At 61.1% G+C, this 57,671-nt stretch carries 48 protein-coding genes and 1 tRNA gene; 16 read left to right on the plus strand and 33 right to left on the minus strand.

The features are described from left to right. Nucleotides 1-81 precede the first annotated feature (81 nt). From Q1X90_RS04320 to Q1X90_RS04340, 5 genes are all read right to left on the minus strand, one after another. Nucleotides 82-1,059, minus strand: coding sequence for a TerC family protein (locus tag Q1X90_RS04320; RefSeq protein WP_300766897.1), 978 nt, complete (start codon nucleotides 1,057-1,059; stop codon nucleotides 82-84). Between the two features lie 64 nt (nucleotides 1,060-1,123). Next, nucleotides 1,124-3,235, minus strand: a complete 2,112-nt coding sequence (uvrB, locus tag Q1X90_RS04325) for an excinuclease ABC subunit UvrB (protein ID WP_300766899.1) — start codon at nucleotides 3,233-3,235, stop codon at nucleotides 1,124-1,126. A gap of 54 nt (nucleotides 3,236-3,289) precedes the next feature. Beyond that, a complete protein-coding gene (gene coaE / locus Q1X90_RS04330) occupies nucleotides 3,290-3,979 on the minus strand; it encodes a dephospho-CoA kinase (RefSeq protein WP_366944458.1) in 690 nt (229 codons plus the stop codon). Between the two features lie 163 nt (nucleotides 3,980-4,142). After that, nucleotides 4,143-5,627 carry a 30S ribosomal protein S1 gene (gene rpsA, locus Q1X90_RS04335; RefSeq protein WP_300766901.1) on the minus strand — a complete coding sequence of 495 codons (1,485 nt, stop codon included), beginning with the start codon at nucleotides 5,625-5,627 and terminating at the stop codon, nucleotides 4,143-4,145. Nucleotides 5,628-5,838: 211 nt separating this feature from the next. After that, a complete protein-coding gene (locus Q1X90_RS04340) occupies nucleotides 5,839-6,720 on the minus strand; it encodes a bifunctional methylenetetrahydrofolate dehydrogenase/methenyltetrahydrofolate cyclohydrolase (protein WP_300766903.1) in 882 nt (293 codons plus the stop codon). 78 nt (nucleotides 6,721-6,798) lie between these two features. On the opposite strand from Q1X90_RS04340, the gene Q1X90_RS04345 reads away from it, so the two are divergent. From Q1X90_RS04345 to Q1X90_RS04355, 3 genes are all read left to right on the plus strand, one after another. Continuing rightward, a complete protein-coding gene (locus tag Q1X90_RS04345) occupies nucleotides 6,799-7,791 on the plus strand; it encodes a zinc ABC transporter substrate-binding protein (protein WP_300766905.1) in 993 nt (330 codons plus the stop codon). A gap of 123 nt (nucleotides 7,792-7,914) precedes the next feature. Then, the gene (locus Q1X90_RS04350; RefSeq protein WP_300766907.1) at nucleotides 7,915-8,790 is read left to right on the plus strand and encodes an ATP-binding cassette domain-containing protein; all 876 of its coding nucleotides are present in this window, start codon (nucleotides 7,915-7,917) and stop codon (nucleotides 8,788-8,790) included. Further along, nucleotides 8,787-9,632, plus strand: coding sequence for a metal ABC transporter permease (locus Q1X90_RS04355; RefSeq protein ID WP_300766909.1), 846 nt, complete (start codon nucleotides 8,787-8,789; stop codon nucleotides 9,630-9,632). The genes Q1X90_RS04350 and Q1X90_RS04355 overlap by 4 nt, the downstream gene beginning before the upstream one ends. Here Q1X90_RS04355 and Q1X90_RS04360 read toward each other — a convergent pair. Then, nucleotides 9,604-10,068 (minus strand): 2-C-methyl-D-erythritol 2,4-cyclodiphosphate synthase, encoded by a 465-nt coding sequence (locus Q1X90_RS04360; RefSeq protein ID WP_300767016.1) that lies wholly within the window; start codon nucleotides 10,066-10,068, stop codon nucleotides 9,604-9,606. The two genes, Q1X90_RS04355 and Q1X90_RS04360, sit on opposite strands and share 29 nt — an antisense overlap. 91 nt (nucleotides 10,069-10,159) lie before the next feature. Further along, nucleotides 10,160-10,756, minus strand: coding sequence for a CarD family transcriptional regulator (locus Q1X90_RS04365; RefSeq protein ID WP_300766912.1), 597 nt, complete (start codon nucleotides 10,754-10,756; stop codon nucleotides 10,160-10,162). A 142-nt stretch (nucleotides 10,757-10,898) separates the two neighbouring features. On the opposite strand from Q1X90_RS04365, the gene glgB reads away from it, so the two are divergent. The 5 genes from glgB (at nucleotide 10,899) to Q1X90_RS04390 (ending at nucleotide 17,045) form a co-directional block, all read left to right on the plus strand. After that, nucleotides 10,899-13,184 (plus strand): 1,4-alpha-glucan branching protein GlgB, encoded by a 2,286-nt coding sequence (glgB, locus tag Q1X90_RS04370; RefSeq protein ID WP_300766914.1) that lies wholly within the window; start codon nucleotides 10,899-10,901, stop codon nucleotides 13,182-13,184. A gap of 13 nt (nucleotides 13,185-13,197) precedes the next feature. Beyond that, a complete protein-coding gene (locus tag Q1X90_RS04375) occupies nucleotides 13,198-13,941 on the plus strand; it encodes a response regulator transcription factor (protein ID WP_300766916.1) in 744 nt (247 codons plus the stop codon). Nucleotides 13,942-14,039: 98 nt separating this feature from the next. Further along, nucleotides 14,040-15,053, plus strand: a complete 1,014-nt coding sequence (locus tag Q1X90_RS04380; protein ID WP_300767018.1) for a HAMP domain-containing sensor histidine kinase — start codon at nucleotides 14,040-14,042, stop codon at nucleotides 15,051-15,053. 109 nt (nucleotides 15,054-15,162) lie between these two features. After that, nucleotides 15,163-15,690: a translesion error-prone DNA polymerase V autoproteolytic subunit gene (umuD, locus tag Q1X90_RS04385; RefSeq protein ID WP_300766918.1), complete on the plus strand. Its 528-nt coding sequence runs from the start codon at nucleotides 15,163-15,165 to the stop codon at nucleotides 15,688-15,690. A gap of 8 nt (nucleotides 15,691-15,698) precedes the next feature. Further along, nucleotides 15,699-17,045 carry a Y-family DNA polymerase gene (locus tag Q1X90_RS04390; RefSeq protein ID WP_300766920.1) on the plus strand — a complete coding sequence of 449 codons (1,347 nt, stop codon included), beginning with the start codon at nucleotides 15,699-15,701 and terminating at the stop codon, nucleotides 17,043-17,045. Between the two features lie 17 nt (nucleotides 17,046-17,062). Here the strand turns inward: Q1X90_RS04390 and Q1X90_RS04395 are convergent, their stop codons facing one another. Next, nucleotides 17,063-17,803 (minus strand): ComF family protein, encoded by a 741-nt coding sequence (locus Q1X90_RS04395; RefSeq protein ID WP_300766922.1) that lies wholly within the window; start codon nucleotides 17,801-17,803, stop codon nucleotides 17,063-17,065. A 63-nt stretch (nucleotides 17,804-17,866) separates the two neighbouring features. Then, nucleotides 17,867-18,703, minus strand: coding sequence for an HAD-IIB family hydrolase (locus Q1X90_RS04400; RefSeq protein WP_300766924.1), 837 nt, complete (start codon nucleotides 18,701-18,703; stop codon nucleotides 17,867-17,869). 65 nt (nucleotides 18,704-18,768) lie between these two features. Here Q1X90_RS04400 and Q1X90_RS04405 point away from each other — a divergent pair, with 65 nt between their 5' ends. Next, complete coding sequence (locus Q1X90_RS04405; RefSeq protein ID WP_300766926.1) at nucleotides 18,769-19,224, plus strand: metallopeptidase family protein; 456 nt, start codon at nucleotides 18,769-18,771, stop codon at nucleotides 19,222-19,224. A gap of 55 nt (nucleotides 19,225-19,279) precedes the next feature. On the opposite strand, the gene Q1X90_RS04410 is transcribed toward Q1X90_RS04405, so the two are convergent. Further along, nucleotides 19,280-20,779 carry a DUF5719 family protein gene (locus Q1X90_RS04410; RefSeq protein WP_300767020.1) on the minus strand — a complete coding sequence of 500 codons (1,500 nt, stop codon included), beginning with the start codon at nucleotides 20,777-20,779 and terminating at the stop codon, nucleotides 19,280-19,282. A 2-nt stretch (nucleotides 20,780-20,781) separates the two neighbouring features. Beyond that, entirely contained in the window at nucleotides 20,782-23,895 is a 3,114-nt protein-coding gene (locus Q1X90_RS04415) for a glycosyltransferase (protein WP_300766928.1), read from the minus strand. Between the two features lie 278 nt (nucleotides 23,896-24,173). Between Q1X90_RS04415 and Q1X90_RS04420 the strand changes: the two genes are divergently transcribed. The 4 genes from Q1X90_RS04420 to Q1X90_RS04435 all read left to right on the plus strand — a co-directional run bounded on the left by Q1X90_RS04420 (nucleotide 24,174) and on the right by Q1X90_RS04435 (nucleotide 29,503). After that, nucleotides 24,174-25,589, plus strand: coding sequence for an LCP family protein (locus tag Q1X90_RS04420; RefSeq protein ID WP_300766930.1), 1,416 nt, complete (start codon nucleotides 24,174-24,176; stop codon nucleotides 25,587-25,589). A gap of 86 nt (nucleotides 25,590-25,675) precedes the next feature. Continuing rightward, nucleotides 25,676-27,052, plus strand: coding sequence for an LCP family protein (locus tag Q1X90_RS04425; RefSeq protein ID WP_300766932.1), 1,377 nt, complete (start codon nucleotides 25,676-25,678; stop codon nucleotides 27,050-27,052). Nucleotides 27,053-27,258: 206 nt separating this feature from the next. Further along, nucleotides 27,259-29,157 (plus strand): FtsK/SpoIIIE domain-containing protein, encoded by a 1,899-nt coding sequence (locus Q1X90_RS04430; RefSeq protein ID WP_300766933.1) that lies wholly within the window; start codon nucleotides 27,259-27,261, stop codon nucleotides 29,155-29,157. 67 nt (nucleotides 29,158-29,224) lie between these two features. Beyond that, nucleotides 29,225-29,503 (plus strand): WhiB family transcriptional regulator, encoded by a 279-nt coding sequence (locus Q1X90_RS04435; protein ID WP_155588046.1) that lies wholly within the window; start codon nucleotides 29,225-29,227, stop codon nucleotides 29,501-29,503. A 117-nt stretch (nucleotides 29,504-29,620) separates the two neighbouring features. Here Q1X90_RS04435 and Q1X90_RS04440 read toward each other — a convergent pair whose 3' ends face one another. Then, nucleotides 29,621-31,111, minus strand: coding sequence for a sensor histidine kinase (locus Q1X90_RS04440; RefSeq protein ID WP_300766939.1), 1,491 nt, complete (start codon nucleotides 31,109-31,111; stop codon nucleotides 29,621-29,623). A gap of 327 nt (nucleotides 31,112-31,438) precedes the next feature. Between Q1X90_RS04440 and Q1X90_RS04445 the strand changes: the two genes are divergently transcribed. Continuing rightward, nucleotides 31,439-32,260, plus strand: coding sequence for a hemolysin III family protein (locus tag Q1X90_RS04445; RefSeq protein ID WP_300767023.1), 822 nt, complete (start codon nucleotides 31,439-31,441; stop codon nucleotides 32,258-32,260). A gap of 128 nt (nucleotides 32,261-32,388) precedes the next feature. Here Q1X90_RS04445 and greA read toward each other — a convergent pair whose 3' ends face one another. From greA to Q1X90_RS04515, 14 genes are all read right to left on the minus strand, one after another. Further along, nucleotides 32,389-32,868 carry a transcription elongation factor GreA gene (greA, locus tag Q1X90_RS04450; protein ID WP_300766941.1) on the minus strand — a complete coding sequence of 160 codons (480 nt, stop codon included), beginning with the start codon at nucleotides 32,866-32,868 and terminating at the stop codon, nucleotides 32,389-32,391. Nucleotides 32,869-33,006: 138 nt separating this feature from the next. Beyond that, nucleotides 33,007-33,414 carry an FKBP-type peptidyl-prolyl cis-trans isomerase gene (locus Q1X90_RS04455; protein ID WP_300766943.1) on the minus strand — a complete coding sequence of 136 codons (408 nt, stop codon included), beginning with the start codon at nucleotides 33,412-33,414 and terminating at the stop codon, nucleotides 33,007-33,009. A gap of 109 nt (nucleotides 33,415-33,523) precedes the next feature. Continuing rightward, nucleotides 33,524-34,087 carry a 4-hydroxybenzoate polyprenyltransferase gene (locus tag Q1X90_RS04460; protein WP_300766945.1) on the minus strand — a complete coding sequence of 188 codons (564 nt, stop codon included), beginning with the start codon at nucleotides 34,085-34,087 and terminating at the stop codon, nucleotides 33,524-33,526. A gap of 92 nt (nucleotides 34,088-34,179) precedes the next feature. After that, nucleotides 34,180-34,261 (minus strand) — tRNA-Leu (locus Q1X90_RS04465). A 96-nt stretch (nucleotides 34,262-34,357) separates the two neighbouring features. Continuing rightward, nucleotides 34,358-35,365, minus strand: a complete 1,008-nt coding sequence (locus tag Q1X90_RS04470; RefSeq protein WP_300766947.1) for a Ppx/GppA family phosphatase — start codon at nucleotides 35,363-35,365, stop codon at nucleotides 34,358-34,360. 40 nt (nucleotides 35,366-35,405) lie between these two features. Continuing rightward, nucleotides 35,406-35,939: a DUF501 domain-containing protein gene (locus tag Q1X90_RS04475; RefSeq protein WP_300767025.1), complete on the minus strand. Its 534-nt coding sequence runs from the start codon at nucleotides 35,937-35,939 to the stop codon at nucleotides 35,406-35,408. Between the two features lie 105 nt (nucleotides 35,940-36,044). Next, the gene (locus tag Q1X90_RS04480; RefSeq protein WP_300766949.1) at nucleotides 36,045-36,590 is read right to left on the minus strand and encodes a septum formation initiator family protein; all 546 of its coding nucleotides are present in this window, start codon (nucleotides 36,588-36,590) and stop codon (nucleotides 36,045-36,047) included. 69 nt (nucleotides 36,591-36,659) lie between these two features. Then, on the minus strand, nucleotides 36,660-37,955 hold the full coding sequence (gene eno, locus Q1X90_RS04485; protein WP_300766951.1) for a phosphopyruvate hydratase: 1,296 nt from the start codon (nucleotides 37,953-37,955) through the stop codon (nucleotides 36,660-36,662). A 93-nt stretch (nucleotides 37,956-38,048) separates the two neighbouring features. Then, entirely contained in the window at nucleotides 38,049-38,939 is an 891-nt protein-coding gene (locus Q1X90_RS04490) for an aldo/keto reductase (protein ID WP_300766953.1), read from the minus strand. A 39-nt stretch (nucleotides 38,940-38,978) separates the two neighbouring features. Continuing rightward, nucleotides 38,979-39,497 (minus strand): PhzA/PhzB family protein, encoded by a 519-nt coding sequence (locus tag Q1X90_RS04495; protein WP_300766955.1) that lies wholly within the window; start codon nucleotides 39,495-39,497, stop codon nucleotides 38,979-38,981. Beyond that, on the minus strand, nucleotides 39,484-40,311 hold the full coding sequence (locus Q1X90_RS04500; protein WP_300766957.1) for a hypothetical protein: 828 nt from the start codon (nucleotides 40,309-40,311) through the stop codon (nucleotides 39,484-39,486). Before Q1X90_RS04500 ends, Q1X90_RS04495 begins: the two co-directional genes overlap by 14 nt. A gap of 46 nt (nucleotides 40,312-40,357) precedes the next feature. Beyond that, nucleotides 40,358-43,903 (minus strand): transcription-repair coupling factor, encoded by a 3,546-nt coding sequence (mfd, locus tag Q1X90_RS04505; RefSeq protein ID WP_300767027.1) that lies wholly within the window; start codon nucleotides 43,901-43,903, stop codon nucleotides 40,358-40,360. Nucleotides 43,904-43,937: 34 nt separating this feature from the next. Then, the gene (gene pth, locus Q1X90_RS04510; RefSeq protein ID WP_300766959.1) at nucleotides 43,938-44,537 is read right to left on the minus strand and encodes an aminoacyl-tRNA hydrolase; all 600 of its coding nucleotides are present in this window, start codon (nucleotides 44,535-44,537) and stop codon (nucleotides 43,938-43,940) included. 142 nt (nucleotides 44,538-44,679) lie between these two features. Further along, the gene (locus Q1X90_RS04515; protein WP_300766960.1) at nucleotides 44,680-47,862 is read right to left on the minus strand and encodes a UPF0182 family protein; all 3,183 of its coding nucleotides are present in this window, start codon (nucleotides 47,860-47,862) and stop codon (nucleotides 44,680-44,682) included. Nucleotides 47,863-47,973: 111 nt separating this feature from the next. Here Q1X90_RS04515 and Q1X90_RS04520 point away from each other — a divergent pair, with 111 nt between their 5' ends. After that, the gene (locus Q1X90_RS04520; protein ID WP_300766962.1) at nucleotides 47,974-49,344 is read left to right on the plus strand and encodes a glycoside hydrolase family 3 N-terminal domain-containing protein; all 1,371 of its coding nucleotides are present in this window, start codon (nucleotides 47,974-47,976) and stop codon (nucleotides 49,342-49,344) included. A 41-nt stretch (nucleotides 49,345-49,385) separates the two neighbouring features. Here the strand turns inward: Q1X90_RS04520 and Q1X90_RS04525 are convergent, their stop codons facing one another. Together Q1X90_RS04525 and Q1X90_RS04530 are read right to left on the minus strand one after the other, a co-directional pair. Further along, complete coding sequence (locus Q1X90_RS04525) at nucleotides 49,386-50,663, minus strand: solute carrier family 23 protein (protein WP_300766964.1); 1,278 nt, start codon at nucleotides 50,661-50,663, stop codon at nucleotides 49,386-49,388. A gap of 144 nt (nucleotides 50,664-50,807) precedes the next feature. Then, nucleotides 50,808-51,635 (minus strand): histidine phosphatase family protein, encoded by an 828-nt coding sequence (locus Q1X90_RS04530; protein ID WP_300766966.1) that lies wholly within the window; start codon nucleotides 51,633-51,635, stop codon nucleotides 50,808-50,810. A gap of 268 nt (nucleotides 51,636-51,903) precedes the next feature. On the opposite strand from Q1X90_RS04530, the gene Q1X90_RS04535 reads away from it, so the two are divergent. Continuing rightward, nucleotides 51,904-52,698, plus strand: coding sequence for a hypothetical protein (locus tag Q1X90_RS04535; protein ID WP_300766968.1), 795 nt, complete (start codon nucleotides 51,904-51,906; stop codon nucleotides 52,696-52,698). A gap of 97 nt (nucleotides 52,699-52,795) precedes the next feature. Here Q1X90_RS04535 and Q1X90_RS04540 read toward each other — a convergent pair whose 3' ends face one another. From Q1X90_RS04540 to Q1X90_RS04560, 5 genes are all read right to left on the minus strand, one after another. Next, nucleotides 52,796-53,248: an Hsp20/alpha crystallin family protein gene (locus Q1X90_RS04540; RefSeq protein WP_300767029.1), complete on the minus strand. Its 453-nt coding sequence runs from the start codon at nucleotides 53,246-53,248 to the stop codon at nucleotides 52,796-52,798. Nucleotides 53,249-53,459: 211 nt separating this feature from the next. Continuing rightward, on the minus strand, nucleotides 53,460-53,987 hold the full coding sequence (locus Q1X90_RS04545; protein ID WP_300766970.1) for a YbaK/EbsC family protein: 528 nt from the start codon (nucleotides 53,985-53,987) through the stop codon (nucleotides 53,460-53,462). Nucleotides 53,988-54,157: 170 nt separating this feature from the next. Then, entirely contained in the window at nucleotides 54,158-54,820 is a 663-nt protein-coding gene (locus Q1X90_RS04550) for a mismatch-specific DNA-glycosylase (RefSeq protein ID WP_300767031.1), read from the minus strand. Continuing rightward, nucleotides 54,820-55,908, minus strand: a complete 1,089-nt coding sequence (gene ychF / locus Q1X90_RS04555) for a redox-regulated ATPase YchF (protein ID WP_300766972.1) — start codon at nucleotides 55,906-55,908, stop codon at nucleotides 54,820-54,822. The genes Q1X90_RS04550 and ychF overlap by 1 nt, the downstream gene beginning before the upstream one ends. 10 nt (nucleotides 55,909-55,918) lie before the next feature. Then, entirely contained in the window at nucleotides 55,919-57,433 is a 1,515-nt protein-coding gene (locus tag Q1X90_RS04560; protein ID WP_300766974.1) for a PLP-dependent aminotransferase family protein, read from the minus strand. Nucleotides 57,434-57,671: the final 238 nt, after the last annotated feature.

Raw genomic sequence — 57,671 nt, forward strand, 5'->3', positions numbered from 1 at the left:
GTGTTGTTAGCGCTCACAATCCGTACACGACAACACGACTCGGCCCCGCGCCCATCAGCGCCGGAAGCCATCACACCGCAATTAACGCCGATCCGCCCGTCTCATCCCAATCACGCTGGCCGCCGATGCGCCACCAATGGCCAAGACGATGACCAGAAGCGACAACCACGTCGGAATCTCGGGAACCCACGCGACGGGCTGTCCTCCATTGATGAACGGAAGCGTGTTTCCAGACAAAGCCTCCATGATGAGCTTGACTCCGATGAATCCCAGAACCACCGACAGACCGAGCGGCAGATACACAAGCTTGTCGAGAAGCGCGCCAAGAAGGAAGTACAGCTGCTGGAGGCCAAGAAGCGCGAACACATTGGACGTGAAGACGATGAACGGATCCTTGGTCAATCCGAATATGGCGGGGATCGAATCGAAGGCAAACATGACATCCGTGGTGCCTATGGCAAGAAAGACAATGAGCATCGGAGTCCAGTAACGTCGGCCATCACGCGTTGTGCGCAGCCGCTCACCATCGAACTCGTTCGTCAGCGGAACAACACGACGAAGCGTTCTGATCAGAGCGTTCTCGTGGTATTCCTCATCCTCGTCGTGTCCGGAGACCAGCTTGATGGCAGTGACGATGAGGAAGGCGCCGAAAAGGAAGAACACCCACGTGAAGCGCGTGATGATCGCCGAGCCTATCAGGATGAATATCCCGCGGAGAACCAATGCCACCGCGATGCCGATGCTCAGAACATAGCGCTGCAGGACCTTGGGAACCGCGAAGTTGGACATGATGATGACGAACACGAATAGATTGTCGATGCTCAGCGAGTACTCCGTCAACCAGCCCGAATAGAACTCCACCGCCGGCTTCGAACCGGACACCAGCCATATCAAAGCGCCAAACACCAGAGCCATCGCGACGAAGAAGACTATGTGTCTGACGCACTCCTTGGTAGACGGCACATGGGGCCGGCGGCCGATGACGAAGATGTCGACGACGAAGAACGCCGCGAGGACGATGAAGGTCGCCACCATAAAGGCGATAGGGGTTTCCGACATGCCCACCAGCATAGGGAGAGGCAGTGACCGTCGGCCGGCCGCAACGGTAGGATTCGCGGCGATATCAGCGCTGAGCGTCGGTGATCTGGCGCAACTCCTTCTTCAGATCCTTGATCTCATCGCGCAAACGGGCGGCAAGCTCGAACTGCAACTGCTCTGCAGCCGTATGCATCTGCTCGCTGAGGTCGCGGATGATGCCGGCCAGATCCTGAGCGGGCAGACCTGCCTTGAGAATCTCCTCATGCCTGCGCTGGGCCTCCCCCTCGTCGAGACGGGGAACGCCCAGATGGGTGTTCCCGGCCTTGCCCGCGTTGCGATATCCGCCGGCGAGCAACGTCTCGGTGTCCACGTCCTCCTTCGCCAGCATGTCGTTGACGTCGCTGATCTTCTTGATCAGAGGTTGCGGGTCGATGTGGTGCTCATGGTTGTAGGCGATCTGCAGGTCACGTCGACGGTTCGTCTCGTCGATGGCCTTGCGCATCGCGTCGGTCGTGTGGTCCGCGTACATGATGACCGTTCCCGACACGTTTCTCGCGGCACGTCCGATCGTCTGGATGAGGGAACGGTACGACCGCAGGAACCCCTCCTTGTCGGCATCGAGGATCGCCACCAGAGACACCTCAGGAAGATCGAGACCCTCACGAAGAAGGTTGATGCCCACGATCACGTCGATCTTCCCCTCACGTAGCTCACGCAGAAGCTCCACACGGCGCAGGGTGTCGACATCCGAATGCAGGTACTCGACCTTGATGCCCTTGTCGAGAAGGTAGTCCGTGAGGTCCTCGGCCATTTTCTTGGTCAAAGTGGTCACCAGCGCACGCTCGTTGCGGGCCACGCGGTCGCGTATCTCCGCGAGAAGGTCGTCGACCTGACCTTCCACAGGTCGGACATCGATGCGGGGATCCACCAGTCCCGTGGGACGGATGATCTGCTCGACGACGCCATCCGACAATCCCATCTCGTAGTCGCCGGGCGTCGCCGACAGATACACGGTCTGGCCGACCCGCTCGAGGAATTCAGGCCATTTCAAAGGTCGATTGTCCATTGCGGAGGGAAGACGGAAGCCGTGCTCGACAAGGGTGCGCTTGCGGCTGGCGTCACCCTCGTACATCGCGCCTATCTGGGGAACGGTGACATGGGATTCGTCAATGACCAGCAGAAAATCGTCGGGGAAGAAATCCAGAAGCGTATGTGGCGGGGTCCCCGGTTCCCTTCCATCGAAGTGCCGCGAATAGTTCTCGATGCCCGAGCACACGCCCACCTGCGACAGCATCTCCAGATCGTAGGTCGTGCGCATGGTCAGGCGCTGGGCCTCAAGCTCCTTGCCCTGCTGCCGCAACTCGGCGACCCGGGAATCCAGCTCCGCCTGAATGGACAAGATGGCCTTGGCCATGCGTTCGGGACCCGCGATGTAGTGCGAGGCCGGAAAGATGTGGACCTCGGACTCGTGCGCTATGACGTCGCCCGTCAACGGATGCAGCGTCGATATGCGATCGATCTCATCGCCGAAGAACTCGATGCGGATGGCCAACTCCTCGTACACGGGAATAATCTCTACGGTGTCCCCCCTGACGCGGAAGGTCCCACGCGTGAAGGCGATGTCGTTGCGTTTGTACTGCATGGACACGAACAGCCGCAGCAGCCTATCGCGATCCATCTGCTGCCCCTCTTTCAGGAACAGCATGCGTCCCGCGTATTCCTCGGGGGTTCCCAGACCATAGATGCACGAGACCGTGGCCACAACGACGCAATCGCGGCGCGTGAGGAGATTCGCCGTGGCTGCGTGGCGCAGTCTTTCCACATCGTCGTTGATGTTCGAGTCCTTCTCGATGAAGGTGTCCGTCTGGGGAATGTATGCCTCGGGCTGGTAGTAGTCGTAATAGGACACGAAATAGCTCACGGCGTTGTCCGGCATGAGCTCGCGGAACTCGGCGCACAGCTGGGCGGCAAGGGTTTTGTTCGGTTCGAGGATGAGCGTGGGGCGTTGAAGCCGCTCGATCAGCCACGCGGTCGTGGCGGTTTTCCCCGTTCCCGTCGCACCCATGAGGACCACATCGTTCTCGCCGTTGCTGATGCGCGTGGCAAGCTCGTCGATCGCTTTGGGCTGGTCCCCCGATGGCTTGTATGGCGACTTGACGACGAAGGGCTTGTCGCTTCTCTCGATGGTGAATCCCATTGTCTTATGCGCTCCCGTCCTGTATGCGCCCCATCCTGTCCCTGGCCATATCAGTCATACAGTATGCCGTGCGGCCTCCTGAGCCTTCCATTGCGCGGCAAGCGAATCGACCCGGAGCATCATGACGCTTATGGGTTGGGTCGCATCAATGACGATATCGGCCATCCTCAGACGCTCCTCACGGGAGGGTTGTCCTGCGATCCGGCCCCTCGCCTGCGACTCGCTCATGCCCCGCGTCGTCATCATCCGGGACACACGCACATCCTCGGGAGCCTCCACGGACACGACATGGTCGAAGTGGAATGGTATGGACTCGCGCACCTCGGCAAGCAGTGGGACATCATGCACGACGCAGGACAGCCCCTTACCCAACGCCGATTCCTCATGACGAGCCCTAGTGAAGACCCGTGGGTGAACGATCAAGTCCAGATCCCGCCGCGCGTGAGGATCGGAGCCCGGCCCGAACACCTGATCCGCGATCCACCTGCGATCCAACTGACCGGATGTCGTGACCGAATGAGGTCCGAATCGTTCGACTATCTCGCGCAAAGCATCGCTCTCAGGCTCGACGACCCGCCGCGCGAGAAGATCATAATCGATGACGGGAACGCCATTCTCGACGAATCTGCGGGCGACCGTCGTCTTGCCCGCCGCGATGCCGCCGGTCAGTGCGATTCGCATCATATCCCCATCCATCCGCTTATCCGCCTCATCCTGCTGTCCATCCAGCTCGTCTCTGTCCATCCACTCATCGCGAATCCAGCCTCCTCGCAGTGGGGCCTGTGATAGATATGCCGCACATATGCCATCCACAGATATGATATGGCCCGTTCCGCGCATTACGGAACGGGCCATCAGACTCCTGCATGACACGTCAATGAAGCCGCATCACACGATACGGGTCATCTCACTTCTTCTCACTTAGCAGCTGCTCACGAAGAGCGGCAAGCTGATCGGAATCGGCGAGGGTGCCGCTGGTGGACGCATCGGACGAATAGTTCGACGCGGCCTCGGCCTTGGGGGCCTCCTGCTCGGATCCCTGTCCATCCTCAGCCGCGGAGGCTTCTGCGTTCTCGATTTCCTTGGAGACGAAGGCCTTGTGCTCCTCCCACAGGTCGTGGGCTGTGGCGTACTGCGACTCCCACTCCTCGCGCTGCTTCTCGTAGCCCGCGATCCACTCGTTGGTGGTGGGGTCGAAGCCCTCGGGGTACTTGTAGTTGCCGTTCTCATCGTACTCGGCGGGCATGCCGTAGAGCGCGGGATCGAAGTCCTCGGAGGATGGATCCACGGAGTCATTGGCCTGCTTGAGCGAGAGCGAGATGCGCCGACGATCAAGATCCACATCGATGACCTTGACGAAGATCTCCTCGCCCGGCTTGACGACGGTCTCGGGATTGTCCACGTGACGGTTGGCGAGCTCGGAGATGTGCACCAGGCCCTCGATTCCGTCCTCGACGGAGACGAACACACCGAACTGCACGATCTTGGTGACCTTGCCCTTGACGATCTGTCCGGGGACGTGAGTGCGCGCGAAGCGCTGCCACGGATCCTCCTGGGTGGCCTTGAGCGACAGCGAGATGCGCTCACGGTCCATGTCAACCTCAAGAACTTCAACGGTGACCTTGTCGCCGACCTTGACGACCTCCGACGGATGGTCGATGTGCTTCCAGGACAGCTCGGAGACATGGATGAGTCCGTCAACGCCGCCGAGATCGACGAACGCGCCGAAGTTGACGATGGAGGACACCACACCCTCACGGATCTGGCCTTTCTTGAGCTGGCTGAGGAAGGTCTCACGAACCTCGGACTGCGTCTCCTCCAGATACTGACGGCGAGACAGAACCACATTGTTGCGGTTCTTGTCGAGCTCAAGAATCTTGGCTTTGATCTTCTGACCGATGTACGGAGACAGGTCACGGACGCGGCGCATCTCGACCAAGGACGCAGGCAGGAAGCCGCGCAGGCCGATATCGACGATAAGGCCACCCTTGACAGCCTCGATAACTGTTCCCTCGACAACGCCGTCATCGGCCTTGATCTTCTCGATGTCGCCCCAGGCACGCTCGTACTGGGCACGCTTCTTCGACAGGATCAGACGGCCTTCCTTGTCCTCCTTGGTGACGACAAGCGCCTCGACGGTGTCGCCCACCTCGACGACGTCATCGGGATCGACATCCTTCTTGATGGAAAGCTCGCGGGAGGGGATGACACCCTCGGTCTTGTAGCCGATATCCAGCAGGACCTCGTCCCTATCGACGCGAACGACTGTTCCCTCGACCAAATCGCCGTCATCGAAATTCTTGATACTGGAATCAACTGCCTTGATGAAGTCCTCTTCGGTGCCGATATCGTTGATCGCGACCTTGGTGACTCCGCTATTGTTCTCTGCCATTAATTGTGGTTTCTGTGAGATAATTGATGGATTGTTGTCGATGTTAAATTATTCCGCACCCTCTCGGGCACATACGAGGTCTATGATAACGGCTCCCCTACACAACGGACAGCATGACTTCGTAGGCGTGTCGCGAAATGCGCCGCAGCGCGCGCAGAAGGCCCCGCACCGGGGGCGCCGCGACGAGCATGTGCGACGCGGATTTCTGATATCAGACCGTCGCAGACCGTTCTGCCATCTCCACGACGTTCTGCAAAAGCATGGCTCTGGTCATGGGCCCCACACCGCCGGGATTGGGCGAATACGCCCGGCTCCGTTCACGACACAGAGGGTCCACATCGCCCACGATGCGATACCGTCCCGCTGCCGCATCGTACACACGTGACACCCCGACGTCCACGAGCACTGCTCCGTCGGACACATCATCGATGCCAACAATTCCGGCCCGTCCCGCCGCCGCGATGATGACATCGGCACGCCGCAGATGAGCCCTCAGGTCGTGCGTCCGAGTATGGCATTGGGTGACGGTCGCATCGACGCCACGACGGGTGAGCATAAGTCCCATCGTCCGCCCTATGGTGATGCCTCGCCCCACCACGCACACCTCACTGCCTGCCACATCGACGCCATAGGCGTTCAACAGCGCCAGTACGGCACGCGGGGTGCATGGCAGCGGCGTGGCTATCTTCCCCGAGACGTGTGCCACCAGCTGCCCAAGATTGTATGGGTGCATCCCATCGGCGTCCTTTGCCGGATCGATCGCGTCCACCACGGCCGTCTCATCGATTCCCGCGGGCAGCGGAAGCTGCACGATGAAACCCGTGCATTGCGGATCCTCGTTCAACGCGCGAACAGCCCCGATAACATCCCCCTGCGTCGCATCGACGGGAAGGTCCACACGAATGGAGCGGATGCCGACCTCAGAGCAGTCCGTGTGCTTGCCCGCCACATAACGGACGGAGCCCGGATCCTCGCCGACGAGAATCGTTCCCAGACCCGGAACGACTCCCTGCTCCGTAAGCGATCGGACGCGACCCGCTAAATCCTTTTTGACCTCCGCGGCCACTGCATTGCCGTCCATCCTGATGGGCATGTGCTCCCCCGCATTCACCTCGACTCAATGTGCGTCCCCTTAGGCTATCGTGGGGGGAGGTCACTAAGGGTTCGCGCCGTGACAACCCTGAAGCACGAGGAGAGGATTTTCGGCATGAGACGCTTCGCACAGCAAGTCGCGTCCGCGGCATTGGCATTGGCGACGATGGTGGCGATGGCGTCATGCTCTTTCACCCGGACCTCGTCCCCGGCGGAATCCACCACATCGGATTCGGACGATGTGACCGTCGTGTCGTCGCTGCCTCAATGGGGATCCCTGGCGTCGTACATCGCCGGTGACGACATCACGGTCACATCCATAGTCTCATCCTCCACGACCAATCCACATGATTTCGAGCCCACCACCAAGAACGTGTCAACCATCCGCGCCGCTGATCTCGTGATCGTCAACGGCGCCGGCTACGACTCATGGGCGACGAAAAGCGCATCCTCATCCGCCACCATCGTCTCGGCCGCCCAGACCGTCGGCGCGATGGACGGAGACAATCCCCATCTGTGGTTCTCCCGTGACGTCAGGAAATCCATGGCCAAGGAGATCGAAGAGGCCCTCGCCAAGGCCATGCCCTCAAAATCCTCATCGTTCGCGGCTAGACTGGCGACCTGGCTGGATAAGGAGTCGTCACTGGACAAGACGATCTCCAAACTCGCGAAGAACCATGACGGGACGCGGTACGCCGCCACGGACGCCATCGCCTATTATCTGATGTCCGATCTGGGATTCGACGACTCCACGCCCGACGGATACTCGAAGGCGACCTCCTCCGAATCCGAGCCGTCGGCCAGCGACATCAAGGAGTTCACCTCGCTCATCACCAACTCCCGGATCGATCTGCTCGTCACCAACGCGGACGAACAGAGCTCCGTCGCGAAGATTCTTTCGGCCGCGGCCAAAGCACGATCCATTCCCATAGTGTCGGTGTCGGAGAAGATGCCTGACGGTGACGACGACCTACTGAAATGGATTTCGGATGTGGTGACGACCATCTCGACGGCCCTCGGCGACGACGCCAGCCCCTCGAGCACCGCAACGACAAGCTCATCTGGCGCGTAGCCATCATCCGAGGAATCCGCGTCCCCGCGTCAATGGAACGGACTGGATGCGGCGAATCACTAATGATAATGATTGTCATAAGCATCTGCGATACTTACCCTCGTGAACACCACAGACCAATCCATGCCCACGCAGGCCAACGCGATCGAATTCCATGACGCATCAGTCACACTGTCGGGAACCACCATATGGAGCCACGGCAGCTTTGCCATCCCGTCGGGATCCGTCACAGCGATCGTTGGCACGAACGGCACCGGGAAAACAACCATGCTCAAAACCGAACTTGGTCTCGTCCCCCTCAGCTCAGGCACCACTCGGATACTGGGAGACAAGCCCGGTGCCCAAAACCGACGCATCGGCTACGTCCCTCAGAACTACGCGTCGAACAGCGACTCCCCCCTCACCAGTCTGCAGTCGGTTCTGCTGGGCATGACTGGCGAGACCTTCGGATGGCACAGGGCCAGCCGGAAGCAAAGGCTCCACGCCACTAAGGCCCTCGAATTTGTGGGAATCGCCGACAGGGCCAACGAGCGGCTGAGCGATCTCTCCGGAGGACAACGCCAGCGCGTGGCCATCGCACAGGCGTTGGCGTCGGACCCCGATCTCCTACTGCTGGACGAGCCCCTCGCCAACCTGGATCCCGCCAGCCAACGCGAGGTCGTCGACGTTCTGGCTCGACTCAACCGCGAGTTGGGCATGACTATCCATCTCGTCGCCCACGATCTCAACATGCTGCTGCCGATCCTCACCGGAGCCGTCTACCTTCTCGATGGACACCCCCATTACGCTCCGATAGGAACGGTTCTCGACCCCGCACTTCTGACGCACCTCTATGGCACATCGATAGCGGTGGTCAGAACCCCCCAGGGCGACATGTTCATCACTCCGCGGCATGACGGGAGCACCCGGCAACGGACAGAGCTTCCTGCGAAAACAACAGCGGGCGACGCACGCGACGGCGGCATGAGCACCGCGAGAAACGGAAAGGGACTGGCATGACATCTCTGACATTCGACCCCGCGTGGATGGAGACACTATCGTCCCCCTTCATGCTCAACGCCTTCCTCGCGGGAATCTGCATCTCCATCGCCGCGGGAGTCATGGGATACTTCGTCATAGCCAGGCATTCCACCTTCGCCGCTCACGCACTGGCCCATATCGGTCTGCCCGGCGCCACCGGAGCGGTTCTGATCGGCGTCCCCGTATGGGCGGGGATGGGTGTTTTCGCACTTCTCGGAGCTCTCACAATAGGAGCGCTGGGGAAGAAGGCATCCCAGCGCGAGATCGCCACCGGAACTGTTCTGGCGTTCGCAACCGGACTGGGGCTGTTCTTCGCCCGGATGTCCACATCCGCGTCCCAGCAGATGCAGGCCATCCTCTTCGGTTCGATCCTGACGATAACGACCAACCAGATCATCGGGTTCGCGCTTTTCGACGCGCTGCTTCTCATCGTGGTCTCTATCATCTTCCATCCGCTGCTGTTCAGTTCTCTGGACGATCAGGTGGCCGCGGCGAGGGGCGTCCCCATCATGGCCATGAACATCGCCTTCATGGCCATCATGGCCGGAGTCATCACCATATCCGTTCCAGCGGTCGGAACACTTCTGGTCTTCGCCCTGGTCGTCACACCCGCTGCGACATCCATGATGATCACGTCATCGCCGGTCGCCGCGATGGGCATGTCCGGGATGCTGTGCCTGCTGTCGATATGGGGAGGTCTGACGATATCCACCATGTTCCCGGCGCCTCCAAGCTTCGTGATCGTGACGCTGTCCACCCTCATCTGGGCGGGAGTCCACGCCGTCCACTCGCTCAACGCATGTCGCGCACAACGGCGGTAGCCATGGCAGCCACTCCCTCACCACGTCCCGTGAACCCCATCGCATCGGTTGTGGTGGCGGTCAGGGAGACCGGGCATCCCACCGCTTGGGACATGGCGGTCTGAGCCTCCACACGTCTTGGTCCCACCTTCGGTCGGTTCCCGATTATGACTGCGGAGACGGATTCTATGCGCAACCCACGGGACGATACCGCGTCAACGCACCGCCTCAATATATCGGATCCCGAAGCCCCCGACCCCAACGATCCCTTGCCCACACCCACAAGAGAACCGATGTCACCGATCAACGCCGCCGACAGCACGGCATCGACCACCGCGTGAGCCACCACATCACCATCCGAGTCGCCTTCAAGACCCACACCCGGCCATTGCAGACAGGCCAGAGCGCAAGGGCGGTCCGAGCCGCTATCCGCGAAGCGATGCGCATCGAACCCCATTCCTGTGCGGACTCCCCCCGGAGGAAAGGTCCCGAAATCCTCCTCGGCTCCTCCACTCGACGGGGGCACGCCCGGAGTGGCCCCGGTCATCTCACTTCTTCTTGGACTTCGGAGACTGCTTGTCGAGACGCGCCAAAGTCTGGGACGCGGGCTCCTCGGGGGATTTCGTGTAGTGCCTATCATCCCCAGGCAACGGGTCGGCATACCCCAGATTGACATCAAGAAGGCGCTGGGTCTCCTCCTCGTCGATGCCTTCGGACAACGCGATTTCGGAGGACAGAATGCTCCGTGCCCTTGTGAGCATACGCTTCTCGCCAGCCGACAAACCATGCTCATCAACGTCACGTTGGGAGAGGTCACGAACGACCTCGGCGATCTTGTTCACGTCTCCGGTGGCGATCTTCTCGACATTGAGCTTGTATCGGCGGGACCAGTTCATCTCCTTCTCGACGACGGGAGTGCGAAGAATGTCGAACACCTTGGCGACCTCGGCGGCGCCGACGATATCCCTCACGCCCACCTTGGCGGCATTGTCGACAGGCACGTTGATGACCAGTCCGTCCGACGACAGAACGGACAACTCCAGATACTCGCGGGTCGTCCCCTTGACCGTACGTTCCGTGATGGCCTCGACCCTCGCGGCGCCATGCCTCGGATAGACGACCATGTCTCCGACCTTATACCCCATGAATCCTCCGTCACAGATAATGAACTCGATTCATTGTGCCATCAGGTGGGGACCGCCGCCCACAGACGAATGGAATCAGGATACGTAGCGTTTTATCGAGACACAAACCCGATTCACGTCATGTTGGGCCTATGCTGGTGACATGGCTGGAAAAACGACAATCAAAGACGATCACGTCGCTGCGCCCGCACTGAACGACTCAGCGATCATACCCGTGGACGACGATGTCCTGGACTCGGTGAGCAACGGCACGTATTACGCCCCCCACTCGGTCCTGGGCGGACACCTCACGCAAGACGAGAAGGAGGGCCGTTACACCACCATCCGCGTGCTGAGATCTTTGGCCACAAAGGTGCGCATCATCACACCCGCCGGAAGCTATCCGGCATCACATGAGCATAACGGCGTGTTCGTCGCGCTTGTTCCATCCCTGCGCTCAGGGCACGAGTGGAGCGTCCCCGACTACCGGGTGGAGGCCACATACCCCTCCGGACAGACCGTGGTCGAGGATGACCCCTACCGCTATCTCCCCACGTTGGGGGATCTGGACGTCTACCTTTTCGGCGAAGGACGCCATGAAAGGCTTTGGGAGGCTTTGGGCGCCCGTGTGATGCGATTCGACGACCCGCTCGGATCGGCCACGGGAGAACCCGGGGAACAGGTTCTCGGAACAGCCTTCAGCGTATGGGCACCCAATGCCCACGCCGTTCGCGTCGTGGGAGACATGAACTCCTGGGATGGGCGGCGGCACGCCATGCGCTCACTGGGAAGCTCCGGCATCTGGGAGCTGTTCGTACCCGGAGCCCACGCGGGGCAGGCGTACAAATACCAGATACTCGACGCCAACGGCTCCTGGATCATGAAGGCCGACCCGATGGAGAGATCCCATGAGATACCACCGAAGACGGCCTCCATCATCGTCGATTCACGGTATGAATGGCATGACCGCGACTGGCTGGCGCGACGGGCCGAATCCGATCCGCACACACAACCCATCAGCATCTATGAGGTCCATGCGGGAAGCTGGCGGTCGGACGTCGGAACGTACCGCGAGCTCGCCGACAAGCTGGTCGACTATGTCAGGGACGAGGGATTCACCCACGTGGAGTTCATGCCGCTGGCCGAACACCCCTTCTCAGGATCATGGGGATATCAGGTCACCGGCTACTATGCGATCGATTCCCGTCTTGGCGGACCCGATGATTTCAAATATCTGGTGGACAAGCTGCATGAGGCCTCAATCGGCGTGATCATGGATTGGGTTCCCGCCCACTTCCCCAAAGACGAGTTCGCCCTGAGTAGATTCGATGGCACTCCCCTGTATGAGGATCCGGACCCGCTGCGTGGAGAGCACCCCGATTGGGGAACCTACGTCTTCAACTTCGGACGTCGGGAAGTGCGCAACTTCCTCGTCGCCAACGCCTGCTTCTGGCTCGACGAATACCATGTCGACGCGCTGCGGGTCGATGCCGTCTCATCGATGCTGTACCTCGACTACAGCCGCAAGCCCGGGCAATGGCGTCCGAACATCCACGGCGGCCGCGACAACCTCGAAGCGATCGACTTCATCAAAGAGGCCAACGCCACCGCGTATAAAAACAATCCCGGAATCATGATGATCGCGGAGGAATCCACCGCCTACCCGGGGGTCACCGCCCCCACAAGCGTGGGTGGGCTGGGATTCGGACTCAAATGGAACATGGGGTGGATGCACGACACCCTGCAGTATCTCCACGAGGACCCGATCAACCGCCATTGGCACCACAACGAGATCACCTTCTCCCTCGTCTACGCCTATTCGGAGCACTACGTCCTTCCCATCAGCCATGACGAAGTCGTCTATGGCAAGGGGTCGGTCCTCAACAAGATGCCCGGCAACGACTGGCAGAGATTCGCTGGGGTTCGCGCGCTGTTCGCCTACCAATGGGCCCATCCCGGCAAGAAGCTCACGTTCATGGGCAACGAGATAGCGCAGGATGGGGAATGGAACCACGACGCATCGCTCGATTGGTCGTGCCTTGAGGACCCTCGACATGATCAGGTGCGGGCGCTGGTCGCGGATCTGAACAGACTGTACCGATCCAACCCCGCCCTCTGGAGCCAGGATTTCGACCCCGCCGGCTTCCAATGGCTGACCAGCGACGACGCGGACCACAACGCCTTGAGCTTCGTTCGCATGGGCGATGATGGCAGTCAGATGATCGTCGTGATCAACTTCTCCGGAGAGGCTTGGCAGAACTATCGGGTCCCGCTCACCGCACCCGGGCCATGGACAGAAGTTCTCACGACGGACGACGAGAAATACGGCGGATCGGGAATCCACAACGGAACATTCACCGCGCGTGAGGGCGAGTTCCATTCCCGCGATTGGTCGGCGACGCTCACCATTCCGGCTTTGGGGGCGGTATTCTTGAAGCCGACGAACTGAAAGGCGGATTCGTATGCTCAACGCATCGGCACAGGCCCATGCCCCTCGAACGATTCTTGTGGTGGAGGACGAGCCCGATTTGGCCACCGCCATCGCCCAGCGCATCAGCGCCAAAGGATGGACGGCCCGAGTGGCCTCCGACGGTGCCAGCGCTGTGCGTGCGGCATCGCAGCTCAAGCCTGATCTTGTGATCATGGACATCATGCTTCCCGTCATGGATGGAATCGAGGCGACGAAAAGAATCGTGGCGGAGCGGCCCGTTCCCGTGCTTATGCTCACAGCCCGCGACGCCGAGGCCGACAAGGTCCTGGGCCTCGGCGCGGGAGCGGACGACTATATGACCAAGCCCTTCTCTCCCCGCGAGCTCATAGCCCGGTGCGAGGCGCTGTTCCGCCGCGTGGAGCGTGCAGCCACCATCGCGAAGAACATGGAGAACGAGAAGATACTCGACTTCGGCTCGCTTGTCATCGACCCACGTCAACGCATCGTCACACGCGACGGCGAGGAGATCCATCTGACGCCCACCGAATTCGACCTTCTGGCCACTTTGGCACGGCATCCACGGGCCGTCCTCAAACGCGAGCGCCTTCTTGAGGAGGTCTGGGACTGGCCGGACGCATCCGGAACGCGCACTGTCGACTCCCATGTCAAGGCGCTTCGCCACAAGCTGGGATCCGACACGATTCGCACGGCTCACGGCGTGGGGTACGCCTTCGAACCCCCCGAGGACGGAGACACGCCAGCGGAGACCGTCTGATGCGCAGGCATCCACGTCTGCCGACACGTCTGTCACCACGTCCATCCTCACAGCACATAGACTCGGATCGTCCCATCGGTTTTTTCTCCTCACTGAAGATGGAGTTGGGAGCGATCATCGTGATCTCCACGACCATCGCTTTCATCATGGCCTGGTTCCTGCTCAAAGTCGGGTGGAGCGGCTGGATTGCCATGCCGCTGACGCTTGCCGTCTCATTGGGCATCGCCTACGTCTTCTCACGAGGATTGACCGTTCCGTTGCGTCAGATGCGCGACGCCGCGGAGGCCATGGCGGACGGGGACTACAGCGTCCGGGTGCGAACGGGCGCGACGAGCAATGACGAAGTCGGGCAGCTGGCGCGATCCTTTAACGACATGGCGGAGGAGCTTCAACACGCCGATCAGATGCGGGCCGACATGGTCGCGAACGTCAGCCATGAGCTCCGCACCCCGGTATCTGCTCTTCAGGCCATGTTGGAGAATCTCGCCGACGGCGTGGTCGACCCCACCCCAGCCACACTCGACAGCATTCTCAATCAGACGCATCGACTTTCCGATCTGATCGCCTTCCTTCTCGACCTGTCTCGAATGGAGGCGGGGGCGGCCAGTCTGGAGATCGAGCGCTTCAACATGGCGGATTTCATCGACGACACCATAGAGCCGTTGGAAATTGCCGATTCCGGACATGCCCACATCATCAAGCGACAGATCCCCGACGATCTCACGATGGAGGGTGATCAGGATCGCCTCCGGCAGTTGTTCACCAACATCATCGCGAACGCGCTCAAGCATTCCCCCGACGGCTCCACCGTCCTGATCACCGTGCGAGAGGACGACTCCACCGGAAACATCGTCACCAATGTCGTGAACTACGGATCACAGATTCCGGTCGAGGCACGCTCCGACATATTCCGCCGCTTCGTGAAAGGCCGGGGCGCACCCGGAACCGAGTCCGGTGGAACCGGTCTGGGACTGTCCATCGCCCGGTGGGCGGCCCAGCTCCATGGAGGAACCGTCAGAGTCGTCGACGACCCCCGCGGCGCCGACTTCGAAATCAGCCTCCCCCGCCTGCACACCTCGACCGGACGCGATCGGGACGACGAGGTGGACTGAGCCCGGGCCGTCCTCGCGCCCAACCACATGGCGGTCTGCGTGTCGTCGTCAGGTCCCCCTTCCTCCATATAATCGAACATATGTTCGAATGTTCATGAAGAGGAGAAGAATGATTCAGACACGCCACCATGCCACTCCATCCGTCCGACCGCACGCGGAAGCATGCTCGACTGAGCGTCACGCCGCCTGCCGGGTGGTTCTTCCCGCGCGCCGCGTGACGGCACACGGCCCCCGTCTTAGCGCCGCCCTTGAATCCGTCCACGCGGGTTTCCCCTCAGTGGCACAGGACTATATGGTCGCCGATTTCAGTCTTGATGACCATGTCATTCCCCACCCCGAGACGACCTTCATCGTCAGCGTCACGGGAGATTCCATGCAGGACGCGGGAATCTGGGATGGAGACCTGCTCATAGTCGATCGGGGACTGGATCCCGAGTCCGGTGATGTGGTCATCGCCGCGCTCGATGGCGAGCTCACTGTCAAAAGACTTCTCGTCAACGGCGGCGGTGTCCTCCTGCACCCCGAAAATCCGTTGTATGACGACATCATCGTCGGTGAGCCACAGGACCTCGTCATCTGGGGTGTGGTTACAGGAAGCTACCACCATCTTCTGCCGTCCGGAAGCACAGGGCGATGACGACGTCAATGGGTGCGTCACAAGGCGGCGGGATTATAGTCCTGGCGGATGCCGACAACTTCTACGCGTCATGCGAGACCGTGTTCGACCCTTTCCTACGCGGTCGGGCTCTCGTCGTGCTGTCCAACAACGACGGTTGCGTGGTGTCACGATCCTCCGCGGCCAAAAAGCTGGGCATCGCGAACGGAACGCCTTGGTTCCAGCTACGAGGAGACGCAGAATCGCTCGGCCTGGTGGCGCGTAGCTCCAACTATGAGCTCTATGCCAGCCTCTCCGCCCGCATGATGAGTCTGCTCGCACATCACATTCCCGAACAGGAGGTGTATTCCATCGATGAATGCTTTCTTCATTCGCACCAAGACGTGAACGGGACGATCAGCTCGGTCCTGGCCATGAGACATGAGATCCTTCGTGGGCTTGGCATACCGGTGAGCATGGGCATAGCCCCCACGAAAACCCTGGCGAAAATCGCCAACCACTGGGCCAAACGCCATCCGGAACTGGATGGCGTGGCATCTCTTATGAAGCAGAAGGGGAAATCGCCCCCGGCAGGAACCTGTCCGGTCGACGATCTGCTGGAGGCCACACCCGTCGGGGATGTGTGGGGCATCGGTCACAGACTAGTCCCCCATCTCGAAAGCCAGGGAATCCGCACCGCCAAGGATCTGCGCGATGCGGACCCGCTTCTGATCCGACACCGTTATGGAACCATCGTTCAGCGCACGGTTCTCGAGCTCCGGGGCACCCCCTGCATCGAAGCCGAATCGGACGCATCCACTGGTCGCAGAACGGGACAGATCCTCTGCTCGCAGATGTTCTCCCACCCCCTCACCGACCTCGATGACATCAATGAGGCCGTCACCGTCTACGCCCAGCGCGCCGCGACCAGACTACGCCGCCAAAACAGCCTATGCTCGCAGATCACGGTGTTCTGCAGAGGCCGGGCACGGTCTCCCGACTCCCAATCCTCCTCGCTGCGTGCGTCCAGAACTTTGCGCGAGCCGACGGACAGTCCGCTCGCCATAGCCGCCGCCGCCCGCGACGCTTTGAGGGGAAGGCTCATTCCGGGGCATCCGGCGTACACAAGGGCGGGAGTCATGCTCACCGGCATCATAGGAAACACCGCGGAAGAGGTTTTCGACGGGATGGCCCCCATCGACGAAAGATCTCTTCTCGGAGGAGCGCTGGACAGGATATCGGCACGATTCGGCCCCGACCATATAGGACTGGGACGCTCGGGAATTCGCGGTCACGACACATCCATCAACTCACATCCGGACTGGGCCATGAGACGGTCCATGCTCTCGCCACGGGCCACAACCCACTGGAACGAGATGCTCGTCGTGCATGCCTGACGATGTCGCGAGAACCGTCACATCGTATGTCTCCGATCCCGAGACGACGGCGTCCGAGCCAGAACCAACCCCACCCCCACATCGACCCCCACGGCCTGCAAAGCCCTCACGCACTGCCGCATGGTCTCCCCGGTTGTGATGATGTCATCCATAAGACACACCACCGCATGCGCACCCACCTCATCACGCAAGACCGATCCGCATGCCTCATCAACCGCCAGCTCGTTCTCGATGCGCCTCACCCGCGACCTCAGTCCTCTGGACTCGACGGACCGGGTCACCCCACGTCCAAGACGAAGCGCCGGCACCGTCGCGGCATCGACGCCTGCCGCATGGAGAACATCAACAAGCGCGGCAGACAAGGAGCCCATATGCCAACCACCCCGTCGTCGGATGGATGTGGGAGAGGATGGAACGGGAACAAAAACCACACGACAGCCAGAGCCGCTCGCCAGACCCTCATCCGAGGAGGACAACCATCGGATGAAACGCTTCCCCATCGCCCCCGCGAACACGGACTTGCATTCCACGTCCCCATGATCCTTCCATGAGAGAATCGCACGCCGGACATCGCCCGTATACTCGGCGCAAAACAGACATGCCGAGGAGGAACGTCCCGGAAGGGCGCGCGAGCCATCGAGCGTGAGCATCCCGGAGCATGCGGGGCACAGCACCTCATCAGGTCGATCGCAGCCCGCGCAGCCACGAGCGAAAAGCACGTCGCGAATCGCCACGGCCCAATCAAGAAAAGCCTTCATGCGAGACACAATCCCATATCGACGGTCCGGAAGCGCGAACAGTGCGCGATGTGGACGAACCCGTCATGCCCTCGGCTCACGCGCACGGGAAATCAGCGCGCGAGAAGATATGATTCGTAACAGATCGTCGCACACGCCCAATGTCCGCTCCGGCCCCGAGACCCGTATCGCGAAGGCCCCCGCGACCGCGACAGGATAATCATTCCCATCCGGATCCATGCGGTCCCCCACGAAGACGATGTCCTCCACGGCGATTCCGCACAAATCCGCAAGACGGCGAATCGCATAGGCCTTGTCGATCCCCCTCGCCGACACGTCCACACTGGTGGACCCCCCGGAGCGAACCTCCAAATGGGGAAGATCGCGGGCCACGGCATCGGCGAGCCGGTTCTTCCGTGAGTTGTCGGGGTCCCATGAATCCTTGAACTCGGTCGGCGCGTGCTGTCCCAACGCCGAGAACGTTATCTGGCTTCCCCTGTCCTCGATGCGTTCTCCCCACACACAGGGCTCCCATACGCCCTGCTCCTTGGCATGCCTCGTCAATGACTCGATGGCCGCCGCGCGGTCCTCGGAACTCAGATCATAAGAATACCGGCATGACCACCGCCGGCCATCCCATCCATAGCATCGTGTCCCGCTCGTCGGCATAAGAACCATGGACGAGCGCACGGCCGACGGAGGAAGAACATCAAGGATCTGGCTGGCTACAAGGGAGAAGCTGCCACCTGTGACCACGGCGACCGTGGTCGCCTGTGAGAGCAGCGCCAGACGTTGAGCCATCCGTGGCTCCATTGGCTTCTTCGATCGCGCAAGCGTGTTGTCCAGATCGAATCCGACGGCTCCGATGACGCAGGGACAGCGGCCCGATGACAACACATCGGGATCATGCACAACTACCATGCCTCCGCACCCCCTCATCCGCACTCCCTCATAACAACATTGTGCCTATGGTATCGCGCGGGGACATGCCAGCGCCTATTGTGGAAGTCATGCGCACATCTCCACCGTGGGAATCCCCGGTCTACAGGAACAGACATGGACGGGGGATCAGAACGCCCATGTTTGGAGCGAGACTTCCACGCTACCGAACACGATCGGGCATGTTCGACGACATGACGGCCGCTCAGATCAGACGGTTGCATGACGCATGGCCGAATCTTGTCGCCGACATCCAGTTCGCCGTGGAGGATGTCCCGCCATCGGCTCCGGCTCCATGGGAGGACCAACCCGACCCCCTTTCGCAGGGTTTCGCCGCCGGACGCGGAATTCCCGCCCGAATCGTGCTCTACCGCCTTCCCATACAGACGCGTTGCCGCACAAGGATGGAGCTGCAACTGGCCATCCGAGATGAGCTTGTGTCACGGCTTGCCAACCTGTCAGGACGGCGCCCGGAGGAGATAGACCCCGATTGGGGACTGTGAGGCGCATATCCTCAAAGATGGTGGAGCCATGCCGATGTCGGGAAAGACCACGATGTCAGCGGACTATGGAACGATCCTCATACGTGCGGACGATCATCTTCGTGGGTTCCAGCGGAGTCGAACGTAGATAGGCAACCGCCGTCGTTCCGGAGGACGTTGTGGAGCTTGACACCCTGACACCCCATGACAGTTCGGACGAGGACGACACGATGACCGCGGCGGCCGAGGGGAAATCCGAGAGCGACACGGACCGCACGCCCATGGAATCAAGCGTCACTTTCCGCGAACCGATTACCGACCCTGCGGGGTTGACCACGATGACGGTCGCCGTGGCGGCATCATCGGATCCGTTGGCCATCTCAACGCTCCCCGATGTTCCCTTCGGCAGCGCGACCGCCGCGGAGCGATGGCCCGTGGACGAGGGAAGATAGGCGAAATCGCTCAGCCCATCATCACCCGTCCTAGTTACCACGGACTCCGCATACACGGCCGAACTCGACGACACCTCGATCGCATAGGCATTGGCAGGCGCGGTGCCGGCATCAAGGGATGTCACCTTTCCCGATGTCAACGAGACTTTCTTGATCTCCTTTTTCCCGGATCGGGTCAGCCACGATGCCGTCACGGTGACGGGGGACCTTGAGAACAACAGCAGATCGACCGAGTCGCCGGAGGACACGCCAGGAATCACGCTCCTGCGGGACGATCCCTCCACGGCGGTGGAGAAATCGGAGCCCCTACTTTCCAGACCACTCATGGAGACGCTCTGCACAACGGCCGCGACGGGCGTCGCGGTGCTCGACAACGTAAGGAAAAGAGCCTTGTGATCAGGAGCCGCAGCCGACAGATCAACTGTTTTCTCGCTTCCAGCCGGCACCGTGACCGTGCCTCCCGTGGACAGGACTATTGCATCGCCGCTTTCCGCCCCATGTGCCGAGATGGTCACCGATGTCGACGTCGATGAATAGTTCGCGAGGACAAGCTGCTGCGTCGTTCCCACGGATGTACCGGAGATGAACAGCGATTGCTTCATGGATCCGGATACGCAGGTGGACGCAGACGCGCCGCGAAGATCTCCGGTGGTCGCGGTGGAGACGATGGATCCGACCACGCCCGTCCCACGGTTCACGTCAAGCGCCTGGCCCGAAATCAGAGACGACCGTCCCTTGCTTCCCATATCCAGCAGCGATGCGGCCTGGGAATCGGACAGGGACGGAATATCCACGCTCGACGAGGTCCCGTCTATTCCCGTCACGGATGCCCGATACACCGATCCGGCCGCCATAACACGCGCGGACGATGACAGATTCCCCTCAGATGTCTGGAATTCCTTGTCCCCATAGGATCCCTCATCCGCCAAGGACATCCGGGCCGGGCAGTACATCTCCATCTGCGAGGCACCCACGGTCTGGGAGAGGCCGGATTGCCCTTGTACGTCATCAACAAGCGATGTTGCCGGCGCATACAGCGACGCGGCCACGACGAAAGCCACAATCATCACGACCGTGGCCGTCGCGGCGATGACTCGCCAAATCATGGAACTCCGGGAACGCATGCTCACACCGACTCCTTTCGCAGACGGGAGGACAATGGCATCGCGACAAGGCAGTACAGGATGAGCATTCCTCCCGTGACGACAAGCCACAGGCGTCGAAGGACATCCGCCTTCGCGGATTCGGCCGAACTCACCGAATGCGCCACGGACGATCCGATGGTATCGGTGACCCGGTAATAGACTCCCGCATCGTCGCTCACCACAACGTCCACGCCGTCGGATGCCGTGATGTTCGTCGCCAGACGTTCGGCCGCCTTGGATGCCGATGAATCACTGGAGTCCGCGACCACATAGATGCCTCCGATCCCCCAGGCGGCGATGTCGCTGATCGCCGAATCATCCGTTCCGGCCAGTAACCGGGCAGCGGATTCCGATATGACCGATGTCGCCTGATCCGTCGTGGATGACAGCGCCAAAGCCGACACCGCGGGAGAGGAATCCACAAGATCGCCGCGCGCCGTGCACATGACTGCGATATCGACGGTTGACGAGTTACGCGCCCTTAATGCCAGAACACGACGGCTGACGTTCCCGGACAGATAATCGCTGGCAATGATGGGAATCCCCTCCTCCGTCGTCGAAACTGACCCCCCCATGTCGCGTCCCATGCCGGCGATGAACCACACCCCGCACGTCAATGCCAGAACAAGCGAGAGAATCGTCCGCATGGTTGTGGATATAGTCGACCGGCCCGTATTCGAACCAACGCGACCGGACGAAGGCAGGGACAACTGCGAGAACCTGCGGACGGCCCCTCCCGCGACCATGCAGCAGCAGGACAGCAATCCAAGCATCATCAGAGACACCCCGGGAAGAACGGAGCCGGCGACGGCTCCCTGAGATGACGAAGCCACTGCGATCCTGGAAGATGTCATCGCCAGCACCACTCCAACAAGAACAAGCATCCACATCATGCGCGAGACCCTAAGCACAAAGGGCAGGACCAAGGCGAGCACCGCAATGGCGACCAACAGGAAGAGCAGCGCCACGGCCAGCACCCTCAACGCTCCGGCGGATCCCTCGACCATCCATGCCAGAGATCCGAGCCGCAGCCCGAAAGCGCGATCCATTATCCGCATCAGACCCAATGCCTTCGGTGAGCCATTGATGAGATGGTCCTGAATCATCACGTCGGAGAACAGCTGCCGGACTCCCCCGGACGAGACATTGGCCACGGCATAGACAAGGTTGGGCAGGACTACCGCCACCGCCGGCAACGGAATCATCAGAAGCATCACCCGATGATCCCTGACCAGAATTATGAACACCATCAGAAGCAGTGACACGGCCACCACCATCTGGGGCTCGGACGCCACAACCGGTATGAAAGCCAGCGCCGCGCACGCGGCCGCCTGAACCGACGCTCGCGGGACCCGCGGATCCTCCGTGTGGTACATCCCGACCGCACGAAAAACGAAGGCGAAAGCGGCCGGCAGAAACATCATCACCACCAGCATGGGCAGATTCGCCGTCTGGTACGCTCCCATCAACGCGCCAATGGATACCCACGCCAGTCCGCCGACGACACGGACGACATCCGACCGCGTGAACACACCAGCCAAAGCCCACATCGACAATGCGGAAACAGGCGCGGCGACGAAAAACAAGAGAGAGAGACCCGCGGCCGGATTTCCCCCACACAGAAGCGACGCCGCTCCCCACACCCACATCCACGGCGTGGACGGGACCGCCACCCCGGTCACACCACCCAGATACCACCAGTTGCCGGCCGCGTCCATGATCATCCGCATGGTCGCCGCCGTAGGAAGCAACTGTGAGGATATAAGGGAACCACCCGCCAGCGCCCCACGAAGGACGTCCCAACGCATGGCCACCACAGCCACGAACGCCACGAACGCCATGCCGGCCGCGCAGGAGGCTCGGACCACGGCACGATGATGCAGATGTCCCCGCGCCAAAGGATTCAACGTCAACGGCTGTGCATCCGATCGCAGAATCCGGCTTCTCGTACGCCACTGCCGCACCTGACGCCTTGTCGCGCGAAGCATGCGCAACCCCGATTTGCCCACATTGGTCTGCGCCGACACACGTTTCCTGGCCCGAACGGCCGACGACAAATCACCCCATCCCCTCCATGGAAGAGAGATCCGACACCACGCTTCGTAGGGATGTTTGCGAAGCAGACACAGAACGGCCCGGAAAACCGACAGAAAAAGATCCAGAACCCACAGGAGCGGCCACCATTGGAAGGGTACATCCGTATACCGGTAGCGACGTGACGACAGCAGACGCTCATTAAGGGTGTTGAGCGGACTAAGCTCATCGACGGGATCTCCGCGCATGGAGCGAACACCCTCAAAGCGCGCGCGCCTATGTGCCGCGGCCACACCAGGAGCCACCACCACACGCCCTCCGGACAGGCACACGCGCCGGCAGAAATCATTTCCCTCAGCGAAGCTCCCAAACCAGGGATCCACGCCTCCAAACCGTTCGAGCGTCGTCAAAGGCACCAAGGCCCCCGCCAAAGACACGGCGAAAACATCCTGCCTGTCATCATATTGTTGCTGATCGGGCTCGCCATCGACCACCAACGACCTCGTGCCATGTCCGTAGGCGTATCCTCCCACGGAATGAAGTCCCGCCCCATCCCAGTCCAACTGCTTGACTCCAACGATGTCGGCTCCAGGGGTGTTGCTTTTCACATCCAGAAGCCTCTCAAGGCATCTCGGTCCCACGGGACGCGAATCATCGTGGAGAAGCCATAGAAAACGCACGGGACCAGGACGTTCAGCAACACCCGAGGCCGATATGGCCTCGGACACGCATTGGGAGAACGACCGCGCGCGCGGAGCCGGAGTAACGACCAGAGATATCCCCCGCCGAACGACTTGGGAGGATCCATCCGATGAAGTCCCATAGGATACGACTCCCGACCCATCAGCATCACCGCCGAGGACGGTCCGGAAAGGAAGCCTCCCCGCGCTGGAATCATCGGCCGAGCAGTCCGCCATCATCACGATTCCCGGAAGCACGCTCTGCTCGAGCACGGCCGCAAGCGTCGCTGACACATAGCGCATATCCGCACCACAGGCGACGACTGCGGCCACCGAATCCTCGATGCGCTGATCACCGCGCATCACGAAAGCGGACGTCACGCGGGAAACCAACTCGGAAAGGTCAATGCTGTCTGTGGAGTGCACAGTTCTCAAGTGTACGCAACAACGGCAACGGGCGCCCGACACAGTCTCCCGCCCGCCTGCGATCCGCCTTTCAAACGGGCGCCGGAGGATGTGCATATCATCATCTTCACAGGTTCTTCTATAAATGTGCCGTAATATTTAGTGGTTTACTGCAGACAGAATCAGGGAATCGGCTACGGAAGACGACCATGGAGCCCATGGTTCCCTGACCGCGCGAGAAGGAAGGCCGGACAGTGGCATCCCATCGACGACACATCACCAAAGATCCGAATCTCAAAGGCTGGCGGACGTCGACCCCACGGCATAGTCACGCCTACCGGATCAGCCATCGCCTCGGCATCATGATCGCCGCAGCGCTCGCGGTGATCATCGTCCTTCCGGCCACGATCGCGGCGGCCGTGTGGGTGGATTTCGGAGCCTCCATCAACGCAAGCAAGGTCAATGTCATCGCGCAGTCGACGTCCAGTTCTAGTCCCACCCTCGTCGACCCCAACGCCGGCAAAGCAATCAACATACTCATCCTCGGCCAGGACACCCGTGACGGCAGCGCGAACGCATCCATAGGGGGAAGCAACGACGACGAATCGGGTCTGCACAACGCCGACACGACCATGGTGATGCAGATCAGCGCCGACCGCTCATACATCAATCTTGTGTCGATTCCACGCGACTCGCTTGTCGACGTGCCCAGCTGCACAACCTCCAAAGGAACCATCTCCGCCCAATACAACGTGATGTTCAACTCGATATTCGCGAACGCGTGGGCCAAAGGCGGCGACCTCGCCTCCGCGGCAAGCTGTACGATGGCCGCAGTCAACTCGCTCACCGGCATGGACATCCAGAACTTCATCGTCGTCGACTTCGCGGGTCTTCGCGACATGATCAACGCGATAGGCGGAGTGAACATCTGCATACCCGTCGAGACCAAAGACTCCTACACGGGCCTGAGCCTGAGCAAGGGACTGTATCATTTCAACGGAACGCAGGCCACGCAGTACGCGCGTATGCGCCACGGGACCGGCACCGATGGTTCGGACATCATGCGCACCACTCGGCAGCAGTATCTTGTCAAGGAGCTCATCAAGCAGGCCATGGAGAAGAACCTCTTCACCCAGACCAGCCAGCTCTATCAGCTCGCCAAAGCCGCCTTAAAATCATTGAACATCAGCAGCGGGTTGGCCAGCACGACCGTACTGGCCTCTCTGGCAATGAGCCTGAAGAACCTCGACACGTCCAAGCTCTATATGATGACCACACCCGTCACCGCGGCCCCCAGCGATTCCAACAGGGTCGTATGGTCGTCGGCCGCCGATGCCGTGTGGGGGAAGATGCGCAATCACACCGCCCTCACCGAGCAGACGACGACCACATCCTCTAGCTCCTCGTCATCCTCGAAGTCCTCCTCCAGCTCCTCGTCATCGTCCTCCACCGCATCCTCCTCCAGCTCGGCATCGAGCACGGCCACGTCCACGGTGAACTCCAAGACAGGACTGATCACCAATTCCTCGGGGCAGCTCATCGACCCGAACACCAACGGAATAGTCGATCCTGACACCGGAACGATACACGACGCCACCACAGGCCAATCCATCGGCATCGCCGACCGCTATCTCAACAGCACTATTTGTGCCGTTCCTGCGCAGGATTAGTCCCCGTATCTCGATTGAGGCCTCCACGCAGTGTAAATCTGTGTGGAGGCCATCGCGGGGGAATCTTGACCACAGGGAGGATAGGAATGACACAGGACGGCAACCCACCCAGCTTCATCCCCTCCTTGGGTTCCAGCAACGGCGACGACCATCACGTGGCCTCGGCCAGAGCTCCGCGTCAGAACACGCAATCAACTCCTCCGAGCTTCATCCCCTCCTCCACCGGCCGTATTCCGCCGGCCACGGGAACGCAGCGCCGTTCCTCCACACGCAGCATGTCCAACCGTCAACAACTCTCTTATGGAGACTCCCCATCGGAGGGGGAATCCTCACAGACATCCAGTCCATCGTCCCGCCATGCCGTAGCCGAAGAGCCGTCATCCGGAAGAAGCGGCGGCAGAACATCCCGGGGCGGCACGTGCTCCACATCCCACGGTTCGCTCCAATCGCGCGGCTCGGCCGTGGCGTCCTCGGGACGCTCTCCTCATAAAGGAGGCGGAAACAAGCGCAAACACCGAAACATCGGCAAAATCGTCGTGGCCGTGCTACTCGCCCTCATTCTGGCTTTGGGCATCTCCATCCTCGGCGCGTGGAACTGGGTGAATTCGCGTCTGGACAAGACATCGTGGCTTACAAGCATGTCATCCTCGACATCCTCAACGTCTTGGCTTCTTCTCGGGTCGGATGAGAGGGACGGCTCCGCGGGCGGAACGTCAGGCGACACACCAGGGTCACGCACCGACACGATTCTGGTCCTCACCAAGCCGCGCAGCGGATCAAGCTCGCTCATCTCGATTCCGCGCGATTCCTTGGTGCAGGTCTCGGGAACATACATGAAGATCAATGCCGTCGCTGAAGTCGTCAGCCGTAAGGCGCTCGTCTCGCAGATCGAATCAATCACAGGACACAAAATCGACCATGTCGCGGAGATCCGGTTCGGCGGACTTCAGAAGGTCGTCGACGCCATCGGCGGCGTGAAACTCTGCTACAACAGAACCGTCAACGACGCGGACTCGGAGCTGACCTGGACGGCCGGATGCCATCAGGCCAATGGCAAAACCGCGCTGGCCTTTTCACGGATGCGGTATCAGGATCCCAACGGGGACTTCGGCCGCGCCGAACGCCAGCGGCAGGTGATCTCAGCCATTGTCTCCAAGGCCACATCGCGTGCGGTGCTCACCAATCCCTCCACCGTGAAGGCTCTGGCGACGGCAGGACTCGATTCCATGATCGTGGATGAGGACTCATCCCCCAAAACGCTGCTGTCAATGGCACTGGCGTTCCGTAGTTCTACCGGAAGCAAGGGAATAACCGGAAGCGTGTACTGGACCAACCCGGACTACTACGTGGACGGCGTGGGTTCATCCGTTCTCCTCAATGACGCGAAGAATCTCAAGCTATTCAACTCCTTGGCGAACGGAACCCACAAATCAGGCGTTGTGGGGACTTTGGCGAAAAGCTAGCGCGGAGAAAATCCGAAACCCGAGGAACTTTTGTCCGGGGCCGGGCCACAAGTCCCCATTCATGTAATCCTCATGTGGCACGGTCCTTTCGTCCACACCATCGTCTCCACATCGCGTCATATGTCTCCTTCGACGAATCTGTCAGCGTGGGAAGGACGACATCCGATCCGGAAGCGACGCCGGATTCTCGGCACTCAGTAATGATTTTGCGGGCTATCGCCCTTGTGGCACCTCTGCTCGGGCAATGCGCGCTTCTCATAGTGCTTCTTGTCCACGGAAACTGGACGTTCGCGGCCGTGTCGGCCACTGCCCTGCTGTCCTCCCTCGCCTGGGCACTGTTGAGAAGCGTTGACGGCAGGAATCAGAAAAGGCCCGACACCGCCGCAACATCCGGCATGCCCACACACCGGGCCCCAACCGTCGACGAGCCCCCTCCACCATCATCCCCACCTCTTGAGGAGCTGTTGTCATTCGACGAGAACCCTCGGCTATGGTGGCGCGACGTCATGGCTCGATGGGCATCCAACAACGACCCGGAATCCACATCGCTCACCGCGACCATGGGTGTCAGCGACTCCGGCGGCCTGACCATCGATCTGGGAGTCCACGGCCCCCACGCTCTTGTCTGTGGCACGACCGGATCGGGAAAGTCGGTGGTTCTCCGAACGTGGTGTCTCTCTCTGGCCTGCCGGTACCCACCCTCACGACTTCACTTCGTCTTTCTGGATTTCAAGGGAGGTGCCGGACTGGACGCACTGGCGGAGCTACCCCATGCCGTGGGGAACGTCTGCGATCTTGATCTTCGCCATGCGAAGAGGGCATTGCGGGCTCTCGAGAGGGAATTGACACGCCGTGAGCGGCTGGTGTCACGACATCGCGTCTCCGACGTGCGCCATCTTCCCATGCCGCCACCTACGATGGTGGTTGTGGTCGACGAGTTCCATGCTCTTCGCGGCCGTCTCCCCGGATACATCGATAGGCTGACGACCATAGCGTCCCTGGGACGGTCCTTGGGAATGCATCTGATCGCCTGCACGCAGAACCCTCAGGGACAGGTTGGTGCCGATATGAAGGCCAATCTGTCGCTGCACGTCTGCCTGCGGGTGAGGGACGCGTTCCAATCCGTCGAGATGCTCGGCGATGGAAGGGCCGCGAGAATAAGCCCACGCGCTCCCGGAATGGGATATCTCGACAACGGCGAGGACGTGACTCGCTTCCACTGCGCAGCCGCCCGCTCATCCACTGCCCTGGTGTCCGCCATACGGGTCGCGGCCGCGGTAACAGGCTCCCCACCCCGTCCTCAGTTATTCAGTCCACCACTTCCCTCGTCCATCAACCTCGAACGGATACCACACCCCGTCGGCGCGCGAAGCGATAGCGGCGAACCCCAATCCCACCTGGCACGCCCGCCATCCATCGTCGTGGGGGTGTGCGACGACGGCACACGCGTCTCACCCATGCGGCTGAGTTTGGATGGTGGCAACATCATGGTGGTCGGATCGCCGGGCTGCGGGAAAACAACCCTATTGGACACCATGATCGAATCGATCCGACAGTGGTCGCTGACACGCCATGCCGCGGCGGCATCCCGCACTCCTCAGGTGATGGTCCTTGCCCTCACGGGGCACGGCGGAGACCCCGACACGATGAGGCACCATGCCGCCACCGTCATGTCCCGGGCCGACGACGCGGTGGGGCATCGATTCCCTTCCACGCCGAATGACCGCCGCACCTCAGACACCACCCCGGACATCATGCTCGTGGACGATGCGGACCCACTGCTTGCCCCCCTCAGCTCGGATCCGCTCGCCAAAAAGGTCGCCGCAGCCTCGCACAATCCGCGCTGCACGGTTGTCGCCGCCGTCAGCAGGCCGGAAAGATGCCGACTCGATGACGTATCCTGGACCATCATTTTCCCCACCGGTGACCGCACCACCGATCTGATGCACGGCATCCCCTCCGTTCTCCTTGACGACCTCGATTCCGAAGACTGTTCCACCCCGGGGCGCGCGGCCATAATCCGTCGCGGAATGGCATGCATGGTCCAATGCGCCGTCCCCCGTGAATTTACGTTGGGAAAAACTCTTGAAAAATCACGGGATTAGTGGTTATCTGATAACGGTTCGATTTCATCCAAGGTCATCAGGGATGACACAAGGAAGGCACATATTTATGAGCAGTGCGTTTGATTGGCGCGCCAAGGCCGCCTGTCGCGACAAGGATCCCGAGCTCTTCTTTCCCGTGGGGAACACCGGAGCCGCCTACCAGCAGATCGAGGAGGCCAAGGCGGTCTGCCGTACCTGCAAGGTTATTGACGCATGCCTCAAATGCGCTTTGGACACCAATCAGGATTACGGCGTCTGGGGAGGGCTGAGCGAGGATGAAAGGCGCGCCCTCAAGCGTCGTGCAATGCGCGCGCGGCGGTCGCAAAGCATGCAGATGCAGATCTGATACTTACTCAACAGCCATTCAGAGCGCGACGCTTGGGATGCCGATGATGCCCGTGAACGCTTCCTTCAGGGAAGGTCACGGGCATCATCGTATCTGCGAACGCTTGATTGGCGGTGATCAGCGATAATCCTGCGCCGCGCGCAACCGGATGTTGAGAACCACGCGGGTTCCGCCCTCATGGCGCGGCTCCCATCGGATATTCCCTCCAAAGTCATTGGTGACGAAGGTGTTGATGATCTGGGTTCCCAGCCCCGAACCGGACGATCGCGCCATCCCATTCGACTCCTCCGACTCCAGGCCGGATCCATCATCCTCGACGACGACATTGAGATTGTTGCCGCTTCTTCCCACGGACACCGTGATCTCGCCGTTGCGACGACCTTCGTATCCGTGTTCCACCGCATTGGTGATAAGCTCCGTCAGCACCAATGACAGCGGAGTGGCGTCCTGCGCGGGCATCATTCCGAATCGTCCCACATATCCTATATGGATGTTCTGGTCGCTCATGGATGCGAGATCGACGCTCATCCTCAGAAGCTTCGTGATGACCTTGTCGAAATCCACGATCTCATCGGCTGTCTGGCTGAGGCCCTCATGAACCATCGCGATGGTCTGGATACGGCGCTGCGCCTCCGCGAGCTCCTTCCTCACCTCCTCGGACTTGGTGTTGCGGGCCTGCAGCCTCAGCAACGCCGACACCGCCTGAAGATTGTTCTTTACGCGATGGTGAATCTCCGAAATGGTCGCGTCCTTGGTCTGCAGCTCCTGTTCCCGACGCCGGATCTCAGTCACATCGCGGCACAGGATGATGGCACCCGTCCTCCCCATCTCATCCCATAACGGCAGGGATCGCATGGACACGGCGGACCGATTAGCGACCAGCTCAGAATCGACGGCGGCCTTCCCGCTAAGCACCAACGGAAGGCTTTCGGGAACCGGATCCTTGGCGTGGAGCAGCTGCGTGCCGATCTCACTAAGATAATGCCCCTGCATGGTTTCCAAAGACCCCAGCCTACGGAAGCAGCTGATGGCGTTCGGCGAAGCGTAGCGCACTATTCCCTCATTCGTCACGAGGATGAAACCGTCGGCCACACGTGCCACGTGCCGTTGACTCATCACCGGATTGTTGTAGGGGAACTGCTCACGGGCGATCATCTGGAAGAGGATCTTGCCCGCATTGATGCTTTCGCTCTCGTACCGTCCGTTGGACTCCCTCGTCGCCATATTGGTCTGACGGACGACCACGCCCAAGGTCCTCCCCTCGTGACGGACCGGCGTGTACACATTGCACACCTCGGATCTGCCCACAAGTGTCAGACCCTCGGATTTCACGGGCTTCGTCGATTCCATGACCTCATCGAGCTCGCTGGCCATATCCGAATCGACCTCATGTCCGACCACATCATCCACGCGCAGCGTCATAACGGTCGAGGGACGGCATTGCTCGGCCACGACATACCGGCCGTCACCGCGTCTCATGACAAGAAGAAGATCGGCAAAGCTCAGATCCGCGATGACCTGCCAATCGGCCACCAGTTGATGAAGCCATTCACGGTCGCCATCGGACAAGTCCGGACGGGTGGAGAGAATTTGGGTGAAGTCCGCCATAATCACCAATGATACGCAGGCCGTAGCCACAGCACCCGCCGGATCCGCCGCATAATGCCGCCGAGTGAATGACGCGGCATGCGTCGCTTCGACGGCCCAGAATTGGCTTGATCGACGGATCGCACATCCCATCGCCGTCGGCGGGGCCATGTGGAATTGACACATCGTACGGTTACGGTATCGTAGGTTACGGTTCCGTAATAAGTCATTGGAGGGCCAATGGATCCCGAGCCACACGAGGCGTCCCATGAGATGCCGCAACAGACCACAACAACCACACCGCCCGCGCCCGCAGCCCCCGCGAGGACCGAGGTTCAACAGGCCATTATGGAGGCCCGCCAGGGGAAGGCCGCGGAAATACGCGCACGCGCACGCCTGAAGGCCGACAGAATCGAACGGCGTTCCCGACTTCGCGTGGCCAAGGTTCTCACAACCGCCGACTCCAAGGCCCAGCATGTTCTGGACCCCACCAGCGGAACACCCCGGAAGGTCCGTCTCGACGTTCACGGACGTCCGAAGCCCCTTCTTCGTGGATGGATCCATGCGGCCACCGCACCCCTGGCGCTGGCGGCCGGAATCGTCCTCATCTGCCTCGCGCACGGCACCGGATTGAAATGGGCCTGCGCGGTCTTCATGACAGCGTCGTTGATTCTTTTCACCAATTCGGCGGCCTACCATCTGGGAGACTGGTCCCCCACCACGACCGGGGTGCTGCGTCGCATCGACCACGTCAACATCTTCCTGCTCATCGCCGGCACCTACACGCCCGTGGCCTTCGCGCTTCCATCATTGTGGCGCGATGGCATCATCATAGGAATGTGGTCGTGCACTCTCGTGGCTCTTGTCATCCATGTGATATGGATCAGCGCTCCACGTTGGTTGTATGTGCTCGTGTACATCATCTTTGGTGTCTCCGGCGTCGCTCTCATGGGGATGTTCTGGATCTCCCCCGCAGCGGGACCCACCGTCGTCATCCTCATCGCATCGGGAGGGTTGTGCTACATCGCGGGAGCCATCGTCTACGCCCTTCGCCACCCCGACCCCTGGCCACGCGTTTTTGGATTCCATGAGATTTTCCATCTCGGCACCGTCGCCGGATTCGCCTGCCATATGGTGGCGATCTACATGGTTATCGTCCAGTTGAGATAGTTCTCCGCGCCCACACGTGGCCCCATACACATGGCCCCATACACATGGCCCCATACACGACGGGGGCGTTTCCGACCTGATGATGGATGGTCGGAGACGCCCCCGTCGCCGTGTCTACAAACGCGGGACTACTCCAACGGACGTGCGTCCTTGATTATCACGGAGATATCCCGGCCATTGGGTGCCTTGTAGGTCACGGTCTCGCCGTTGTGCGCGCCGACGATAGCGGCCCCCATCGGCGAGTCGGTGCTGACCACATCGTAATCGGTCGCAACGGAGATATCGCGCGAGCCCAGCACGTACGTCATCTCGCGACCGGCGAGCTCCAGCACGACCACGGATCCATTGCCCACCGTGCCGGTCTTCGGAGCGTGAAGAATCTTCGCGTTGCGGAGTTTGACGGTCAACTCGTTGATCCGCCCCTCATTCTTGCCCTGCTCCTCGCGCGCCGCCTGATATCCACCGTTCTCCGACAGGTCGCCCTCCGCGCGGGCAGCCGCTATACGCTCGGTAATCTCCTCGCGGTACTCGCCCTCCCTATGGGCGAGCTCCTCCTTCAACGTGTCGTACGCCTTCTGTGTCAGAAGCACGACCTTCTCATCAGCCATGATGACAACCTCCTCAATCCATTAATCATGCGGCAAACGAACAGCCGCGGTCGACATCGCCAGGAATGGGTCGACCGCTTCCGCGTCCCTATACGGAGGGAGGCGCCGAATCTCTCCGGCGCCTCCCCGAGACCACCGTCAACGAGTCGATACGATGTCGATAACAAAAACCAAAGTGTCCGTTCCACCAATCCCAGCCTGCGGAACACCACGAGATCCATAGCCATACTCCGGGGGAATGGACACAACGAGGCGGGAACCCACATTATGCCCGGGAACGGTGCGGTCCCAGCCCTTGATGACCTGTCCGACACCAATGCCGAAGCTCGCGGGGCTGTGCCTGTCGAAACTCGAGTCGAAAGGCGTGGAGCCACCCCACACGACACCATGGTAGTTGACCGTAACGGTATCGCCCGGACGCACCACGGGACCATCCCCCTCAACGAGCTCAACCACCCGCAGACCCGCGGGCGGTAGCTCGACGGGGAAGGAGATCACCGGCGACGAGCCGAACTCCGCATTCACCTCAGGCATGGTCTTTTCCATAACATCTCCTTTCGGACAATGTCCACCAGAATATCACCACCCGCCCGATCGCAGAAGTCAATATGCGTGCGGAAACATTATGCGACCCGCACACAAGGGTCCGGGAGCCTCAGTAGATCATCGAAAACATGCTCACCGCATAGAACAGACCGACGCCTGCCATCAGCACGACAACCGCGCCTGCCACGAAGGCGAGGACGGGCCGCCGAGACAGCCGTTCCCCAACCATCGTGGCCGCGCCGAAGGCGAGGAATCCCCAGACCGCGCTGTTGAACCCCACGGACAATGTCTGTCCGCCGGCCAGAGCCGCCCCACCCTGCGCCATCACCAAGGAATCGATCAGGGAGACGACGACGAGGAACCCCCACAGCCCAAAACCGACAAAACCGCATACAGCCGCGACAAGTGGCCTGTACCTGTCACGGAAGCGCGCGGACAGGGACTGCGCGAGCCAGAGCAGTGCGAAACCCGCCGTCACCGCGAAGGCGACCGCCACGAGGCACGCCACCATCATCCAAGGAACCAGTGCGACGACACCATTGATCATGATCATGTACAGCGGAGCCGCGATAATCTCCCCAGCGCATAGAACGCAGGCGACAACCACATTCTGCGCAAGAACCAGCGGAGCGTTCCCACGGCGAGATTCCTGCCTGTTTCTTTCCAATGGCATAACGGTCCTTTCATCGGACGGCTCTGACCTTCCGCGGCGTGTCCACCAAGGTCACGGAGTCCACCAGATACGGAGTCCACCAGACCAGCGCGTGCCCCCTGCGGGGTTCGAACCCGCATGCCTTGCGGCGGCGGATTTTAAGTCCGCAGCGTCTGCCAGTTCCGCCAAGGGGGCGGATGAGCCGTCTCACAACGATGACTCCGACGAGGACACCTTACCGCACGCCATGTCCTCGTCAGTCACGGAATGTCGGTCCGACCACCGGATTGGTCAGCCACGGGCCTCCAGCAAACGCCTCCCATAGTCGACGACAATCCCATCAAGAAGTCCATGCTCACTGGCCATGAAGGAGTCGATGACCACGCCATGGTCGTCGCGCGCCGCCCGAGACACACGGTCGAGCACCCGTGACCATACCAACGCCCCACCACCAACGACATCCACGCGACCAGGGTGGATCGCCCGATATGTCGATCTCTGCGCACGCGTCATGCGAAGGAAGCGATCGTTGACGGCGAACGCCGTGGACAGCGGAAGCTGGGCCCCATCAACGGCGGCATGGTCGTACTCCTTCAACCCCAGCGCCAGAGCCGCCATGGTGGTGACGGTTCCCGAAACACCGATGATGCCATGCGCGTCACCGGCATGAACATGCTCGAATGCCTCATCGATATGCGCATCGATGTCCTCAACGGCCGCGTCAATCTCGTCCTGCGTGGGAGGGTCGGAGCGCAGATGGCGTTCCGTCATCCGCACGGAACCGATGTTCATGGAAAAGGCCTCCCGCACCGAGGTCGATGGCGTTGACAGGCCATCCCCTCCGATGACCATCTCCGTGGAGCCTCCCCCAAGATCGACCACAAGATAGGGTGGCTCGACGGACGATCTGTCGACGATTCCGGTTGCGGCCAGAAAGCTCAGATCGGCCTCCTCCGTTCCCGAAATCACCTCGGGACGCACTCCAAGAATCGATTCAATCCCATCCTCGAACTCCTCTCGATTCGCGGCGTCGCGCGTGGCCGATGTCGCCACGAAACGCAGACCGTCGACCGGATGCTCCCGAAGAACCACAGCGAACTCTCGAGCCGCCTCATAGGTTCGATCCAAAGCCTCCGCCGCGAAGCGATGCGTGTGGTCCACATCCTGTCCAAGACGCACCACACGCAGCATCCTTGGGACGACATCCACGATCCGCCCATCGGAACACACCCTCGACACTTTGAGACGAATCGAATTCGTCCCGCAATCGATTCCTGCGACGACCACCGAATCCGACATCACAACCTTCCCTCCATCACATCGTCCACCATGCCACTCATCACGCGCATCGGCACACCGACGGCGAAAACTCATCCGACATCGCATCCAGTGCGAGATCACCGATGGGATTCGCTCCCGGACCCATGACGAGGCTCTGGGCCACCAACGCGTGAAGGCACTTGACCCTGACCGGCATTCCCCCGGCGCTCACCGCGGACACATGTTCCTCATCATCGCCGACAAGAGCGGCTATCCTATGCCGGAAAGCGCGATATAACCCATGGGCCCTGACATATCCGGACCGTAGCTCCTCATCCGCAGCAAGACGATCGTTGAACCGCCGCATGACGCCATCGGCCTCAAGATGGGACGCGGCCTTCACCGCCGAAGGACCGGTCAGATAGCACGTGGTGGGAAAGGGAACGCCGCCCGGCAACAGCGGCCGCGTGATCACGGCAAGAGGGCGCCCGCACACGCATCTGGCCCCGACGGCAAGCATCCCGCGCGGGAAGCGACCCAACTGGCTGTGAACAATGGACACATCCTCCTGCGACGCCCTGTGATCCAGAATATGTCGCGCCAGTTCGGCCATCCACCGCGTGTCCCGCTCGTTAAGCGGTATGTCGGCCGCCACCGTCGGCGCCGATGATTCATTCACCACCATCAATCTCCGTTTCTCATACGCAATCAGAACACCCTACTCGGTCGATTCGCTCGACGCCGAGGAGGAAGACGAAGACGACGACGAAGAGGAGGACGAAGACGACGACGAAGACGTTCCGGTGGTCGACTTCGACGTCGGCTCATCCGCCTTCCTGATTCCATACGCCAATTCGCTGTACCACGGTATCGTCGATGCCGAGGATGTTGTGTCATCATCCTTGTCAAGCGATTGCGCGTTCGAAGACTTTCCCGACACGGACTCTGAATTGTTGACGTGGACCGACACCTCACCGGGGAAGACGAAGCCCAGACGCTCCCGGGCCTGCGCAGTGACATAGGATTTGTCACTCCACCGCGCGATCTCATTCTCCAACGATCTCTTCTGCTCGACCAGAGCGGCCTCCTGCCGCTTAAGACCATTGAGTTCCGCCAGATTCAGCGCATACGTGTGAAACGCCGACACAAGCTGTATCCCGCCCAACGCGAGAATAATCACGGACACAACGAACGCCAGCGGGCCCGTGCCTCGAGACCTGCCGGAGGATTTCGACGCATCACGGGACCGCTTGGAACTTCTCATAAAAACGACGGTACCCGCCGCATTCGACGAGCGAACACGGCGGGCCCCTAACCGATAATTCGGTATGAACTACTTGACGTACTTCGCGCACGCCTTGAACGCCGCGTACCCGGCATACACGGCGGTGGAGCCAAGCTCCTCCTCAATCTCGAGAAGGCGGTTGTACTTGGCGATGCGCTCGCCACGGGCAGGAGCGCCGGTCTTGATCTGGCGGGTGTTCTTGGCGACCGCGAGATCAGAGATGGTGGTGTCCGGAGTCTCACCGGAACGGTGGGAGACCATGGAGGTGTATCCGTTTGCAGTGGCGAGCTCGATGGCGTCGAGCGTCTCCGTGACGGTTCCGATCTGGTTGAGCTTAACCAGCAGCGAGTTGGCGGCACCCATGTCGATGGCCTTGCGCAGACGCTTGGGGTTCGTCACAAGCAGATCGTCGCCAACGAACTGGAGACGATCACCCAGACGCCTTGTGATGGACGCCCAGTCATCCCATCCCTCCTCCTGGAAGGGATCCTCGATGGAGACGATGGGATACTCGTTGATGAGCTTCTCGTAATAGTCCAGCATGTACTCGGAGTCGCGCTCCTCGCCGTCGAAACGATACTTGCCGGTCTCCTTGCTGTAGAACTCGGAGGAGGCGACATCGAGACAGATGCCGATCTGGCGTCCGGGCTCATATCCGGCAGCTGAAATGGCATCGACGATGTACTTGAGGGAGTCCTCGTTGGACTTCATCTTGGGTGCGAAACCACCCTCGTCGCCCAGACCCGTGGCCAGTCCGTCCTTCTTCAGCACGTTCTTGAGGGTGTGGTAGACCTCGACGCCCGCACGAAGGGCATCGCTGTAGGAGTCGAATCCGTATGGGGAGATCATGTACTCCTGGATGTCCGTGGCGAAGTCCGCGTGGGCTCCACCGTTCATGATGTTCATGTTCGGGACGGGAAGAATATGACCGTTGGTTCCTCCGATGTAGCGATACAGGGGAAGGTCCGCGGACTCGGCCGAGGCGTAGAGAGCCGCGAGGGAGACTCCGAGAATGGCGTTGGCGCCCAGCTTGCCCTTGTTGGCCGTTCCATCGAGCTCGATCATGACATCGTCGAGAGCGCGCTGGTCGGAAGCATCCATCCCAATGACCTTGGGAGCGATGACCTCGTTGACCGCCTTGACCGCGTCAAGAACGCCCTTGCCCATATAGCGGGCCTTGTCGCCGTCACGACGCTCCCATGCCTCGGCCTCACCAGTCGACGCTCCGGAGGGAACAAGACCATGTCCCGCCGCGCCATCCTCGGTTTCCAGATAGACTTCAACGGTCGGATTGCCACGGGAATCAAGAATCTCGCGCGCGTAGACGCTTTCAATAGCTGCCACAACTGCTCCTTACAACGTAGGTTGCGATAACGCTCTCCACACTACTGGGATTTATGGACGATGCCACTGGATTCCGCGGCGGTTCGTTAGCCCTCACACCGGCATCCCATCCAAAAAGGCCAGCTCATCGAAGTCGAGCTTCAGCTGATTGGCGGCGACGTTGTCCACAACCTCCTCGACCGTACGGGCGCTGGGTATGACGATGACATGAGGATCCCTGGCCAGCTCCCAGGCCAACGCGACACGCTGGTACGAACAATGCCGACGGGCGGCGACCTCACGGAACCTGTCCAGCAGGGAGTCATCGACCGGATCGAGGAATCCCCCCAGAGGCGAGAAACATACGAACGCGCGCCCCATGTCGCACACATGCCCCAATGTCCGTTCCGGATCGCGGTACACGGGAGAGAATTGGTTCTGAACAGCCACCAAGGAGTCCCCGAGAATGGAGCTGGCGATGTCGATGTCCGCAACACCCACGCGCGAGATTCCGACGTGGCGCACCAGACCCTCGTCGACAAAACTCCGCAAAGCCATCATCTGGCGCTCGTAGGGAAGTTGGGGATCATCGCAATGTGAATACAGCAGCGGAATCGAATCAACACCCAACCGCTGCATCGACTGATGGACATCGGCGAGCATGGTTTCCGGACGCGCGTCAGCACGCCAACCATACCGACCGTGGTCGTCAAGGGTCCTTCTCCAACCTGTTTTCGTCGCGACCAGAACATCGTCACGGGGACCATTCCATGATGACAGCGCTTCGGCGACAAGGCTCTCCCCATACCCCAGATCCCCGGGAAGCCCGGAACCCGGCTGCGTCGGTAGGTAATAGGACCACGCCGTATCCACGTATCGCACCCCGGCGTCCAGCGCCGCATGGATCACCTCGATCGCGTGATCCCGCGACGGGCGTCCCTCCACCGCGAGCGCCATCGTCCCCAAGCCGATACGCCCTATCTCATATCCCGCCAGAACAGCCATGCGTCCTCCTCTCCGCCGCCCATTGCCCGTCGGCTGCCATCACTGGGGGAACTCACCCAGATCGATTGTCGGCACGGTCATTCCCAACGCCCTCATCTCCACCACGGGATTCATGAACTCACGTTCACGGAAGATAAGTCCCTCCCTCATTTCGAATGAGTAGAGGAAATGATTGTCATAGCGGACGGGATCATGCCCGGGAAGAATCACTGTTCCCCCTCCGTCGGCCTCGGCCCACAGCCAGTCGGGATCGTCCGTGGTCCACACGCGCACGTTCCTCCACGTCCAATCGGGGAAATGCCTGCTCGACCACACATCATATTCGGCGATCCGCTCACGTCCTTGAACCGCGACGGGATGCCCTGAATCCGATGTCCACAATCCCGAGATGCCATCCTCGGTGAAAAGCTCATGCCGTCTGCGCAAGGCCTCGCCGTGTCCGGAGGAGAGATACCTCTCCACCGTGGTGCGATTATCCGCGGCGCGATCATCGTCCACGGCCCGGTCGTCGCATGCGATTCGGCCATCGTCTGCCTCACTGCGGTCATTCATGCTCATCTCGGATCCCCCCGTTCCGCGCATCCCTCGTCCCCGCATCATTCGCCGTGTGGACAAGGGATTCCCCATCCTCCGAATGACCGCGCCGCACTCCGCGCACGACACTCCCATATCGCACGATTGATTCCGTCACATCACGCAGATAACGGATCGACGTGGACCAGTCCCCGCTCACCTCGATGGAATGATTGGCCTTCGGATACACCCGTACGAGTCCCTGTCCCGTCAACGACGCCGCCCTTGCCCCATCGAAATACGGATCGGCGTCACCTGCGCACAGCAGGGGGGCTGCATCGGACGAGGAAATCCCGGAATCCGGCACGGTGATGACCGATTCGGCAGGATCGCAGGGAGGTGGATTGAGGACGGGCGTGAGCAGAACCGCCGGCAACCCCCTATCGACCAGATGCGGGTAGGTGAGGGTGGACAGCGACTTCGTCACGACCATCACAGAATCATCATCATGCCCAGATGACGTGATCCCCGACACCCATGAATCGACAAGACCATTCATGCGATCAATGGTGCGCGGGAAATCCACAACATCGGGAAGATCGAGCCACAGCCTGTCCACGGACCAGCCATCCCACGACAGAGCCCTGGCGGCCCAGTACAACAGAGGCCTGTCCACCGTGTATCCGATGCCGGGCATGATCAGCACATGGCCTCCTGGACCGCCGGCCCCGGATTCGCAGGACGATCCGCCCACATGATCCGAGACGGCAGACGGACGGGGCCACGCACGAATCCTCGCCCCGATACCAGCTCTCGCCGACCCGCGATTCCCCGCCAACTCATGATCGTGTCGCGTCACCGCAGACCATCCTCCCCCGCCAATCGCATTCCCAACGCAGCCCCGCTCACCCCTGTGACGCCGGCTTCCACATCACATCATCCAACAGCGCATCGACCCACCGGATCACCGAGGCCGAATCCATCGGGGTGGAGCCAAGAGATCCGCCGAATGGCGCCGGCACAAGAAGCGTGCGCGTGACAGGACGATACTGCGTGCCGCGATAGATGCGCTCCAACCGCATCATGACCGAATCCGGGACGTCGATCGGCCGCACACGCACCTTGGCACCCTGCGACGCGATTTCCTCGACTCCCAGATCCCGAGCCCGTGCCCTGATACGCGCGATCGCGAAAAGATCGTCGAGCTCCTGGGGAGACGCCCCGTAACGGTCCGTGAGCTCCTCCCGCAGATCGGTGAGGTCCTCGCCGGTGCGCGCCGACGCCAGCTTCCTGTATGCCTCCAGCCGCAGCTTGTCGGAGTCGATGTACTCCACGGGAATCGACGCCTCCACGGGAAGGTCGACGCTCACGGAGACCGGCTCCGCCTTGCCCGGGTTCTTGTATTCGTCAACGGCCTGCGACACCATTCGCACGTAAAGGTCGAATCCCACACCTTCGATGTGCCCACTCTGCTCGTCTCCGAGGAGATTGCCGGTTCCACGAAGCTCAAGATCCTTCATCGCCACGTCATAGCCCGATCCCAACGCCGTGTGCTGGGCGATGGTCGCGAGCCTGTCATGCGCCTGTTGCGTCATGGGCCGTGCCGGATCGTACAGGAAGTACGCGTACGCCCTTTCGTGTCCACGCCCCACGCGTCCGCGAAGCTGGTGAAGCTGGCTGAGCCCGAACCTGTCGGCGTGGTCGACAATCAGCGTGTTGGCGTTGGATATATCCAATCCCGTCTCGATGATCGTGGTGCACACCAGCACGTCGATATCCCTGTGCCAGAAATCCCTGATGATCTGATCCAGCTGCTTCTCTCCCATCTTGCCGTGGGCGATTCCCACGCGCGCACCCGGCACAAGCGATGTGATCTTCTCCGCCACGGACGAGATGTCCTCCACGCGATTGTGGACATAAAAGACCTGACCGCCGCGGAGCATCTCCCGCCGCACGGCCGCGGTCACCTGGGCGTCCTCGTAGCCTCCCACGTAGGTGAGAACGGGAAGCCGGTCCTCCGGAGGCGTGGCGAGGGTGGACATCTCACGAATCCCCGTGACGGCCATCTCCAAAGTCCGGGGAATGGGGGTCGCCGACAGCGACAGCACATCGACGTTGGTCCGCAACGCCTTGAGACTTTCCTTGTGCTCGACTCCGAAGCGCTGCTCCTCGTCAATGATGAGCAGACCCAGATCTTTGAAGCGGATCTTCGGGGACAAAAGCTTGTGGGTGCCGATCACGACATCAACCGACCCTTTCTCCAAACCAGCGACCGTTTCGCGGATCTGCGCGGGGGTCTGGAACCTGCTCAAGGGGGCGACCGTGACCGGGAAGCCCTCGAAGCGCTCCGAAAACGTCTCCATATGTTGCTGCACAAGAAGCGTCGTGGGCGCGAGGACAGCCACCTGCTTGCCGTCCTGCACTGCCTTGAACGCCGCTCGCACCGCGATTTCGGTCTTTCCGAAGCCCACATCGCCGCATATGAGTCTGTCCATCGGCACGGGACGCTCCATGTCGGCCTTGACCTCGTCGATGGTGGTGAGCTGGTCGGGGGTCTCCTGATAGGGAAAGGCATCCTCCAACTCCCTCTGCCAGGGAGTGTCCGGGCTGAAGGCGAATCCTTGCGTACGCTGACGGGCGGAGTAGAGACGCACCAAATCCTGCGCGATCTCATGAACATGCTTGCGGGCCTTGGCTTTGGTCGCGGCCCAATCCGATCCACCCAGACGATTGAGCTTCGGCGCGTCGGACCCTATGTACTTACTGACCTGGTCGAGCTGGTCGGTGGGGATGAAAAGCTTGTCGGGAGGAGCGTTGCGCTTGGATGGCGCGTATTCGATGACGAGATACTCCCTCGTAGCATCGGAGGACGACGCCCCCGCCCTGCGTTGCCGCATGCCGACGAACCGGCCGATGCCATGCTGCTCGTGGACCACGTAGTCGCCCGGGGCAAGCTCCATGAGATCGATCGCCCGTCGGCGTCTTTTCGGTGCCGAGGAGGTTCCCGCCACACCGTTACGACCGGTCAGATCACGCTCCGTGAGAAGCGCCACATGTGCCGCGCGGTCGATGAACCCATCCTCCGCCTGCGACCGGACCGCGGAGAACCGGGTGGACGACACCGCGGCCACCATACGGGACAATCTGTTCAAAGTGCCCTGCGCGGCGGCCGTCAAAGTCACCGCGTATCCCTCCTCCATCAGCTTCGACAGACCTGTTCTGGCCCGACCCTCATCGCCACGGAACTCATCGGGATGATGGGCGTCAAGAACCATATGTCCGGGTTTCTGGGGATCCACGCTGAAATCGGTGACGCTCCACACCGGGCGCATCGACAGCTCCAAGGAGGATATGATCTCATCGACGTCCAGGAAGCTCGCCCTGTCAAAACTCAACGGCGCTCCGGAACCATGCCCGCTCGCCGCGACATGCCAGCTCGCGGCGAGAAACTCGTTGGCCGTGGCCGTCAGATCCGCGGCCGCACGTCTAAGGCGGTCCGGATCGAACAACATGACCAACGCACGGGATGGCAGAAGTGACGACACCGGCTCCATATCGTCGACAAGAACCGGAAGAAGCGACTCCATCCCCTCAACGGGCACGGCATTGGCTATGGATTCGAGCATGTCGTCGGCGTTCGCGATCGATCCGACCAACGATTTCGCCCGGGCACGCACCGAATCGGTCAGCTGGAGCTCCCGGCACGGCGTGGCCCACACCGCCGACGGCACGTCACGGAAGGTCCGCTGATCCGCTGCATGGAACTCACGTATCGAATCGATCTCATCCCCGAAGAACTCCACGCGAACTGGGAATGGCGCCGTGGGCGGGAAGACATCGAGTATCCCCCCTCGAACGGCGAACTCGCCACGATCCATGACCAGATCGACACGAGAATACGAGTTCTCGACAAGCCGCCTCTGCGCATCTTCCATCGCCAAGCCCTGTCCGCGCGAGAACAGCAGGGGCGTGACGTCCCCAAGTCCACGAACAACCGGTTGAATCAGGGAGCGGATCGGCAGGACCAGAATGCGGATGGGCCCGAACATCGGATCGTCGTTGCTGGGGTGTCGCAGACGCCGGAACACCTCCATCCGCGTGGCCACCGTGTCCGCCCTCGGCGACAGCCTCTCGTGGGGCAGTGTCTCCCATGACGGCAGCGCGGCAATGTCGTGTGGATCACCCGGATACCAGGAACGAAGCGCGTTCATCGTATCCTGCGTCTGGCGATCGGATGGCACCACGACCACCACCGGAAGCCTTTGGGCCATGGCCGCGGTCAGAGCGGGACGAACCCCGCCCACCGCCTGGATGAGCAGATCCTCGTCGTCATGCTCCGTCGAATCGACAAGACCATGAAATGCCGGATCCTGACGAAGTGCCTCAAGAAGAGGAGACAGCGATCCATCCAACGGGGCATGAGCCGACGCGCCGGGCGCGGGAGCGGACATCGACGGGGAATCGGCTAAGCCTTGTGACGCGGTGCTACCGGCCATTGAACTTCTCCTGCGCCTGCGACAGACCCTCCACCATCACCGTCTCGACCGCGTCGGCGCCGTCGGCCACGAAATCCGGGAGCATGCGCCTCTGGCTGGAATCAAATCCGCCAAGAACCCATCCGACCACGTTCTCATGGGCGGCCGCGCCCCGCCGCGCATGCCCCACCCCCATGCGCACACGCGCGTAATCGTTCGTGCCCAACGATCGGTCGATCGATTTGATGCCGTTGTGCCCCCCGCTGGAGCCGCCGGATTTGACCTTGATGCGGCCGAACTCCAGATCCATGTCATCGTGCACCACGACGATATGGTTCGGCGCTATCGAGTAATACGTGGCTATGGAGGACACGGCGTCCCCCGAATCGTTCATGAAGGTCAAAGGCTTGGCCAGGAGGAATTTGACAGGGGCCGCTCCAAGGCGCATGATCCCACGCCCCAGATCGGCGAGTCCTTTGTGATTGGACAGGGACACCGACCACCGGCCAGCCAGCTCGTCGGCCGTCATGAATCCCATGTTGTGGCGCGTCCCCTCATACGTCTTTCCGGGATTCCCCAGTCCGACAACCAACCAGAACTCCGAAGCCATCCGACTCTCTTTCCTTACTGAGTTCCTCGCTCCACCCGCCATGATCAACCATCCCGTTCACCTCTCGTCGACGGGATGGGACTCCAGCCGCACATGCTACCGGCCGCGACAGACGTGCATGTCGGAAGCGCGCGGTGACAGCCTAATCCTGCTCCAGCTCAAGCGCCTTGCTCAACGCCTCGTCAAGCTGGGACTGCGCCTGCCCGTAAGCGGTCCAATCTCCGGATTTCAAGGCGGTCTGAGAATCCTCCATGGCCTGATTGGCCTGTTTGAGAAGTTCGCGCAGTTTCTCCCGATTGGCGTCCGCTGACGTGGAGGATCCGGAGTCTACCGACGTGGCGTCCCCATTCGTGGACTGCGAGGAGGACGACCCGGATGACGAGCTGTTCCCGGCGTCTCCCGCGGACGCCCCTGAATCGCCTCCGAACACCTGATCCAGAGCCTCATCGAGGGTGTTGGCGAAGCCGACCTGATCTCCAAAGGCGACGAGGACCTTCTTCAGCAGGGGGAACCGGGTGGATCCGCTCGACTGGACATACACCGGTTGGACATACACCAGTCCCCCGCCCAGAGGGAGCGTGAGAAGATTCCCCCGCGTGACCTTTGTGGAGCCGGACTCGAGAAGGTTGAGCTCCTTCGAAACGTCGGCGTTGGCGTTGAAGTTGTTCTGCGCCTGTCCGGGACCTGGAACGTTGGAGTCCTTGGGGAGTTCCTGAAGCCGGATCGTTCCGTATCCCGCACCCTTCACCCCAGCGGTCGATCCGGCGTCGGAGTCCACCGACAGAAAGCCCGTGAGAATCTCCCTGGTTGAGCTGCCCGCGGGGATATACGTTGACGTGAGCGAAAACACCGGCTTGCTCGTTCCTCCGGTTTTGAGCGTGAGATAGTAGGGCGGCTGGAGGACGTCGTCATCCTGATCCTTGCGTGATTCCGTCGGATCGACGGGGACCTGCCAGAAGTCCTCCCCCGAGAAGAACTGACTGGCACTGGAGACGTGGTACTGGGACAGCAGCTCGCGCTGGACCTTGAACAGGCTTTCGGGATAGCGCAGGTGGCTCATCAGATCGCCGGATATCTCCGAGATCGGATGGTACTGCCCCGGGAATATGTTCTCCCATGCCTTGAGAACCGGATCCGAGGTGTCCCACGCGTAGAGCGTGACGGATCCGTCATAGGCGTCCACCGTCGCTTTCACGGAGTTGCGGATGTAGTTGGCCTTCTGCGAGGCGAGTCCGGAGACGGTGCTCGATGACTCCGTGGTGGAGTCCTGAGTCACCGACCCCAGATCTGTGGTCTGTGAATAGGGATAGGCGTCCGACGTGGTGTATCCATCGACGATCCATTTGACCCGTCCGTCGACTACAGCTGGATACACACGACCATCAAGCGTGAGATATGGCGCGACCTTGGCCACCCTCTCCTTGGGACTGCGGTCATAAAGAATCTGGGAGTCGGAGTTGACGCGGTCGGAGAACAGTATCTGGTCCGAGCCGAAACGGATCGAATACAGAAGACGTGCGAAGAGATTGCCGATCTTCGGCCCTCCATTGCCGGAGAACGTCGTCGTGGCGCCATCGGACCCGGTTGGATAGTCGAATTCCCATGAGGCGGTGCCTTTGGACGCCCCGACGATCGAATATTCAGGAGCGTTCGGGGAGAAATAGATGCGTGGCTCGTATTTCTCCGATTCGGCGAGTTTGCCCTTGGTGGGTATGCCGGATTCGAAGAACTCCGGCTGACCATCCGTGGTGACCTTGTTTCCATACGCCGCGACGATGCCGTATCCATGCGTGTACACGGTGTGGTCATTGACCCAGTTGCGGTTGTCGTTGCCATCGAGATTCAGTTCACGGGCGGCGATGACGGTGTCCTGGCTGACTCCGTCCACATCATATTTGTCCACCGCAAGGGTGTCCGCGAAAGTGTAGTACTGCTTGGACTGCTGAAGCTGTTTGAAGGTCGATGACACGACCTGGGGATCGAGAAGACGGATCTGGGCTGTGCTTTCGGCATCCTGCGCAAGAGCCCCGGACTTGCCCGTCGTGGTGGCCTTGTACTCGTTGGTGACCACATTCGTCAGGCCATAGGCCTGCTTCGTGGCGGTGATGTTGCGCTGGATGTAGGACGATTCGGCCTCCTGGGCGTTGGGATCGACCTTGAATCGCTGCAATAGTGCCGGCCACAGGTTCATGAACACAAGACTGAGCGCAAGGAACGACGCAATCGCCACCGCGGGGGTGCGCCATGCCCTCAGCGCGGCGGACATTCTCACGCCAACCGGCGCCGGGCCGTCGATGCTGTGCGACCGCATCAGCCACACGCACAGTACGACTCCGAGAATGGCCGTAAGCCCCGCCATAAGGGATCCCAGAGGGATGGTCGCATGGACGGTGGCGTATGTGGCACCCGTGATCTTGTCACCGCTCTGGGTCAAAGTCCCGAAAACGGCCAGCACCTGTGTCAGGGACCACGACATCATCACCAGAAGGAGCCAGATGGCGATCTGACGGCGGGCGCGCGTGGTCATGGAAAAGACTCCGTGGCCACGTGTGGGCATGGTGACGCGGATTCCTCCCATCAGCGCGTGCATGACGACGGAGAACACGAGTCCAACGGCCACGAGGAAGACTAGCGCCGACGCGACAAGACGCAGTCCGGGAAAAACGAAGACATAAAAGCCATTGTCGATGCCGAACTGCGCGTCCTTGACTCCAAACGACTGCGCGTGCGTCATAAGAAGTATCTGCGCCCAATGGGAGTTGAAGCGCGATCCGAAGAGGACGCCCGCAATCAGGGACACGACTACGGTGATCCTTCTCGCGCGGCGGGAGCTGATGCCCCGTCCGATCTCGATGATGTCGCCGTTAATCCGGACCCTCGACCCATCCTCCGAATCCGGGCGCGCGCGTATGGCCAACCAGGCCGCCACATAGCTGACCACGACGACCAAAAGCGCATAAACGACCCACAACCCGACCTTGGTCCACAGCTGAGTCCACACGACGCTGGCGAATCCCAACTGTCCAAACCACAGAAGATCGGTGATGAAGCGTTCCAGTCCAAGGAACAGACCCACCGCCAGCGCAAGAACGGCGACAATCGCCATGATGGCCCCTGAGACACGCGATGACGAGCGACGTCCTGCCGCCAACCGCCTCCCGGACCGACCTGCGGCCGCTCCTCCCCGACCGCGACCACCTGTCGGAGGGTCACCATCGGCCCGCACATCCGTCACCACCGGATCATCCCCGGCCCCACCGCGGCCAGCGCCGAACGCCTCACGAATTTTTTTACGGACAATCTCCCAGAAATCTTCTCTCTTCATATCTCCAGCGTATCGACCACCCATGAATTCGCTTGCCGGCGTAGAGCGCATGGATGGAAGCATATGGGAACATCGCGCAATCTCTGTTCCCATCGCTATAGCATGGTGTTCATGTCGGGAAGAGGGCATCATCAATCGGTGAATCATGCTTGCCGCGGGCTCGGCCGCGCTTTGGCGCCCACCATCACCGCCATCGCCGTCCTGCTGGTGATATCGGTTCTGTCCATCGCGTGGGCCGCGGGACTGCGACCATCGCATCAGGAGCATACGGCGGCTTCGACGTCCATGCCGACGGCGTCACGGACGACAAGCCCTGTTCTCGACCACCGCACGCTCAACAGAACATCGGCACCGGCCATATCCACGCCATCCGCGACACCATCCTCCACGCCCACGTCCACCTCGACGTCACAGTCAAGCGCGACGACAACCCTAACCAAAGCGCAGGCCAGAAGCAAGGCCGTCGCCGCTGTGAACGGAATGAGTATGGAGGAGCGTGCGGGCCAGCTGGTCATGGCCACGCTCACCGTGGGATCGTCACCGAGCACCATCCGCCAGCTGATCTCCGACAGGCATATGGGATCCGTTCTGCTGATAGGCAACTGGACGATTGGAACCGCAGGAATGCGCGCAGTGACGGATGCCTTGCAGTCCTACGCTCCCTCGGGGAACTCTCTTCTCATCACCACCGACGAGGAAGGCGGGAGCGTCCAGCATCTCAAAGGAGATGGCTTCGACTCCATCCCGTCGCAGGTGGCCCAGGGAGGGATGACGCAAACCGCGCTTCGATCCTCGTGGGCACGATGGGGCTCCCAGCTCGCGGCCGCGGGAGTCAATGTGGACCTCGCCCCTGTGGTCGACACCGTCACGGTCTTGCGCTCATCCAATGACGCCATCGGAGCATTGAACAGGGATTTCGGACTTGACGCATCAGGGAACGGGCTTCATGCCGCCGCCGCCATCCGCGGACTGCGGCACGCCGGCGTGCGCAGTGCCATCAAGCATTTCCCTGGCTTGGGCGGGGTCCAGGGAAACACCGACTTCACAGCCTCAGGCGTCAAAGATACGTCCACAACCGCCGACGGTCCCGAGATTGGAGCATTCTCCACCGCGCTTTCGGCGGACCCCGGAATGGTGATGATGTACCTGGCCACCTACAGCAAACTGGATGGCTCGTCCCCCGCGGCGTTCTCCTCCACCATCGTCGACGGACTCCTCCGCTCCACGCTGGGATTCGATGGGGTGGTCACGTCCGACTCGCTTTCGGCGACCGCTGTGAGCGGCGTTCCGGTGGACCAACTTGGCGTGAGATTGATCGAGGCGGGGGGCGATCTGGCGTGCATGGGATCGCCGTCCTACAACGAGCCGGTTCTCAACGGGATAATCGCCAAAGCGCGTGCCGATTCCACGTTCGCGGCCCGCGTGAAGCAATCCGCGGTGCGGGTTATGACACTCAAGTATCTGATGGGTTTGGCGCGGTAGAAAAGACGGACTGCGCAAAAGACGCACTGCGCTGATGGATGTCAGTCGTCCTTGGACACCACTCCTGTGGCCCGTCCGATGGCCTTCAGTCCGTGGTACATGACCAGCACCACGATGGTTCCGATGGCGATGCCGTTGAATTTGACGCCGGAGAAGGCGAAGGTGAAGTCGGCTATGCCGATGATCATCACCACGGCGGCGGTCATGATGTTGACAGGCTTGTCGAAGTCCACCTTGTTGTCCACCCAGATCCGCACACCGATCATGCCGATCATGCCGTAAAGCAGCGTGGTCACCCCGCCAAGGACGCCCGCGGGAATCGTGTTGACGATGGCGCCGAACTTCGGACAGAGGCTGAGAATCAGCGCGAATCCGGCCGCGCACCAATAAGCGGCCGTCGAATACACTTTGGTGGAGGCCATCACCCCGATGTTCTCGCCGTACGTCGTGGTTCCCGATCCGCCTCCGAATCCGGCGATTGCCGTGCCGATGCCGTCTGCCATCAACGCGGTGCCGATCTGGTCGTCATAGTTGCGCCCGGTCATCTGAGCCACCGACTTGACATGTCCCACGTTCTCCGCGACAAGCACCAGAACGACGGGGATGAACATCGCAAGAACCGAGAAGTCGGGCTGGGGAAGATGGAACGCCGGCAGCCCCACCCACGCGGCCTTGGACACATCGTCGAACGAGACCTGTCTGCGGATGCAGGCATAGACGTATCCGACCAGCACGCCGAGAAGTATGTTCAACCGTCCCAGAAGCCCACGGAAAAGCACCGCGATGAGAAGCACGGCCACCAAGGTGACGATGGCCGTGTCAGGAGCCGCCTTGAAGTTCGTCCACACGGTAGGGGCGAGGTTGAATCCAATGATGCCGACGATAGCGCCGTTGACCACCGGCGGCATGATGATGTCGATCCATTTCGCCCCCGCGTAGTGGACAAGCAATCCCACCAACGCGAGAAGGATGCCGGTGACCATGATGCCGAATCCGGCCACCGCGATTCCCTTGTTGGCCGTCGTCACGGCGAGAATAGGGGCTATAAAACCAAAAGAGCTTCCCAGATAACTGGGAAGCTTGTTCTTGTTGATGAGAAGGAACAATGCCGTCGACATCGCCGTGAAGAACAATGTCGTGGACGGATCGAAGCCCGTCAGGATGGGAACCAGGAACGTCGCACCGAACATCGCGATCACATGCTGGGCGCCGATTCCCGCCGTGCGCCCCCATGTGAGGCGCTCATCCGGCTCGACCACCTCGCCGGGTCTGAGCGTTTTGCCGTCGCCATGCAGTTTCCACGTGAACAGATCGTTCATCCTCTTCTCCTTTTGCCCGTTCCACGCGAGGGCCATCGCCGTCACGTCGGGGGATATTGTAGCGGCTCCCCTGTCACCATATATGACGACCGGCCACAAAACGGTGGACGGCATGACATCGCACGGCGTGGCACGAAATCACGGTCACCGCGTGTATCCGAGCAGATGGGGGTCGACGGAATGCACCACGTCGACGAGATCGCCATTGGACAGAATCGGACGTTGGAACTCACGCCACGCACCCACATGGACATCCCATTTCCCTGTGGCGGCATCCAGAACCGGCCGCGCCGTGCGCTCCCACCTCAGTCGGCGCGACGTGCGCCCAGTCACCGGATCCATCCGGGAATAGTGCAGACAGGTGCAGTTCGTTATGGTCCAGTCCGGGCTGTCGGCCCGGCGAAGGAACTCCTCGTCCGACAGATCCTCCAAAGTGAGCATCAGGGCCTGCATGAAATCCCCGTGCGAGACGATGACCACGGATTCCGCCTCCGCCCGGCGATTGAGGGAGGTAAGCAGATTGTGCACACGGTTCTCAGCCACATCGGCTATGGATTCCCCTGCCGGCGGCCTCCAGTACAGGGGGTCGGTGCGCTTGAAATTCCAGTTGCGCCCATAGTTGGTGCGAAACTCCTGCTGGGTGATTGTGCTGATCTCCCCCCAAGACCGTTCTCGCAACACCCGCGTCTCCTCCCAGCGCGCCTTGGAAAGGGCCATCGTCGCGGCAGTCTCGCGGGTACGGACGTATGGAGACACGAGATAGCGGTCGAAAAGCTGCTGCTGCGCGACAAGCCACCTCCCGATGCAGTCCGCCTGCTTGCGCCCCGTCGCCGTCAGTCTCCATGAGCGGTCGGGAACGGTGACGTTGTCCTGGGTGAACAGGGAGTCGTCTCCCCTCTCACCCGCCTTGACGATGACGTTCGCCTCCGACTCACCATGCCTGATGACGTACATATTGAGCGGCATGCCCATGAACCGTCCCCTTTCACACATCTCATGACGACCACGCGCGTCATCATCCCTCCACGGAACCATGACCACCATCGACCATGGCCGCCGCCTCAGCACGCTGACGACACCGACGCTAGCATGACAGCTTCTCATGCGCGGCAGCGCACGCAGCGCGATTGACGACCTCTATGCTTGCGAGTAAGACGTGCAACGGAAGAGCGCCAAACGGACAAGGCGCACATGCATCGAGACCGCACCACGGTGTGACACAAGATGAGGAGAGACTCACATGACAGATCCGACTATCGATTCCGAAGGCGCGCCATCGACCACCGGACCTGCGACGCACGAATCCAGCGAGCCGACATCACACGAGGCGTCGCAGCCATCGACTTTCCAAGCGCCATCCTCCTCGGAGCCGGGTGGCGACGACCAGACGCGAAGCCGCCGCCACCATCCCATGGTCATCGTGATTGTGTCCATCGTCGTCATCGCGGCGCTGATCGTCGCCGGAGCGCTGCTCATTCCACGCCTGCGCGATCTGCGCGCGGACGCCAATGTCCAAGGGACCTATACGGTTCGTATGGCCGACAGCAACACCGCGCTGGCCCGGGCCGTGCTGTCCAAGGGATCGATAGTCATCGACTTCCCCGGACACGAGGGGAAGATCAGCGCCACATTGAGCAAAACCACGGGTTCCGACGATGGTGTGTCCTTCATCGCGTCGGACATCACGCTTACCGGCGACACGGCCTCGAATCTTCTGGACACCATGCCCACGGTGGGGATATCGGCATCGCAGCTCAAAGTGATTCTGGGATCGACGCAGCCGACCATCACCCTGCCGAAGACGCGGAAGAAGGGATCTCCCGTGGGAACGTGGAAGATATCCCTTTCCGTTCTCGGAGTGGAGGTCTCGGCGTCCGCCACCTTCCATGAGGACAAGACCCTCACGACCACAGAGACCTATCCCGGCAACAAAAAGAGCTACTCCATGACATGGTCGAGCCCCTCCCCCGGAACCGTGGTCATCACCGGAAAGAACGGCAAGACCATCGAGACCATAACCATCCCGCACCAGTAGGCGCGCTAGTCAACAAGACGCAACCAGGGGGACGTTCCCATTATGAGGAACGTCCCCCTGACTCGTATGCACGCCGTATCGCGCCGCCACGAATCGCTCAGCCCTCGATGGCTATGCGCTTGCGATCCTCGACCTGAGCCTTTGGCGCCACTTTGGCCACGCTGAGCGACAAAGTGCCGTCCTTGTAAGACGCCGTGACATCGGAATCCTTCACATCGTCGCCGACATAGAAGCTACGGCTGCACGAGCCGACATAGCGCTCACGACGCAGCCACTTTCCATCCTTGTCCTTGTCGTCATGGTTCTCGTCCTTGTGTGCGGTCACGCTCAGATAACCGTCATGCAGCTCCACGGCGATGTCGTCCTTGTTGAAACCGGGCATATCGATGGCGACCTCATACGACTTGTCCGTCTCACGGACATCGGTGCTCATCATGCTCGTCGGGGACACCGACTCGGCGGCTGCGGCGTTGCGCAGACCCGAGAAGAACGGATCATCGAACAGATCCGCGAACATCGTGTCATTCATCACAGCGGGAAACATAGCCATCATGCACACTCCTTGACAATCATGGGACGCCGTCACGCGCGCCCGTCTGACGCGCGCCGCCCGTCGGGCCCTCCCCCGGACCCTCCGTGCGTCCCCTCACTGGGAGCAACAGAATGGGTCCGCTGATGTTCCTGCGTTTTACTGTGGGTGAAAGCGCGGATGACGTCCCTCGCCGCCCACCATACCGCGGGTCATGCCACCTCCATGTGGGTCATGCCACATCCATGGGAGTTCCCGACGTGATCCGGATCAGCTCCTCGAACGTCGTGGGGAAAAGCGCGTGCGGATGGCCCGCATCCGCCCAGATCGTCGGATACTCGGCCAAAGCGGTGTCGACTATCGTCTCGATGTGGTCGGGATGGCCCACAGGCGCCACACCCCCGATGACCTGGCCCGTCGTCATCATCACGAAGTCGGGGTCGGCACGATGAAGACGCCCACGGCCCAATTGGACCTGCACCTTCCTCACATCCACATGATGCGCCCCGGAGGTCATAATCAACAACGGACGCCCATCGCACCGGAAGATCAGACTGTTGGCGACGGCACCCACCTCGCATCCGCACGCGGCGGCGGCTTCGGCGGCGGTTCGCGCGGACTCATGCAGCGCCACAACCCTACCGGCGACCCTCTTATCGCGCAGAATGGCGCGAACGTTGCGCACTCGTGGATTGTCAAGGATTCTGCGCTGTTCCTCGGTTAGTTCACCCACCTCGTCCTCTCCCTTATCTCCAAGCATAACCATCGTCCTTCCCGCCACTGTGAGTGGGATACAGCGACGACTTTTGCCGGTGTTCCCTGACGGACACCTCCGTCCGTCCCATGCCGACGCGATCGTACGCGGGAGGGGTTACCGCGAGATGACGTTCCGATGACCGGATGCACTCCCACGTGTGAAATCTCACCGGCTCAGACGGATTCCCAGACCTCACGCCACTTCTCGGCAAGGGAGTTTACCGTCTCATGGGCGTTGAGTCCGCTGGGCTGGGGCAGGACCCACAACGCCGTATCCTTCGGCCAGTCCGGCATATCGGAAATGTCCTGAATTCCCAGCTTCGCCTTGGGTCTGTGGAAGGCCACCCGGAACGCCGTTATCCCCACCACGACGACGGCCCGCGGATGCAGACGGCATGCCAGCGCGAGAGTCCGTCGCGCGCCTGCCCTCAGCTCATCGCGGTCCAACTCGTCGGCACGCGCGGTCGGACGCGACACCAGATTGGTCATGGCGAGACCTCGACGGACAAGACCATCCGCCTGCTCCTGACTCAATCCTCGGGTCACGTCAAGAAGCTCATCGGTGATTCCGGCTCTGTGCAGCGACGGCCAGAAACGATTCCCCGGATGCGCGAAAGGGGCGTTCACCGCCGCCGTCCACAGACCAGGGTTAACGCCGACGATGAGGAGACGGATCGCAGACACATCGGCAGGCATCACATCATCCACGCCGACAGTCCCGTCACCGCCCACCCGATGCACGCCATCGTGCGAATCCGCGCGAAGAGCGTCGAGGTCGGCCTTCGTGGGGCGCCGGCCGCCACACGGCGAGGGACGACGCGGACGGGCACGCGTCATCACACGTTGAACCTAAACTCCACGATGTCGCCGTCCTGCATGACGTAGTCGCGCCCCTCAAGACGCAGCCGTCCCTGCTCCTTGATCGCCGCCATCGACCCCTTCGCCTCTACGAAGTCGTCATACGACACGACCTCCGCCTTGATGAAGCCCTTCTCGAAATCCGTATGGATCACACCGGCCGCCTGAGGAGCCGTCCAGCCCTGATGGATCTGCCAGGCGCGCACCTCCTTGACACCTGCGGTGAGGAAGGTCTGCAGGCCAAGCACGTCGAATCCCACACGGGCCAACTGGTCCAGACCGGACTCCTCAAGCCCCGCGTCCTGCAGCATCTCACGCGCGTCGGTCTCGTCCAGATCGGTGAGGTCCGATTCGAACTGCGCGTTGAGGAAGATGGCGGGAGCGGGGGCGACGGACTCTCTCAGGCGCGCCTTGAGACCATCGTCCGTAAGCTGCGAGTCGTCGACGTTAAAGACGTAAATGAACGGTTTGGCGGTCATGAGGTGCAGATCGGCCAGCTCGGCCTTGTCGATTTTCCCCTCGGATGCGGCGTGGTCGATCGTCTCGCCGGATTCCAGAATCGTTTTGGCCTTGCCGACGGCATCCAGATAGTCGGCCTTGATCTTTCCGCCGCGAAGATCCTTCTCCAATTTGGGAAGCGTGCCCTCGATCGTCTGCAGATCGGCGAGAATGAGTTCCGTATTGATGGTGTCCACATCGTCGGCCGGGTCCACCCGTCCGTTGACATGCACGATGTCGTCGTCGTCGAAGGCCCTCACGACCTCGCATATGGCGTCGGCCTCGCGGATGTTGGCAAGGAACTTGTTTCCCAGACCCTCCCCCTGCGACGCGCCCTTCACGATTCCCGCGATGTCGACGAAGGTGACGGTGGCCGGGACGATCTTCTCCGTGTGGACGAGCTTGGCGAGTACGGGAAGCCTGTTGTCGGGAAGCGGGACAACACCCGTGTTCGGCTCGATGGTGGCGAACGGGTAGTTCTCTGCGAGAACGCTGTTTCTGGTCAATGCGTTGAACATGGTGGACTTGCCGACATTGGGCAGCCCGACGATTCCGATGGTGAGGGACATGCCCTCCAGTCTACGGCCGACCGGGACGAGACGACCCGCGCACGTCATCCATCGGGGCCATGTCCCGCACTATGTCGACTATTCTGGCCACGCCTAGGTCGAATTCCTCCGGAGTCGCATACGCGAAGGACATCCTCAGACTGCGCGTGGACCGGTAGTCGTACAGGTCACCGGGATTGAGCAGCACCCCGGCGTCGGCGGCACGATGGAAGAGCTCGGTCATGTCGATCTGCCGGTTGAGCGTCATCCAGATGTAGAACCCGCCATGGGGAAGATTCCATGTCGCGAGGCTTCGGCACCGCCGTCTAAGGACCTCCAATGCCGCCATCCTGCGCCGATGCAGCTCACGCGTCAGGACATCCAGCCATCGGTCGTAGGACCCGTCGCTCAGAAGCTCAGCCAGGAGCCACTGCGACACCGCGCTCGCCCCGTAGTCCATCTGCATTTTGACGTCACCCAGCCTTGCGACGATCGCCTCGGGCGCCACGACCCACCCCACGCGCAGGCCCGGTGCCAGGGACTTCGACGCCGTGCCCACGTAGATCACGCTGTCGGTGCGGTCCAGGGATTTGAGGGAGCGCGGACGGGGCCCGTCGCACAGGTCCTCGTAGGCCGCGTCCTCGATGATCGGCAGCCGATACCGCGAGCACAGATCCATGAGGTCGGTTCTGCGTCGCTCGGTCATGGTCACGCCGGTGGGATTGTGGTTGGTGGGGATCGTATATAGGATCGACGGCCTGTCATGTGACGACATGGCGCGGTCAAGCGCCCTCACGTCGAGACCATCGGCGTTCATCTCGATCCCCCGAAGCGTCATGCCGGCCGAGGGAAACACCTGCAGCGATTTGACGTACGACGGCTCCTCCGTATACACGAACGACCCCGGCTTGAGCAGACACACGGATATCAGCTGCAGCGCCTGCAACGCCCCCGATGTGATGAGCATGCGCGACGGCGTGGCGTCAATCCCGGCATCGACCAGTCTCGCGCTCAACACCTCACGAAGCCACATCAGTCCCCGTGGTTCGGGATAGCCCAACGAGGGAATTCGTTCCATCATGGCCGCCGTGGCCGCGCTCCACATGTCTCGGGGGAACATGCGCGGATCAGGCTCCCCCGTGCCCAGACGAATCATTCCGGAATCAAATTCCAGACTATTGATGCGCTGGATGACGGAGCTGTTGGCTCGGAAGGAGCCGGAGGAGACATATCCCGTCCAATCCAACGACCGTGGCGGAAGAGTGGACCAGGTGTTCCCGACGACGGTGGTTCCTCCCCCTCGTCGTCCGTCCACGATCCCCAGAGCCGCGAGCTCCTTCATCGCCTCACCTATGGTGCTGCGATTGAGATGGAAACGGCTCGCCATATCCCGCTGCGAGGGGAGCGTCGTCCCCAAGCCCCACCGCCCCTGCGCGACGCGCTCACGCACCATGTCCACAACCTGTTCGGACAACGGCACCCGGGACGATCTGTCGGGCATCCAGGACATCCAATCCTCATCGGCCGGTTCATCGAATCGTGACATCATCACCTCCCCACACTCGCGGCTCGCCAACAACTTCAACCGTTCCCATCCCATCGCCGAAAAGCGCCGCCGTCCAATCCCTTCCGCGGACCCGGCGGCATCACCTCTTATCCCATCTTGGGTGGGTGACGCATGCTTTTGGCTGGATGCGGATCGCGTCACCTCTCATAGAATCTTCTCTCAGAGAGTACAGCAGATGTCACGCAGTCGGCTTTTTCCGCGGTTCCCCTCAATAGAG

Source organism: uncultured Bifidobacterium sp. (assembly GCF_949292005.1).
In the GTDB taxonomy this organism is placed as follows: domain Bacteria; phylum Actinomycetota; class Actinomycetes; order Actinomycetales; family Bifidobacteriaceae; genus Bifidobacterium.

Coding starts and splice junctions, on each gene's coding strand:
- Q1X90_RS04395 (WP_300766922.1), bottom strand. CDS start 17,803: ATGAAGGCTTTTCTTGATTGGGCCGTGGCGATTCGCGACGTGCTTTTC.
- Q1X90_RS04390 (WP_300766920.1), top strand. CDS start 15,699: ATGGGTGCGTCACAAGGCGGCGGGATTATAGTCCTGGCGGATGCCGAC.
- Q1X90_RS04320 (WP_300766897.1), bottom strand. CDS start 1,059: ATGTCGGAAACCCCTATCGCCTTTATGGTGGCGACCTTCATCGTCCTC.
- ychF (WP_300766972.1), bottom strand. CDS start 55,908: ATGTCCCTCACCATCGGAATCGTCGGGCTGCCCAATGTCGGCAAGTCC.
- Q1X90_RS04560 (WP_300766974.1), bottom strand. CDS start 57,433: ATGTCACGATTCGATGAACCGGCCGATGAGGATTGGATGTCCTGGATG.
- rpsA (WP_300766901.1), bottom strand. CDS start 5,627: ATGGCAGAGAACAATAGCGGAGTCACCAAGGTCGCGATCAACGATATC.
- umuD (WP_300766918.1), top strand. CDS start 15,163: ATGATTCAGACACGCCACCATGCCACTCCATCCGTCCGACCGCACGCG.
- Q1X90_RS04435 (WP_155588046.1), top strand. CDS start 29,225: ATGAGCAGTGCGTTTGATTGGCGCGCCAAGGCCGCCTGTCGCGACAAG.
- Q1X90_RS04545 (WP_300766970.1), bottom strand. CDS start 53,987: ATGCTTGGAGATAAGGGAGAGGACGAGGTGGGTGAACTAACCGAGGAA.
- Q1X90_RS04495 (WP_300766955.1), bottom strand. CDS start 39,497: ATGAGCATGAATGACCGCAGTGAGGCAGACGATGGCCGAATCGCATGC.
- uvrB (WP_300766899.1), bottom strand. CDS start 3,235: ATGGGATTCACCATCGAGAGAAGCGACAAGCCCTTCGTCGTCAAGTCG.
- Q1X90_RS04520 (WP_300766962.1), top strand. CDS start 47,974: ATGTCGGGAAGAGGGCATCATCAATCGGTGAATCATGCTTGCCGCGGG.
- glgB (WP_300766914.1), top strand. CDS start 10,899: ATGGCTGGAAAAACGACAATCAAAGACGATCACGTCGCTGCGCCCGCA.
- Q1X90_RS04530 (WP_300766966.1), bottom strand. CDS start 51,635: ATGGGCATGCCGCTCAATATGTACGTCATCAGGCATGGTGAGTCGGAG.
- Q1X90_RS04460 (WP_300766945.1), bottom strand. CDS start 34,087: ATGCCATTGGAAAGAAACAGGCAGGAATCTCGCCGTGGGAACGCTCCG.
- Q1X90_RS04525 (WP_300766964.1), bottom strand. CDS start 50,663: ATGAACGATCTGTTCACGTGGAAACTGCATGGCGACGGCAAAACGCTC.
- Q1X90_RS04380 (WP_300767018.1), top strand. CDS start 14,040: ATGGAGTTGGGAGCGATCATCGTGATCTCCACGACCATCGCTTTCATC.
- Q1X90_RS04425 (WP_300766932.1), top strand. CDS start 25,676: ATGACACAGGACGGCAACCCACCCAGCTTCATCCCCTCCTTGGGTTCC.
- Q1X90_RS04400 (WP_300766924.1), bottom strand. CDS start 18,703: ATGGTAGTTGTGCATGATCCCGATGTGTTGTCATCGGGCCGCTGTCCC.
- Q1X90_RS04480 (WP_300766949.1), bottom strand. CDS start 36,590: ATGAGAAGTTCCAAGCGGTCCCGTGATGCGTCGAAATCCTCCGGCAGG.
- Q1X90_RS04365 (WP_300766912.1), bottom strand. CDS start 10,756: ATGGGGTATAAGGTCGGAGACATGGTCGTCTATCCGAGGCATGGCGCC.
- Q1X90_RS04490 (WP_300766953.1), bottom strand. CDS start 38,939: ATGGCTGTTCTGGCGGGATATGAGATAGGGCGTATCGGCTTGGGGACG.
- Q1X90_RS04350 (WP_300766907.1), top strand. CDS start 7,915: ATGCCCACGCAGGCCAACGCGATCGAATTCCATGACGCATCAGTCACA.
- mfd (WP_300767027.1), bottom strand. CDS start 43,903: ATGTCCGCTCCCGCGCCCGGCGCGTCGGCTCATGCCCCGTTGGATGGA.
- Q1X90_RS04455 (WP_300766943.1), bottom strand. CDS start 33,414: ATGGAAAAGACCATGCCTGAGGTGAATGCGGAGTTCGGCTCGTCGCCG.
- Q1X90_RS04475 (WP_300767025.1), bottom strand. CDS start 35,939: ATGGCCGAACTGGCGCGACATATTCTGGATCACAGGGCGTCGCAGGAG.
- Q1X90_RS04550 (WP_300767031.1), bottom strand. CDS start 54,820: ATGACGCGTGCCCGTCCGCGTCGTCCCTCGCCGTGTGGCGGCCGGCGC.
- Q1X90_RS04440 (WP_300766939.1), bottom strand. CDS start 31,111: ATGGCGGACTTCACCCAAATTCTCTCCACCCGTCCGGACTTGTCCGAT.
- Q1X90_RS04515 (WP_300766960.1), bottom strand. CDS start 47,862: ATGAAGAGAGAAGATTTCTGGGAGATTGTCCGTAAAAAAATTCGTGAG.
- Q1X90_RS04405 (WP_300766926.1), top strand. CDS start 18,769: ATGCCAGCGCCTATTGTGGAAGTCATGCGCACATCTCCACCGTGGGAA.
- Q1X90_RS04340 (WP_300766903.1), bottom strand. CDS start 6,720: ATGCCCATCAGGATGGACGGCAATGCAGTGGCCGCGGAGGTCAAAAAG.
- Q1X90_RS04375 (WP_300766916.1), top strand. CDS start 13,198: ATGCTCAACGCATCGGCACAGGCCCATGCCCCTCGAACGATTCTTGTG.
- Q1X90_RS04360 (WP_300767016.1), bottom strand. CDS start 10,068: ATGGGGTTCGATGCGCATCGCTTCGCGGATAGCGGCTCGGACCGCCCT.
- Q1X90_RS04535 (WP_300766968.1), top strand. CDS start 51,904: ATGACAGATCCGACTATCGATTCCGAAGGCGCGCCATCGACCACCGGA.
- coaE (WP_366944458.1), bottom strand. CDS start 3,979: ATGGACAGAGACGAGCTGGATGGACAGCAGGATGAGGCGGATAAGCGG.
- Q1X90_RS04445 (WP_300767023.1), top strand. CDS start 31,439: ATGGAGGCCCGCCAGGGGAAGGCCGCGGAAATACGCGCACGCGCACGC.
- Q1X90_RS04470 (WP_300766947.1), bottom strand. CDS start 35,365: ATGTCGGATTCGGTGGTCGTCGCAGGAATCGATTGCGGGACGAATTCG.
- Q1X90_RS04540 (WP_300767029.1), bottom strand. CDS start 53,248: ATGGCTATGTTTCCCGCTGTGATGAATGACACGATGTTCGCGGATCTG.
- Q1X90_RS04355 (WP_300766909.1), top strand. CDS start 8,787: ATGACATCTCTGACATTCGACCCCGCGTGGATGGAGACACTATCGTCC.
- pth (WP_300766959.1), bottom strand. CDS start 44,537: ATGGCTTCGGAGTTCTGGTTGGTTGTCGGACTGGGGAATCCCGGAAAG.
- Q1X90_RS04410 (WP_300767020.1), bottom strand. CDS start 20,779: ATGCGTTCCCGGAGTTCCATGATTTGGCGAGTCATCGCCGCGACGGCC.
- greA (WP_300766941.1), bottom strand. CDS start 32,868: ATGGCTGATGAGAAGGTCGTGCTTCTGACACAGAAGGCGTACGACACG.